49 protein-coding genes and 1 tRNA gene (2 of these 50 cut by a window edge) are annotated in these 56849 nt (G+C 61.7%); 32 read left to right on the forward strand and 18 right to left on the reverse strand.

The window, feature by feature from the left end; genetic code table 11:
- Positions 1 to 587, reverse strand: the 5' portion of a protein-coding gene (locus C0058_RS09915) for an alpha/beta hydrolase (RefSeq protein WP_003213124.1). The gene continues 376 nt to the left of window position 1, outside the view; the window shows 587 of its 963 coding nt (coding positions 1-587); it begins with the start codon at positions 585 to 587; the stop codon falls past the left edge of the window.
- Between the two features lie 143 nt (positions 588 to 730).
- Here C0058_RS09915 and aroC point away from each other — a divergent pair, with 143 nt between their 5' ends.
- The 4 genes from aroC to C0058_RS09935 all read left to right on the forward strand — a co-directional run bounded on the left by aroC (position 731) and on the right by C0058_RS09935 (position 4216).
- Positions 731 to 1822: a chorismate synthase gene (gene aroC, locus C0058_RS09920; protein WP_003213122.1), complete on the forward strand. Its 1092-nt coding sequence runs from the start codon at positions 731 to 733 to the stop codon at positions 1820 to 1822.
- 148 nt (positions 1823 to 1970) lie between these two features.
- The gene (locus C0058_RS09925) at positions 1971 to 3122 is read left to right on the forward strand and encodes an MFS transporter (RefSeq protein WP_168197526.1); all 1152 of its coding nucleotides are present in this window, start codon (positions 1971 to 1973) and stop codon (positions 3120 to 3122) included.
- Between the two features lie 28 nt (positions 3123 to 3150).
- A complete protein-coding gene (locus C0058_RS09930) occupies positions 3151 to 3696 on the forward strand; it encodes an acireductone dioxygenase (protein ID WP_008433207.1) in 546 nt (181 codons plus the stop codon).
- A 235-nt stretch (positions 3697 to 3931) separates the two neighbouring features.
- Entirely contained in the window at positions 3932 to 4216 is a 285-nt protein-coding gene (locus C0058_RS09935) for a response regulator transcription factor (RefSeq protein WP_003216779.1), read from the forward strand.
- Between the two features lie 54 nt (positions 4217 to 4270).
- Here C0058_RS09935 and C0058_RS09940 read toward each other — a convergent pair whose 3' ends face one another.
- Positions 4271 to 4549: a DUF3509 domain-containing protein gene (locus tag C0058_RS09940; protein ID WP_003216777.1), complete on the reverse strand. Its 279-nt coding sequence runs from the start codon at positions 4547 to 4549 to the stop codon at positions 4271 to 4273.
- 398 nt (positions 4550 to 4947) lie between these two features.
- Between C0058_RS09940 and C0058_RS09945 the strand changes: the two genes are divergently transcribed.
- The 5 genes from C0058_RS09945 (at position 4948) to C0058_RS09970 (ending at position 10702) form a co-directional block, all read left to right on the forward strand.
- The gene (locus tag C0058_RS09945; RefSeq protein ID WP_102368460.1) at positions 4948 to 6774 is read left to right on the forward strand and encodes a long-chain-acyl-CoA synthetase; all 1827 of its coding nucleotides are present in this window, start codon (positions 4948 to 4950) and stop codon (positions 6772 to 6774) included.
- A 96-nt stretch (positions 6775 to 6870) separates the two neighbouring features.
- A complete protein-coding gene (locus C0058_RS09950) occupies positions 6871 to 7386 on the forward strand; it encodes an ankyrin repeat domain-containing protein (protein ID WP_010176046.1) in 516 nt (171 codons plus the stop codon).
- A 41-nt stretch (positions 7387 to 7427) separates the two neighbouring features.
- On the forward strand, positions 7428 to 7958 hold the full coding sequence (locus C0058_RS09955; protein WP_003216771.1) for a hypothetical protein: 531 nt from the start codon (positions 7428 to 7430) through the stop codon (positions 7956 to 7958).
- Positions 7959 to 8026: 68 nt separating this feature from the next.
- On the forward strand, positions 8027 to 8218 hold the full coding sequence (locus tag C0058_RS09960; protein WP_003172956.1) for a PLDc N-terminal domain-containing protein: 192 nt from the start codon (positions 8027 to 8029) through the stop codon (positions 8216 to 8218).
- A gap of 396 nt (positions 8219 to 8614) precedes the next feature.
- Entirely contained in the window at positions 8615 to 10702 is a 2088-nt protein-coding gene (locus tag C0058_RS09970) for an LTA synthase family protein (RefSeq protein ID WP_008433215.1), read from the forward strand.
- 60 nt (positions 10703 to 10762) lie between these two features.
- Here C0058_RS09970 and C0058_RS09975 read toward each other — a convergent pair whose 3' ends face one another.
- Positions 10763 to 10915 (reverse strand): DUF3309 family protein, encoded by a 153-nt coding sequence (locus tag C0058_RS09975; protein ID WP_003216767.1) that lies wholly within the window; start codon positions 10913 to 10915, stop codon positions 10763 to 10765.
- A gap of 329 nt (positions 10916 to 11244) precedes the next feature.
- Between C0058_RS09975 and C0058_RS09980 the strand changes: the two genes are divergently transcribed.
- Positions 11245 to 12066 carry an SDR family oxidoreductase gene (locus C0058_RS09980; RefSeq protein ID WP_102368462.1) on the forward strand — a complete coding sequence of 274 codons (822 nt, stop codon included), beginning with the start codon at positions 11245 to 11247 and terminating at the stop codon, positions 12064 to 12066.
- Between the two features lie 351 nt (positions 12067 to 12417).
- Positions 12418 to 12627 (forward strand): carbon storage regulator CsrA, encoded by a 210-nt coding sequence (gene csrA, locus C0058_RS09990; protein WP_008433220.1) that lies wholly within the window; start codon positions 12418 to 12420, stop codon positions 12625 to 12627.
- A gap of 3 nt (positions 12628 to 12630) precedes the next feature.
- On the opposite strand, the gene C0058_RS09995 is transcribed toward csrA, so the two are convergent.
- The 5 genes from C0058_RS09995 to mnmC form a co-directional block, all read right to left on the reverse strand.
- Positions 12631 to 12858, reverse strand: coding sequence for a YheU family protein (locus C0058_RS09995; protein WP_003192759.1), 228 nt, complete (start codon positions 12856 to 12858; stop codon positions 12631 to 12633).
- Positions 12859 to 12917: 59 nt separating this feature from the next.
- On the reverse strand, positions 12918 to 14102 hold the full coding sequence (locus C0058_RS10000; RefSeq protein WP_003216760.1) for an osmoprotectant NAGGN system M42 family peptidase: 1185 nt from the start codon (positions 14100 to 14102) through the stop codon (positions 12918 to 12920).
- A gap of 170 nt (positions 14103 to 14272) precedes the next feature.
- Positions 14273 to 16018, reverse strand: coding sequence for an N-acetylglutaminylglutamine synthetase (ngg, locus tag C0058_RS10005; protein ID WP_102368463.1), 1746 nt, complete (start codon positions 16016 to 16018; stop codon positions 14273 to 14275).
- A gap of 3 nt (positions 16019 to 16021) precedes the next feature.
- On the reverse strand, positions 16022 to 17794 hold the full coding sequence (locus tag C0058_RS10010) for an N-acetylglutaminylglutamine amidotransferase (protein ID WP_003216754.1): 1773 nt from the start codon (positions 17792 to 17794) through the stop codon (positions 16022 to 16024).
- Between the two features lie 154 nt (positions 17795 to 17948).
- A complete protein-coding gene (gene mnmC / locus C0058_RS10015) occupies positions 17949 to 19937 on the reverse strand; it encodes a bifunctional tRNA (5-methylaminomethyl-2-thiouridine)(34)-methyltransferase MnmD/FAD-dependent 5-carboxymethylaminomethyl-2-thiouridine(34) oxidoreductase MnmC (RefSeq protein WP_102368464.1) in 1989 nt (662 codons plus the stop codon).
- Positions 19938 to 20078: 141 nt separating this feature from the next.
- Between mnmC and pap the strand changes: the two genes are divergently transcribed.
- The 3 genes from pap to C0058_RS10030 all read left to right on the forward strand — a co-directional run bounded on the left by pap (position 20079) and on the right by C0058_RS10030 (position 24027).
- Entirely contained in the window at positions 20079 to 21596 is a 1518-nt protein-coding gene (pap, locus tag C0058_RS10020) for a polyphosphate:AMP phosphotransferase (protein WP_102368465.1), read from the forward strand.
- Between the two features lie 102 nt (positions 21597 to 21698).
- Complete coding sequence (locus tag C0058_RS10025) at positions 21699 to 22883, forward strand: thiolase family protein (RefSeq protein WP_102368466.1); 1185 nt, start codon at positions 21699 to 21701, stop codon at positions 22881 to 22883.
- 187 nt (positions 22884 to 23070) lie between these two features.
- Positions 23071 to 24027 carry a DMT family transporter gene (locus tag C0058_RS10030; RefSeq protein WP_003216745.1) on the forward strand — a complete coding sequence of 319 codons (957 nt, stop codon included), beginning with the start codon at positions 23071 to 23073 and terminating at the stop codon, positions 24025 to 24027.
- Here the strand turns inward: C0058_RS10030 and C0058_RS10035 are convergent.
- Complete coding sequence (locus C0058_RS10035) at positions 24024 to 25412, reverse strand: class II fumarate hydratase (RefSeq protein ID WP_003216744.1); 1389 nt, start codon at positions 25410 to 25412, stop codon at positions 24024 to 24026. The genes C0058_RS10030 and C0058_RS10035 overlap by 4 nt on opposite strands.
- Before the next feature lie 193 nt (positions 25413 to 25605).
- Here C0058_RS10035 and C0058_RS10040 point away from each other — a divergent pair, with 193 nt between their 5' ends.
- From C0058_RS10040 to C0058_RS10070, 7 genes are all read left to right on the forward strand, one after another.
- Entirely contained in the window at positions 25606 to 26124 is a 519-nt protein-coding gene (locus tag C0058_RS10040) for a DUF2059 domain-containing protein (protein ID WP_003216742.1), read from the forward strand.
- A gap of 6 nt (positions 26125 to 26130) precedes the next feature.
- Positions 26131 to 26424, forward strand: coding sequence for a BolA family transcriptional regulator (locus C0058_RS10045; protein WP_003216739.1), 294 nt, complete (start codon positions 26131 to 26133; stop codon positions 26422 to 26424).
- A gap of 274 nt (positions 26425 to 26698) precedes the next feature.
- Entirely contained in the window at positions 26699 to 27643 is a 945-nt protein-coding gene (locus C0058_RS10050) for a rhodanese-related sulfurtransferase (RefSeq protein ID WP_003216738.1), read from the forward strand.
- 3 nt (positions 27644 to 27646) lie between these two features.
- Positions 27647 to 28282 (forward strand): DsbA family protein, encoded by a 636-nt coding sequence (locus C0058_RS10055; protein WP_008433236.1) that lies wholly within the window; start codon positions 27647 to 27649, stop codon positions 28280 to 28282.
- Entirely contained in the window at positions 28275 to 30095 is a 1821-nt protein-coding gene (locus C0058_RS10060; protein WP_003216734.1) for an ABC transporter ATP-binding protein, read from the forward strand. The genes C0058_RS10055 and C0058_RS10060 overlap by 8 nt, the downstream gene beginning before the upstream one ends.
- Positions 30096 to 30170: 75 nt before the next feature.
- Complete coding sequence (locus C0058_RS10065; RefSeq protein WP_087692955.1) at positions 30171 to 32633, forward strand: EAL domain-containing protein; 2463 nt, start codon at positions 30171 to 30173, stop codon at positions 32631 to 32633.
- 79 nt (positions 32634 to 32712) lie between these two features.
- Positions 32713 to 33474 (forward strand): TenA family transcriptional regulator, encoded by a 762-nt coding sequence (locus C0058_RS10070; protein ID WP_218166164.1) that lies wholly within the window; start codon positions 32713 to 32715, stop codon positions 33472 to 33474.
- Positions 33475 to 33495: 21 nt separating this feature from the next.
- Here C0058_RS10070 and C0058_RS10075 read toward each other — a convergent pair whose 3' ends face one another.
- From C0058_RS10075 to C0058_RS10090, 4 genes are all read right to left on the reverse strand, one after another.
- Entirely contained in the window at positions 33496 to 34422 is a 927-nt protein-coding gene (locus tag C0058_RS10075; RefSeq protein WP_102368467.1) for a GGDEF domain-containing protein, read from the reverse strand.
- 169 nt (positions 34423 to 34591) lie between these two features.
- Positions 34592 to 35866, reverse strand: a complete 1275-nt coding sequence (locus C0058_RS10080; RefSeq protein WP_003216727.1) for an MFS transporter — start codon at positions 35864 to 35866, stop codon at positions 34592 to 34594.
- Positions 35867 to 36053: 187 nt separating this feature from the next.
- Positions 36054 to 37208, reverse strand: coding sequence for an acyl-CoA dehydrogenase family protein (locus tag C0058_RS10085; RefSeq protein WP_003216725.1), 1155 nt, complete (start codon positions 37206 to 37208; stop codon positions 36054 to 36056).
- Between the two features lie 69 nt (positions 37209 to 37277).
- Positions 37278 to 38135, reverse strand: a complete 858-nt coding sequence (locus C0058_RS10090; RefSeq protein ID WP_008433245.1) for an IclR family transcriptional regulator — start codon at positions 38133 to 38135, stop codon at positions 37278 to 37280.
- A 263-nt stretch (positions 38136 to 38398) separates the two neighbouring features.
- On the opposite strand from C0058_RS10090, the gene C0058_RS10095 reads away from it, so the two are divergent.
- The 3 genes from C0058_RS10095 to C0058_RS10105 are packed head-to-tail and all read left to right on the forward strand — an operon-like array spanning position 38399 to position 41975.
- Positions 38399 to 39184, forward strand: a complete 786-nt coding sequence (locus tag C0058_RS10095) for an enoyl-CoA hydratase (RefSeq protein ID WP_010175990.1) — start codon at positions 38399 to 38401, stop codon at positions 39182 to 39184.
- A gap of 2 nt (positions 39185 to 39186) precedes the next feature.
- The gene (locus C0058_RS10100) at positions 39187 to 40716 is read left to right on the forward strand and encodes a 3-hydroxyacyl-CoA dehydrogenase (RefSeq protein ID WP_102368468.1); all 1530 of its coding nucleotides are present in this window, start codon (positions 39187 to 39189) and stop codon (positions 40714 to 40716) included.
- A gap of 26 nt (positions 40717 to 40742) precedes the next feature.
- On the forward strand, positions 40743 to 41975 hold the full coding sequence (locus C0058_RS10105) for a CaiB/BaiF CoA-transferase family protein (protein ID WP_003216714.1): 1233 nt from the start codon (positions 40743 to 40745) through the stop codon (positions 41973 to 41975).
- Between the two features lie 42 nt (positions 41976 to 42017).
- On the opposite strand, the gene C0058_RS10110 is transcribed toward C0058_RS10105, so the two are convergent.
- Complete coding sequence (locus tag C0058_RS10110) at positions 42018 to 43400, reverse strand: glycerophosphodiester phosphodiesterase family protein (RefSeq protein WP_102368469.1); 1383 nt, start codon at positions 43398 to 43400, stop codon at positions 42018 to 42020.
- Positions 43401 to 43576: 176 nt separating this feature from the next.
- Here C0058_RS10110 and C0058_RS10115 point away from each other — a divergent pair.
- Positions 43577 to 43652, forward strand: a tRNA-Asn gene (locus C0058_RS10115).
- A 65-nt stretch (positions 43653 to 43717) separates the two neighbouring features.
- Here C0058_RS10115 and C0058_RS10120 read toward each other — a convergent pair.
- A complete protein-coding gene (locus C0058_RS10120) occupies positions 43718 to 43981 on the reverse strand; it encodes an Ada metal-binding domain-containing protein (RefSeq protein ID WP_102368470.1) in 264 nt (87 codons plus the stop codon).
- A gap of 152 nt (positions 43982 to 44133) precedes the next feature.
- On the opposite strand from C0058_RS10120, the gene C0058_RS10125 reads away from it, so the two are divergent.
- A complete protein-coding gene (locus C0058_RS10125; protein ID WP_102368471.1) occupies positions 44134 to 46179 on the forward strand; it encodes a prolyl oligopeptidase family protein in 2046 nt (681 codons plus the stop codon).
- On the opposite strand, the gene mug is transcribed toward C0058_RS10125, so the two are convergent.
- Together mug and C0058_RS10135 are read right to left on the reverse strand one after the other, a co-directional pair.
- On the reverse strand, positions 46166 to 46681 hold the full coding sequence (mug, locus tag C0058_RS10130; RefSeq protein WP_102368472.1) for a G/U mismatch-specific DNA glycosylase: 516 nt from the start codon (positions 46679 to 46681) through the stop codon (positions 46166 to 46168). The genes C0058_RS10125 and mug overlap by 14 nt on opposite strands.
- Positions 46678 to 47301, reverse strand: coding sequence for a TetR/AcrR family transcriptional regulator (locus tag C0058_RS10135; RefSeq protein WP_003216516.1), 624 nt, complete (start codon positions 47299 to 47301; stop codon positions 46678 to 46680). The genes mug and C0058_RS10135 overlap by 4 nt, the downstream gene beginning before the upstream one ends.
- 104 nt (positions 47302 to 47405) lie before the next feature.
- Here C0058_RS10135 and C0058_RS10140 point away from each other — a divergent pair, with 104 nt between their 5' ends.
- Genes C0058_RS10140 through C0058_RS10155 form a run of 4 tightly spaced genes read left to right on the forward strand, consistent with a single transcriptional unit; the run spans position 47406 to position 52243 of the window.
- Positions 47406 to 48437, forward strand: coding sequence for an HlyD family secretion protein (locus C0058_RS10140; RefSeq protein ID WP_102368473.1), 1032 nt, complete (start codon positions 47406 to 47408; stop codon positions 48435 to 48437).
- Positions 48434 to 49888, forward strand: a complete 1455-nt coding sequence (locus C0058_RS10145) for an MFS transporter (RefSeq protein WP_102368474.1) — start codon at positions 48434 to 48436, stop codon at positions 49886 to 49888. The genes C0058_RS10140 and C0058_RS10145 overlap by 4 nt, the downstream gene beginning before the upstream one ends.
- Before the next feature lie 18 nt (positions 49889 to 49906).
- Complete coding sequence (locus C0058_RS10150) at positions 49907 to 51286, forward strand: efflux transporter outer membrane subunit (protein ID WP_102368475.1); 1380 nt, start codon at positions 49907 to 49909, stop codon at positions 51284 to 51286.
- A gap of 12 nt (positions 51287 to 51298) precedes the next feature.
- Entirely contained in the window at positions 51299 to 52243 is a 945-nt protein-coding gene (locus C0058_RS10155) for an aldo/keto reductase (RefSeq protein WP_102368476.1), read from the forward strand.
- Positions 52244 to 52738: 495 nt separating this feature from the next.
- Here the strand turns inward: C0058_RS10155 and C0058_RS10160 are convergent, their stop codons facing one another.
- Positions 52739 to 53125 (reverse strand): MarR family winged helix-turn-helix transcriptional regulator, encoded by a 387-nt coding sequence (locus tag C0058_RS10160; RefSeq protein WP_003207888.1) that lies wholly within the window; start codon positions 53123 to 53125, stop codon positions 52739 to 52741.
- A gap of 309 nt (positions 53126 to 53434) precedes the next feature.
- On the opposite strand from C0058_RS10160, the gene C0058_RS10165 reads away from it, so the two are divergent.
- Both C0058_RS10165 and C0058_RS10170 read left to right on the forward strand, forming a co-directional pair.
- A complete protein-coding gene (locus tag C0058_RS10165; RefSeq protein WP_102368477.1) occupies positions 53435 to 56623 on the forward strand; it encodes an efflux RND transporter permease subunit in 3189 nt (1062 codons plus the stop codon).
- A 1-nt stretch (position 56624) separates the two neighbouring features.
- A protein-coding gene (locus C0058_RS10170; RefSeq protein ID WP_003207891.1) for an efflux RND transporter periplasmic adaptor subunit crosses the window boundary here: on the forward strand, positions 56625 to 56849 show its start. 957 nt of this gene lie beyond the right edge of the window; 225 of the gene's 1182 nt are visible here — the first part of the coding sequence; the start codon lies at positions 56625 to 56627; its stop codon lies beyond the right edge, outside the window.

Genomic DNA, 56849 nt, shown 5'->3' on the forward strand with positions numbered 1-56849 from the left:
AGAATCTGGTTGCTGCGCAGTAACAGCGCTGGAGGCATATGGTCGGCCAGTTGCTGGCGGATCACCTGGTCCACCGGGCGCGCACTGCCCGACAGGGAGATCACCCCGGCCGGGTTGAGCTGCGGGGCGGCGAGGGCGGCCACCAGTGCACCTTCGCTGTGGCCCAGCACAATCAGCGGGCCCATGCGTGGGTCGGCCTTGAGCAACTTGCCCCAGGCCACGGCGTCGGACACGTAGGCATCCAGGGTCAGGTTGCGTTCATCGGGGGTGGCGGCAAGGCTGGCGGCCACGCCGCGCTTGTCGTAGCGCACGCTGGCGATGTTGTGCCTGGCCAGCACCCAGGCCAGGCGCTTGAGGCTGTCGTTGCGTGCGCCGTCGGCGCTGTTGCCGTTGCGGTCGGTGGGCCCGGAGCCGGCGATGATCAGCACCACCGGCACCGGCTTGTCGGATTTGGGCAACAACAGCGAACCAAACAGCTCGCCACTGCCGGTGTCCAGGCTGATGGGCCGTTGCAGCACGACAGGGGAGGCGGCGAAGCCAAGGCTGGAAAACAGAGTGAGGGTCAAAAGCAGAACTCGCAGCATCATCGCGCCATCATGAGGAAGGTGCCGGTTGGACCAACGTCTACCGGTAAGGTTTCGAGGATGAACTAGTCGGTTAGCCTGCGTATACTGGCCGCCTTAAGTTATTACGGTTGACTTGATTCAACTGATTTCACGGAGCGCCCTGCATGTCCGGCAATACCTACGGCAAGCTGTTCACTGTTACCACCGCGGGCGAAAGCCATGGCCCGGCGTTGGTCGCCATTGTCGACGGCTGCCCGCCGGGCCTCGAGTTGTCCCTGGAAGACCTGCAGCGTGACCTCGACCGCCGCAAGCCCGGCACCAGCCGCCACACCACCCAGCGCCAGGAAGCCGACGAAGTCGAAATCCTCTCCGGCGTGTTCGAAGGCCGCACCACCGGCTGCGCCATTGGCCTGCTGATTCGCAACACTGACCAGAAGTCCAAGGACTACTCGGCGATCAAGGACCTGTTCCGCCCGGCCCACGCCGACTACACCTACCACCACAAATACGGCGAGCGCGACTACCGTGGCGGTGGCCGCAGCTCGGCGCGGGAAACCGCGATGCGCGTGGCGGCCGGTGCGATTGCCAAGAAGTTCCTGGCGACCCAGGGCATCGTGATCCGCGGCTACATGAGCCAGCTGGGCCCGATCGAAATCCCGTTCAAGACCTGGGACAGCGTCGAAGACAACGCCTTTTTCTGCCCAGACCCGGACAAAGTGCCGGAGCTGGAAGCCTATATGGACCAGTTGCGCCGCGACCAGGATTCCGTCGGCGCCAAGATCACCGTGGTTGCCGAAGGCGTGATGCCGGGCCTGGGCGAGCCGATCTTCGACCGCCTCGATGCCGAACTGGCCCACGCGCTGATGAGCATCAACGCGGTCAAGGGCGTGGAAATCGGCGCCGGGTTCGATTGTGTGGCCCAGCGTGGCACCGAGCACCGTGACGAGCTGACCCCGGAAGGTTTCCTCAGCAACAACGCCGGCGGCATTCTCGGCGGCATTTCCTCCGGCCAGCCAATCGTTGCGCACCTGGCCCTCAAGCCGACGTCCAGCATCACCACGCCGGGCCGTTCGATCGATGTGCACGGCAACCCGGTGGACGTGATCACCAAGGGCCGTCACGACCCTTGCGTCGGCATCCGTGCCACGCCGATTGCCGAAGCGATGATGGCCATTGTGTTGATGGACCACCTGCTGCGTCATCGTGGGCAAAACGCCGACGTAAAAGTCAGTACTCCGGTATTGGGCCAGCTGTGACCGTGTGTGGCGAGCGAGCTTGCTCGCGCTGGGCTGCGCAGCGGCCCCAAAGCCTGCAACCCGGTAGTACCTGGAGAACTGCGGCGCTTCTAGTGGGGCCGCTTCGCGACCCAGCGCGAGCAGGCTCGCTCGCCACAAGTCACTTATGCTGACGCAAGCCCTTCCATACTGGCGACTCTCCAGCTTCTACCTGTTCTATTTCGCCCTGCTGGGGGCGACGGCGCCGTTCCTGGCGTTGTACTTCGATCACCTTGGGTTCTCCAGCGCGCGCATCGGCGAGCTGGTGGCCATCCCCATGCTGATGCGCTGCGTGGCACCCAACCTGTGGGGCTGGCTGGGGGATTACACCGGCCGGCGCCTGGCCATCGTGCGCTTTGGCGCGGTGTGCACCCTGGTGAGTTTCTCGTTGATCTTTGTCAGCAAGACTTACGCCTGGCTGGCGCTGGTGATGGCCTTGCACGCGTTCTTCTGGCACGCGGTCCTGCCGCAGTTTGAAGTCATCACCCTCGCGCACCTGCAAGGCCAGACCTCGCGCTACAGCCAGGTGCGGTTGTGGGGCTCCATCGGTTTTATCCTCACCGTGGTGATCATGGGCCGCTTGTTCGACTGGCTGAGCCTGGATATCTACCCGGTGGTGGTCGTGGTGATCATGGCCGGCATCATCGGCGCGAGCCTCTGGGTGCCGAATGCGCAGCCGCCGGCCCAGGGCAACCGCCTGGCCGGTGACGGCTTTTTGCGGCAACTGCGCAGCCCCGGCGTCCTCGCGTTTTATGCCTGCGTGGCGCTGATGCAAATGAGCCACGGCCCGTACTACACCTTCCTCACCCTGCACCTTGAACACCTCGGTTACAGCCGTGGCGTGATCGGCATGTTGTGGGCGCTGGGCGTGGTGGCGGAAGTCTTGATGTTCCTGGCCATGAGCCGGATTCTCACGCGCTTTTCGGTACGCCGGGTATTGATGGCGAGTTTCCTGCTGGCCGCACTGCGCTGGTTGCTGCTGGGCTCGTTTGCCGAATTCTTCTGGGTGCTGTTGCTGGCGCAGGTGATGCACGCGGCGACCTTCGGCAGTTTTCACGCGGCGGCCATCCAGTTCGTGCAACGCAGCTTTGGTGCTCGCCAGCAAGGGCAGGGCCAGGCACTGTATGCGGCACTGGCCGGTACCGGCGGTGCGCTGGGCGCACTCTATTCAGGTTACAGCTGGAACCTGCTGGGGCCGACCCTGACCTTCAGCATTGCCAGCGTCGCGGCCCTGGCCGCCGCCCTAATCATTGGCATTCGATTGCAAGAGGAGCGGCCATGAGCGGCTCCCGTGACAGAGGAAGAGTTTGATGAGCTATCTCGCGGTTTACCACGTCTGCACCCCCGACACCCCGAACAAGGTCCTGACTCACCAGGACGATATCGCCTCGACCCTGGCCGAGCTGGGTGTGGGGTTCGATCGCTGGCAGGCGACTACCCGACTTGAGCCCGGGGCCAGCGAGGTTGAGATTATCGCCGCCTACCAGGCGCCCATCGACAAGCTGATGACCGAGCGCGGCTACACCACCGTTGATGTGCTCCGCGTCAGCAACGATCACCCGCAGAAAGCCCAATTGCGCGCCGAGCGACTCGACGAACACCGCATGGCCCAAGACCACGTGCGTTTTTTCGTAGCGGGTCGTGGGCTGTTTACCTTGCACATCGAAGATTATGTGTACGCGGTGTTCTGCGAGAAAAACGACCTGATCTTGGTGCCGAGCGGCATCCCGCACTGGTTTGATATGGGGGAGAACCCGCACTTTGTGGCGATCCGCCTGTTCAGTGACCCTGAAGGGCTGGCGGTCATGCTGACGGGCGACGCGATCGCCGAGGGTTTTCCTCGGCTTGATGACTAAGTTCGTCCGGCAATGCCTCCTGAACAGGGGGCATTTTTTTAACTTCAATTCCTTCAGGTTGGAAATCGCTGTAGGAATAAACTTGAAAGTTTGTGGGTAACAGCTGTTTATCGTTGACCTTACTTGTTACTTCCACTCTTTGTGTAACTCTCTCTGGTCTCAATATTTATTCGCCTGTCAATAGGAGTAATCCGACTTCGGGCGTTACAAGACCTATATGAAGAGAGGGGCCTGCATGAGCGGTTCGGAGCCACAGGAACAACCGTCCACGCAAACGGACAGCGCGCCGGTTGCCAACCGCAAGGCGCGTGCGATGTTGTCGGGTAAACCCCTGACCCCAAAGGAACGGGAAATCCTGCATTGGGCGGTCGAGGGCAAGACGGTGTGGGAAATCAGCAGGATTCGCTCCATCTCCCAGGCCACGGTGAAGTTTCACCTGCGCAACATCTACGGCAAGTTGCAGGTGACTAACCGGGTCCAGGCCGTGAACGAGGCGGTGAAACAGGGATTGTGCAAATAAAAAAAGGCCGTGGTGCGCAACGGCACCACGACCTGTTCGGGTCCTGCATGACGGTCAAGCCGAATGGTAGGTCGGCAGGGCAAAGCGGTTCTGGCTTTGCAGCATCGAAATCTGTGGCAGGTCGCTGGCTTGTTCAGCCAGGTCGCGGCGAATGGCGCTGATGACCCACGTCAGTTGGTCGGCCGTGTGCAGTTGCTGATAAGAGATCGAACGTTTGATCTGCTTGCCTTCGCTGTTACGCAAGGTCAGCAGGATGCCGCCATCAGGACGCGCCTGGGTGGTGACGTCGAAATTGGAGAACACAGAAGAAAATTTATCTTGGATCAGGCTCATGTCTATCAGCTCCGTTAGCTCATGTTTTGCAGCGTGGAGTGATAGGTGCAGTGATTGTGCCAGTACTGACTATCTTAAAAAATCGTTATAAATCAATCAGTTATAAAATTTTAAGATTTCCAGTTTCGTGCAATTTGCATGAATGGCCATCGTGCATCCTGCATTTTGCGGGGTTTTGCCAAGTGTTTCACAGCTGGCACGCAAGGCAGGTCTTCCATAGTGACCACCTGGCGGTGCGCTAAATTCCTTTTCCTTTCGGGATACAAAACTTTTCAAATCCTGCGTGTACAGCCGAAGAACGGCTGGCGTATTTTCCTGCAAGGCATTCGGCGCGGGTCTTACAGTGCGATGGGTGCCTTGAGGGTCATACGAACAATAAGAAAAAGGACGTTCCCGCCATGAACCACCCGCCAAGTGACATGATCACCTGGGGCATGATGCTGCGTAAGGTGCCCACCATTGTCCGTGCACTGCCGCGCCTGGTGCGCGGAATCCGCGTTGCCAACATCACCGATCCCGACCAGCCGTGCGGCCTGGGCTGGACCTTTGAACAAGCCACCCAACGCAACCCCGACGGCGCCGCGCTGCTGTATGGCGACACGGTGCTGAGCTACCGCCAGGCCAACCAGCAGGCCAACCGCATGGCTCACTACCTGCAGCAGCAGGGGATCGGCAAGGGCGACGTGGTGGCGTTGTTTATCGAGAACCGCCCCGAGTTGTTGCTCAGCGTACTGGCCGTGGCCAAGGTGGGCGGCATTTGCGCGATGCTCAATACCTCGCAAACCCAGACCGCACTGGTTCACAGCCTCAACCTGGTGACGCCGGCGGCCATTGTGGTGGGTGCCGAGTTGGTAGGGGCCTACGAGGCCGTGCGCAGCCAGGTGGCCATCGAGGCGGATAAAACCTGGTTTATTGCCGATCAGCAGCACAGCCATGTGCCGCCGGATTACGTCGACCTGATGGCTGCCAGCGCCGACTGCCCGGTGGAAAACCCCGCCAGCACCCAGCAGATTTTTTTCAACGACCCTTGCTTCTATATCTACACCTCCGGCACCACCGGCTTGCCCAAGGCCGGCATTTTCAAACACGGCCGCTGGATGAAGTCCTCGGCCAGTTTCGGCACCATCGCCCTGGATATGGGGCCCGAGGATGTCGTCTATTGCACCTTGCCGCTGTATCACGCCACTGGCCTGTGCGTGTGCTGGGGTTCGGCGATTGCCGGGGCGTCGGGGTTCGCGATTCGCCGCAAGTTCAGCGCCAGCCAGTTCTGGGACGATGTGCGCAAATTCAATGCGACCACCCTGGGTTATGTCGGCGAGCTGTGCCGCTACCTGATCGACCAGCCTGCCCACGGGCGCGACCTGGATAACCGGGTGACGAAGATGATCGGCAACGGCCTGCGCCCTGGGGTTTGGGCTGAGTTCAAGCAGCGCTTTGGCGTTGATCATATCTGCGAGCTGTACGCCGCCAGTGACGGCAACATCGGCTTCACCAATGTGCTGAACTTCGACAACACCATCGGCTTTTCCCTGATGCACTGGGCACTGGTGGACTACGCCCATGACAGCTGTGAGCCGATTCGCGGCGCCGACGGTTTCATGCGCGAAGTGCCCAAGGGGGGCCAGGGGCTGCTGCTGGCCAGGATCGATGACAAGGCACCGTTCGACGGCTACACCGACCCCGAGAAGAACCGCAAGGTGGTGCTCAGCGACGTGTTCGAGAAGGGCGACCGTTATTTCAACACCGGCGACCTGTTGCGCAATATCGGCTTTGGCCACGCCCAATTCGTTGACCGGCTGGGGGACACCTACCGCTGGAAAGGTGAAAACGTCTCCACCACCGAAGTCGAGAACATCTTCCTGCAGCACCCGCAGATTTCCGAAGTGGTGGCCTACGGCGTGGAGATTGAAAACACCAACGGCCGCGCGGGCATGGCGGCCATTACGCCTGCCGAATCCCTGGCTTCCCTGGACATGCGCGAGTTGCTGACCTTCGCCCACGGGCAATTGCCCGCGTATGCGGTGCCGTTGTTCCTGCGGATCAAGGTGAAGATGGAAACCACGGGCACCTTTAAATACCAGAAGGTGAAACTCAAGGAGGAAGCGTTCGATCCGGGCAAGGCCGGTGATGATCCGATCTTTGCCTGGCTGCCTGGGTCGGACAGTTATGTGCCGGTCACCGGGCAACTGTTGGCGGATATTCAGGCGGGCAAGTTCCGTTATTGATTCTGCCTATCGCCGCTTTTGGGAAAAAAGGCATGACAGTGGGGAACTCCATCGCGAGACTGGGCGCCTTATGAAACACCAGACAAGGAGCCCCACATGTCAGACCAAGCCAAACAAATGACCGAAGACGAAGCCGCCGAATTTGCCGAGCAGGTGTTCGACGTGGCGCGCAAAGGCGATGCCGCGATGCTGGCGGCGTTGCTGGCCAAGGGCTTGCCGCCGAACCTGCGCAACCACAATGGCGATACGCTGTTGATGCTGTCGGCCTACCATGGCCATGTGGACGCGGTGAAAGTGCTGCTGGAATTCAAGGCCGACCCCCAGATTGCCAACGACAAGAACCAGCTGCCGATTGCCGGCGCGGCGTTCAAGGGCAACCTGCCGGTGGTCAAGGCATTGATCGAAGGCGGAGCGTTGGTCGAAGGCGCATCCTCTGATGGTCGCACCGCCTTGATGATGGCGGCGATGTTCAACCGTACCGAAATGGTGGACTACCTAATCAGCCAGGGCGCCAATCCCAAGGCCACCGATGCCCAGGGCGTGACCGCGCTGGCAGCGGCCCAGACCATGGGGGCGGTGGATACGGCGGCGCAGTTGCAAAAACTGGTGTAGGCTTTGCGCCCTCAAAATCAGCCCCGCCACAGGACCACCCCATGAAAACCGCACTCGTCGAACTCATCAGCAAAATCAGCTCCGGCTGCATGAGCGAACCCGAGATCGCCAAGGTGGCTGACGAAGCGGCCCAGGCCTACGCCGATCCCGACGCTTTCCTGGCCGCCAACCCCGACATTAACTACGACGACACTTTCCCGATTCCCCTGGGTGAGTGGATCGTCGTCGGCAGCCTGCCAGACACCGTGCTGTTCCAGGCCGACACCTACCTGGACCTGTTCGCCCAGATCGTCGCCTCCTTTGGCCCCGGCGTGGCGTTCAACCTCAAGCCCAAGCAACTGGCCAAGACCGAAGCCCTGACCGCGCTGAACCGCATCCAGATCCAGATGAGCGCCCTCAACCCGGAGAACGGCGGCTACGTGCTGATGAACTTCAGCCAGTTGCTGGACGACGAGATCCAGGCTGTGCTGGTCTACGGCAACGACGTGCCACGGGTGCTGGAGTTGTGTGCCGAAACCGGCATAAAGGGCGAACCATCGCTGGAAGCTCTGCGGGTTGCGGTACACGTCTGAAATAAAACGGAACCCCCGGCCACGGCTGACTATCCTAAGCAGGCAAGCCCTCACTTAGGAGCGACACCATGGGTTCCACTTTTAATGGTCTGATCGGGTTGATCATCCTCGCGCTGGATATCTGGGCGATCATCAACGTGTTCAAAAGCGGCGCGAGTACCGGCGCCAAAGTGTTGTGGATCCTGTTGATCCTGCTGCTGCCGGTACTGGGCTTGATCATCTGGGCGATCGCCGGGCCGCGCGGTAACGTGCGGATCTGATCCAAACAACGCTATCCAGAGCGGGTACAGTAAGTGTGGGAGCGGGCTTGCTCGCGAATACGGTGTAACAGTCACCTGATGTATCGACTGATTTACCGTATTCGCGAGCAAGCCCGCTCCCACATCTGTTTCCGTACGCCCGTTATTGTGTTTCGAGATATTCGCTGCACAGAATTTTCACATTCCATCCAAGACAATTCGCCGGCTATTTCCCCTGTCGAGTGCTCTAAAACGAGTGCCCACCTACTGCAGGAGTGAGTAATCAATGGCGTTGCCGGCGTTGATCGGGCACCATTTGCGCCATTGCGTTCACCGTCTACCCCAGCCTGCCTGGGCGAGGGCGGGGCGCCGCTGTATTCATTCGCAACTTAAACTTCCAATGGGTCCTAAAACGACATGGCAAACCCGGACGCCCTGAATCAGCAGCGAGCTTCTAATCGCTTGCTGCAACCGACCGTCAAATCCCATCTGGCGTACACGCTGCTTTGTGCCTTGATCATGATGGTGATGTTCTCCCTGCTGCGCCTGGCGCTGCTGGTCTACAACCGCGAGATGATCCTCGACACACCGGCCTCGACTTTCCTTGAAGCGTTCGCCAACGGCCTGCGCCTGGATATCCGCCTGGTGATGTACGTGCTGGTGCCGTTGCTGCTGGCGTTGTTCAGCGTACGGGCCATGGCGGCGCGCGGGTTCTTCCGCTTGTGGCTGACGGTCGCGTCCAGCATCGCGCTGTTCCTGGGCCTGATGGAAATGGACTTCTACCGCGAGTTCCACCAGCGCCTCAACGGCCTGGTCTTCCAGTACGTGAAGGAAGACCCGAAAACCGTGATGAGCATGCTCTGGTACGGTTTCCCGGTGGTGCGCTACCTGCTGGCCTGGGCCGTGGGTACGCTGATCCTGAGCATCGCCTTCAAAGGCGCCGACCGTGCAACGCGCCCACGCGGCCCGTTTAGCGGTGGCAGCATCGGCACTCGCCAGGTGGCGCCGTGGTACACGCGCATCGCGGTGTTCGTGGTCTGCCTGCTGGTCGCCGTGGTCGCCATCCGTGGCACCCTGCGCCAGGGCCCGCCACTGCGTTGGGGCGACGTGTACACCACCGACTCGAACTTCGCCAACCAGTTGGGCCTCAACGGTACCTTGTCGCTGATTGCGGCGGCGAAATCGCGCTTCTCCGAGGAGCGTTCGAACATCTGGAAAGCCACCCTGGAGCAGCCGCTGGCCACCCAGACCGTGCGCGACATGCTGGTATTGCCGACCGAGAAACTGGTCGACACCGACACCGCCGCGGTACGCCGTGACTTCACGCCGCCGGCCGAGAAGACCCTGCCGATCAAGAACGTCGTGGTTATCCTGATGGAAAGCTTCGCCGGTCACTCGGTGGGCGCCCTGGGCCGCCCGGGCAATATCACGCCGTACTTCGACAAACTGTCCAAGGAAGGCCTGCTGTTCGACCGCTTCTTCTCCAACGGCACCCACACCCACCAGGGTATGTTCGCCACCATGGCCTGCTTCCCGAACCTGCCGGGTTTCGAATACCTGATGCAGACCCCGGAAGGCAGCCACAAGCTGTCGGGCCTGCCGCAGTTGCTCAGCGCCCGCAAGTTTGACGACGTGTACGTCTACAACGGCGATTTCGCCTGGGACAACCAGTCGGGCTTCTTCAGCAACCAGGGCATGACCAACTTCATCGGGCGTAATGACTTCGTCAACCCGGTGTTCTCGGATCCAACCTGGGGCGTGTCCGACCAGGACATGTTCAGCCGTGGCCTGGAAGAGTTGAAGGCACGTGAAGGCGGCAAGCCGTTCTATGCGCTGCTGCAAACCCTGTCCAACCACACGCCGTACGCGTTGCCAACGCCATTGCCGGTCGAGAAGGTCACCGACCGTGGCAGCCTCAACGAGCATTTGACGGCCATGCGTTACTCCGACTGGGCCTTGGGCCAGTTCTTTGAAAAGGCCCGCAAGGAGCCGTACTTCAAGGAAACCCTGTTCGTGATCGTGGGCGACCACGGCTTCGGCAACGAGCAGCAGATCACCGAGATGGACCTGGGCCGCTTCAACGTGCCGATGCTGATGATCGCACCGGGCATGCAGGAGAAGTTCGGCGAGCGTGACCACACCGTGGGCACCCAGATCGACATCGTGCCGACCATCATGGGCCGCCTGGGCGGTGACACCCTGCACCAGTGCTGGGGCCGTGACCTGCTCAACCTGCCGGAAGGTGACAAGGGCTTTGGTGTGATCAAGCCGTCGGGCAGCGACCAGACCGTCGCCTTGCTCACCGGTGACCGGGTGCTGGTACTGCCCAAGGAAATGCCGCCGAAGTTGTGGGAATACGAACTGGGCGCCAACCCGACCGGGAAAGTGATTCCAGAGTCGCCGGACGAGGCTGCGTTGAAGCAGAAGCTCGAATCGTTCCTGCAGACCGCTACCAAGAGCCTGCTGGACAACACCGCAGGTGTAGTGGACGGCAAGCCGGACTAAATACCCGCGCATAAAAAAAGAGGCCTTTCAAGGCCTCTTTTTTTTGCACGCTGGAACGCGTTATATCTTGCCGAGCAACAACAGAATCAACAGCACTACCAACACAGTACCGAGAATACCCGATGGCCCGTAACCCCAATTGCGTGAGTGAGGGAACACTGGAAGACCGCCGACCAGCAGGAGGATCAGAATAATGATAAGAATGAGGCTCATGTTTTGTTTTCCTTATTGTCTTCTGAAAAGACCTGGTATTTAACGGATAGGCCCGACAACTGATACGGACGCCTTAATAACTCCGACCCATGTGTTTGGCAGAAAATTCCGTGTTTTTTTAAAGCTTTTCGCTAACTTGCTTATTTCCTTTAACCCCGTTGCAAATAACCGTCCTTAGTTCAAATAAATGGAACTTGGCGGGTTTCCCGCTATCCGACCCGGCCCACGGTTTGCCTGGGGCATTCAGCAGTCTGATGGTGCGTGGGTGCGGTAAAAACCTTCGCTACACTGCGGCTCACTTCTTCCGTGAACCACAAGGCTACTTTCCTATGCAAAATCGCATGATGATCACCGGCGCCGGTTCTGGCCTGGGTCGCGAAATCGCTCTGCGCTGGGCCCGTGAGGGTTGGCAGCTGGCCTTGTCGGACGTCAGCGAAGCGGGCCTGCAAGAAACCCTCAAGCTTGTACGCCAGGCCGGTGGTGACGGTTTCACCCAGCGCTGCGACGTGCGCGACTACAGCCAGCTCACCGCGTTCGCACAGGCCTGTGAGGAAAAGCTCGGTGGCATCGACGTGATCGTCAACAACGCCGGTGTCGCATCGGGCGGGTTCTTCAGCGAACTGTCCCTGGAAGACTGGGACTGGCAGATCGCGATCAACCTGATGGGCGTGGTCAAGGGCTGCAAGGCATTCCTGCCGCTGCTGGAAAAGAGCAAGGGCCGCATCATCAACATCGCGTCCATGGCCGCCCTGATGCAGGGCCCGGCCATGAGCAACTACAACGTGGCCAAGGCCGGCGTGGTGGCACTTTCGGAAAGCCTGCTGGTGGAACTCAAGCAACAGGAAGTCGGCGTGCATGTGGTGTGCCCATCCTTCTTCCAGACGAACCTGCTGGACTCGTTCCGCGGGCCGACGCCGGCGATGAAAGCCCAGGTGGGCAAGCTGCTGGAAAGCTCGCCGATCACCGCCGCACAGATCGCCGACTACATCTACCAGCAAGTGGCGCAAGGGCAATTCATGATCCTGCCCCACGAGCAGGGGCGCATGGCCTGGGCACTGAAACAGAAGAACCCGCAACTGCTGTATGACGAGATGACCGTGATGGCGGACAAGATGCGGGCGAAAGCCCAGTCGCAGGCGGTAAAAGGTTGAATTTCAGGTGAGCACCTGATGTGGCGAGGGCTTGTTGTGGCGAGGGAGCTTGCTCCCGCTGGGGTGCGAAGCAGCCCCAAAACCAGCCGCCCAAGTCTTCCTGAAAGAATGCATTGACCTTATTGGGGGCTGCTTCGCACCCCAGCGGGAGCAAGCTCCCTCGCCACAGAGAGTGCCTGCAAATTTGAACATATCGTTTGGTTCTTGGGTGTAATTCGAGATTATTCACTGCCTGTCTGTAGGGTAATTTACCCTGATGTGTAAGGCATGCCTGTTTAACCTGAAGGCCATTGATGGTGCCAGGCAGGGAGCGCATGGTCGGGGTTCGGTAACTTAAAAAGGACGAACCCCATGCTGGTATTAAGCCGCGCGGTAGGTGAAATAATTTCGGTGGGTGACCAGATCACCTTGCGCATTCTGGAAGTGAACGGCACCCAAGTGAAGCTGGGTGTGGAAGCGCCGGTGGGGGTCAATGTGCACCGGGCGGAGGTCTATCAGAAGATCCTCAGTCGCCACGGGCAGCAGGCCAACACCCATCCAGTGCCTGTGCCCAATCCTTGAGTCTCAGTCGAACAGGTGCTTGGGCACATCGTGCTTGAGCATCAACTGGCACTGCTCGCTTTCGGGGTCGAAAACAATCAGCGCCTGGCCCTTGGTCAGCGCCTGGCGTACCCGCAGCACCCGGGTTTCCAGAGGTGTGTCGTCACCATTGTCGGTGCCGTCGCGGGTCACGAAGTCTTCGATGAGGCGTGTCAGGGTGTCGACTTCAAGTGCATCGTAGGGAATCAGCATACAAGCCTCGGCTAGGGAATCCCGGCGATGCTACTGCGCCGGGATCCGAGTTGCCAGTCTCAGGTTTTTTGGCCCACCAGGCTGTCCACCGACGGCACGCGGGTATCACTCTCCATTTGTGTGTCGTGTTCGATCTGGTGACTGAACCGGTCGAGGGAGCCCTTGGCCGGCTGTGCATCGCTGGCGAACACCGGCGGGCTGAGGATGTACGCGCCCAGCAGGCGACTCAGCGCGGCGAGGCTGTCGATGTGCGTGCGCTCATAACCATGGGTGGCATCGCAACCGAATGCCAGCAGTGCGGTGCGAATGTCGTGGCCGGCGGTCACCGCCGAATGCGCGTCGCTGAAGTAGTAGCGAAACAGGTCGCGACGCACCGGTAGCTCATTTTCCGCCGCCAGGCGCAGCAGGTGGCGGGACAGGTGATAGTCATACGGCCCGCCGGAATCCTGCATCGCCACACTCACCGCGTGCTCGCTGGAGTGCTGCTCGTGGGCCACCGGCGCAATGTCGATGCCGACGAACTCACTCACATCCCACGGCAATGCCGCCGCCGCACCACTGCCGGTTTCTTCGGTGATGGTGAACAGCGGATGGCAGTCGATCAGCAGCGGCTGGCCGCTGTCGACAATCGCCTTGAGCGCCGCCAGCAGCGCGGCAACCCCGGCTTTATCGTCCAGGTGGCGGGCGCTGATATGCCCGCTCTCGGTGAATTCCGGCAGCGGGTCGAAGGCGACGAAATCGCCGACGCTGATACCCAGGGAGTCACAGTCGGCGCGGGTGGCGCAGTAGGCATCCAGGCGCAGTTCGATGTGGTCCCAACTGATGGGCATTTCATCCACGGCCGTATTGAACGCGTGACCGGAGGCCATCAACGGCAGCACGCTGCCACGGATCACGCCGTTATCGGTGAACAGGCTGACGCGGCTGCCTTCGGCAAAACGGCTGGACCAGCAGCCGACCGGCGCGAGGGTCAGGCGGCCATTGTCCTTGATCGCCCGCACGGCGGCGCCGATGGTGTCCAGGTGCGCGGAAACGGCGCGGTCGGGGCTGTTTTTCTGGCCCTTGAGGGTGGCGCGGATGGTGCCGCGCCGGGTCATTTCAAAGGGAATGCCCAGTTCCTCAAGGCGCTCGGCAACGTAGCGCACGATGGTGTCGGTAAACCCGGTGGGGCTGGGAATGGCGAGCATTTCCAGCAGCACTTTTTGCAGGTAAGCGAGATCCGGTTCGGGGATGGTTCGGGTCATGGAAACTCCTGATGAGTTGAGGGCATCGATGGTTTCGATGAAAGGGGCGCCTCAGAGATTGTGTTGGCTGTACCGGCGTCTTCGCGAGCAAGCCCGCTCCCACATTTGGAATGCATTCCCCTGTGGGAGCGGGCTTGCTCGCGAAAGCGCCAGTCAAGGCAACACCTTTCTCAAGCCGTCGGTTGGCTATGCGGGAACAACAGGTCCACGAACTTTTCAGCCGTCGGCTGCGGTTCATGGTTGGCCAGCCCGGCCCGTTCGTTGGCTTCGATAAACACGTAGTCCGATTGGTCGGCGGCCGGCACCATCAGGTCAAGGCCCACCATGGGAATGTCGAGGGCACGGGCGGCGCGCACGGCGGCGTCCACCAGGGTCGGGTGGAGGATGGCGGTGACGTCTTCCAGGCAACCGCCGGTGTGCAGGTTGGCGGTACGTCGCACCGCCAGGCGTTCGCCACGGGGCAGGATGCTGTTGTAGTCGTAGCCGGCCGCCTGCAGGGTGCGTTGGGTTTCATGGTCCAGGGGGATTTTGCTTTCGCCATCGGTGGCGGCCTGGCGTCGGCGGCTCTGGGCTTCGATCAACGCGCCAATGGAATGCTGACCATCGCCGGTGACTTCCGCCGGGCGGCGAATGGCGGCGGCGACCACTTCAAAGCCGATCACCAGAATGCGCAGGTCGAGGCCTTCGTGGAAGCTTTCCAGCAGTACACGGGTGTCGAATTGGCGGGCCGCCTCAATGGCTTTTTGCACGTCTTCAATGGTCTGCAAATCCACCGCCACACCCTGGCCTTGTTCGCCATCCAGCGGCTTGACCACAATACGCTGGTGCTCGTCGAGAAACTCCAGGTTGTCATCGGCACTGCCGGCCAATTGCTGGGCCGGAAGGTTCAGGCCTGCGGCCTTGAACACCTTGTGGGTCAGGCTCTTGTCCTGGCACAAAGTCATGCTGATGGCGCTGGTCAGGTCGCTGAGGGATTCGCGGCAGCGCACCCGGCGGCCACCGTGGCTCAGGGTAAACAAGCCGGCATCGGCATCGTCCACCTGCACGTCAATCCCGCGCCGATGCGCTTCCTCGACAATGATCCGCGCATAGGGATTGAACTCCGCCTGCGGGCCAGGGCCGAGGAACAGCGGCTGGTTGATCCCGTTCTTGCGCTTGATGGCGAAGGTGGTCAGCGCGCGAAAGCCAAGCTTGGCGTAGAGACTTTTCGCCTGGCGGTTGTCGTGCAGCACCGACAGGTCGAGGTAGCTCAGGCCGCGGCTCATGAAGTGTTCGATCAAGTGGCGTACCAGCACTTCACCCACCCCGGGGCGGGTACATTGCGGGTCGACCGCCAGGCACCAGAGGCTGCAGCCGTTCTCCGGATCGTGAAAGGCCTTCTGGTGGTTCAGGCCCATCACGCTGCCGATCACCGCGCCGCTGTCTTCGTCCTCGGCGAGCCAATACACCGGGCCGCCTTGATGGCGTGGCGTGAGCAGCGCCGGGTCCACCGGCAACATGCCGCGCCCCTGGTACAGCTGGTTCACCGCCTGCCAGTCCGCCTCGGTTTGTACCCGGCGAATCCGGAACCCGCGAAACACCCGGGTTGCCGGGCGATAGTCGGTGAACCACAGGCGCAGGGTATCGGACGGGTCGAGAAACAACTGCTGGGGATCAATCCCGAGGATCTGCTGCGGCGCCGCCACATACAGCGCGATATCCCGCTCGCCCGGCTGCTCGTTGAGCAACTCCAGGGCCAGGCTCGCCGGGTCCGGGAAGGTGTGGCCGATCAACAGCCGGCCCCAACCGCAATGCACGGCAATCGGCGTGGGGTCCAGTTCGCTGCCGTCTTCGGCGAAGCGGGCTTGCAGGCGCTCGTAGGAGGGCGCCTGGCCTCGCAGCAAGCGTTGGCTGTAAGCCGTGGCATGAGGTTTCATGAATCAGATTCCTTGTTCGCTGAGCCACAGGTTCAGCGCCGCCAGTTGCCACAGCTTGGAGCCGCGCAACGGGGTCAGTTGGCCTTGGGGATCGGTGAGCAGGCGGTCGAGCATGGCCGGGTTGAACAGGCCGCGGTCCTGGCTTGGGTCCAGCAGCAGCTCACGCACCCAGTTCAAGGTGTCACCCTGCAAATGCTTGAGGCCGGGCACCGGGAAGTAGCCTTTCTTGCGGTCGATGACCTCGCTCGGGATCACCCGGCGCGCCGCTTCCTTGAGCACTTGCTTGCCGCCGTCCGGCAGTTTGAATTTGCCCGGCACGCGGGCCGACAGTTCTACCAGGCGATAGTCGAGAAACGGCGTGCGCGCTTCCAGGCCCCAGGCCATGGTCATGTTGTCGACGCGCTTGACCGGGTCATCCACCAGCATCACGGTGCTGTCCAGGCGCAGGGCTTTGTCCACCGCCGCATCGGCGCCGGGCTGGGCGAAATGCTCGCGCACGAAGTCACCGGCGGCGTCATTCGCGGTCAACCATTTCGGCGCGACGGTAGCGGCATAGTCGTCGTAGCTGCGGTCGAAAAATGCGTCGCGGTAGGCCGCGTACGGGTCGCTTGCGCCATCCACCTGCGGGTACCAGTGGTAACCGGCGAACAGTTCATCGGCGCCCTGGCCGCTTTGCACCACCTTGCAGTGCTTGGCCACTTCCCGGGACAGCAGGTAGAAGGCAATGCAGTCATGACTGACCATCGGCTCGCTCATGGCGCGGAACGCCGCCGGTAATTGCTCGATGATTTCGCTTTCGGCGATACGCAGTTGGTGGTGACGGGTGCCGTAATGCTTGGCGATCAAGTCTGAATACTGGAACTCGTCGCCGCGCTCGCCTCCAGCGTCTTCAAAACCGATGGAGAAGGTCGACAGGTCCTGCACGCCGACTTCCCGCAACAGACCCACCAGCATGCTGGAATCGACACCGCCGGAAAGCAGCACGCCCACATCCACCGCCGCCCGCTGACGAATCGCCACGGCTTCGCGGGTGCTGTCGAGCACGCGGTCGGTCCAGTCTTCCAGGGTCAGGTTGGCTTCGTCGGCGTGGGGGCCGTAGGGCAGGGTCCACCAGGTTTTCTGTTCAGTCTTGCCATCGGCGTCGATGCGCATCCAGGAGGCGGGCGGCAGCTTTTCAATGCCCGCCAGCAGGGTGCGCGGCGCCGGCACCACGGCGTGGAAGTTCAGGTAGTGATTGAGGGCCACCGGATCGAGGATCGGGTTGATATCGCCACCCTTGAGCAGCGCCGGCAGGGCCGAGGCAAAACGCAGGCGCTGGCCGGTGCGCGACAGGTACAGCGGCTTCACGCCGAGGCGGTCACGGGCGATAAACAGGCGCTGGGCATCGCGCTCCCAGATGGCGAAGGCGAACATCCCGTTGAGCTTGGGCAGCAGGGCTTCGCCCCAGGCGTGGTAGCCCTTGAGCAGCACTTCGGTGTCGCCACCGGAATAGAAGGCGTAGCCCAGGGCTTCCAGCTCTTCACGCAATTCCGGGAAGTTATAGATCGCGCCGTTGAACGCCAGGGACAGGCCCAGCTGGGCGTCGACCATCGGTTGGGCGGAGCCATCCGACAGGTCCATGATTTTCAGGCGTCGATGGCCCAGGGCAATCGGCCCCTGGGCATGAAAGCCCCACGCGTCAGGACCGCGTGGCGCCAAGTGATGGGTGATTCGTTCCACCGCTGCCAGGTCGGCAGGTTGGTGATCGAAACGTAACTCTCCAGCTAATCCGCACATAAATTCCTTACCGGTTTTTCCGTTGGGGAGGGATAGAAATGCAGCCCGCCAAAACGGTGGGTACCCAGAGACTGACCCGGGTAAATTGTGGGAGTTTTAGAACAATACGTTATAAGGCAAAGAGCCTTGACGGGTTGCGAGCCCGTCATGGCCCTCAGGATTTGCCTGGGTTACCGCGGATCAGGGCACGCAGCGCGAACCGATTGGGGTGACAGGCTTCGCTGACACTGCGCGGCAGCGGCAGGGGCTCATTGTCGAGCCAGGCGGCCAGCAGCTCTGCGCAGAGTGGCGCGGTGACCAGCCCCCGTGAGCCATGGCCACTGTTGATATACACGCCGTGCAACCACGGGCACGGCGCATCAGGGACCTGCCGGGCGTCTTTGCCGAGGGCGGCGTAGGTGTGATCAAACGCCTCTCGCTGCGCCAGCGGCCCGACGATCGGCAGGTAGTCCGGGCTGGTGCAACGGAAGGCGGCGCGGCCTTCAAGCTGTTCGGGTGCCAGGCTGTCGGCGCCCAGGCGTTGCAGCAAATCGAGGGAGATTTCCCGCAGCATCTGCAGATTGCCCGCGTGCTCGGCCACCGTGGGCGTAAGGTCATCGCTCTTGAAGTCGAAACTGGCACCGAGGGTGTGCTCGCCCAGGCGTGGCGGGGCGACGTAGCCCTCGGCGCACACCACTGTGGCCAACGCCTGGCTTTGCGCCGTTTGCGGCAGGCGGGTGATTTGCCCGCGGATGCGCTTGAGGGGCAAGTCAGCGCTGAAGTAAAACCGCTTGATCTCGGCGGCGCCGGCCAGCACGACCACACTGGCTTGAGCCAGAACCGTATCGCCCTGCAACGCCTGCCACTGACCGTCGACCTGCTTGAGCTCAAGGGCGTCGTGGTGCTGGAGCACTTCGATCAGCGGTTGCCTGGCTTGCCATTCGCACAGCGCCGGCGGGTGAACCCAGCCGCCCTCGGGGAAGAACAAGCCGCCGTGCTCCAGCGTTATCCCGGCGCGCACCTGTGCCTGCTCTTTATCCAGCAGGTGCAACAGGTCCTGGGCAAAAGCGCCGGCCAGTTGTGCCTGGCGCTCGGCTTCCTTGGCGTTGAAGGCCAGTTGCAGCACGCCGCAGCCATCCCAGTCCACGCCACGTTGCAGGTGTTCCAGCAGGCGCCGCGTGTGGCCGAAACCGCTGAGAATCAACTGCGAAAGTGCCGTGCCATGGGCGGAAAGCTTGAGGTACAACACCCCTTGTGGGTTGCCGGAGGCTTCCTGGGCGAGCGCTGCATGGCGTTCCAGCAAACTGACGCGCCAGCCGCGTGCCGCCAGGCTGGCCGCCGTGGCGCAACCGGCCAGGCCACCACCGATGACCAGTGCATGGCGTTCACCGGAAACCGCAGGTGGGCGCGCAAACCAGGGTTTTGCCGCGGCAGGCGCAGGCGTTTCAGCGGGCCAGCCGAGAAACTCACCCCGCAGGATTTCCCACTTGTGGCCGATGCCGGGGGTGCGCTTCATCTTGAACCCGGCGGCGTTGATCAACCGCCGTACCCAGCCGGTGCTGGTAAAGGTGCTGATGGTCGAGCCCGGCGCCGCCAGCCGCGCCAGTTCGGCGAACAGCTCGGCAGTCCACATGTCGGGGTTCTTGGCCGGGGCGAAACCGTCGAGGAACCAGGCGTCGACTTGCGCGTCCAGTTGCGGCAATTGCTCCAGGGCGTCGCCGATCAGCAACGTCAGGGTGACTCGACCGTTATCCAGTACCAGCCGCTGGAAGCCTTGGTGAATCGCGATGTATTGCGCCAACAGTTGCTCGGCGAACGGTGCCAGTTCCGGCCAGAGGGCGAGGGCGCGCTGCAGGTCGGCGTGGCTCAGCGGGTACTTTTCCACGCTGACAAAATGCAGGCGCGCGCCCGCCACCGCGTGTTGTTCGAACAACTGCCAGGCGCACAAAAAATTCAGGCCGGTGCCGAAGCCCGTCTCACCAATCACCAAGCGCCCGCCCATCGGCAGCGCCGCAAAACGTTCCTGCAAACGGTTCTGTTCGAGGAACACGTAGCGGGTTTCTTCAAGGCCCGACTTGTCGGAGAAGTACACGTCATCGAAGACCCGCGAGTGCGGGCGACCTTGGTCATCCCAGTCAAGCTGGGCGTGGGATACGGGGTTCATGAGCGGCTCGGCAAAGGCAAGGCGGCCATTCTAGCTGATCAACAGGGTTGTCATTGATCCATGGCAAGCCGCTGTGGAATTTCCTGCCACGTGTTGTTGCCCAATCCGCTAGTCTTGATCACTTCTGGAACGGAGCCGCCCATGTTCGAATCTGCCGAAATCGGTCACGCCATCGACAAAGACACCTACGACGCCGAAGTGCCGGCCCTGCGTGAAGCCTTGCTGGAAGTGCAGTACGAACTGCAACAGCAGAAGCGCTTCCCGGTGATCATCCTGATCAATGGCATCGAAGGTGCGGGCAAGGGTGAAACCGTCAAATTGCTGAATGAATGGATGGACCCGCGCCTGATCGAGGTGCGCACCTTCGACCAGCAGACCGACGAAGAACTGGCCCGCCCGCCGGCCTGGCGCTACTGGCGCCAGCTGCCGGCGAAAGGTCGCATGGGGGTCTTTTTTGGTAACTGGTACAGCCAGATGCTGCAGAGTCGCGTCCATGGCGAGATCAAGGATGCGCGGCTCGACCAGGCCATCGCCGGTGCCGAGCGCCTGGAAAAGATGCTGTGTGACGAAGGCGCGCTGATCTTCAAGTTCTGGTTTCACCTCTCCAAGAAGCAAATGAAATCCCGGCTCAAGGCCTTGCAGGACGACCCACTGCACAGCTGGCGCATCAGCCCGCTGGACTGGCAGCAGTCCAAGACCTACGACAAGTTTGTGCATTTTGGTGAGCGGATCCTGCGCCGCACCAGTCGTGACTATGCGCCTTGGTATGTGATCGAGGGTGTCGATGCGCACTACCGCGGGCTGACCGTCGGCAAGATCCTGCTCGAAGGCCTGCAAAACGCCTTGAAAGTGCCCAAGGGTAAAGCCAGCGGCATGAACCCGGCGCCGCTGCCATCGGCGGTTGACCAGATGAGCCTGCTGAACAGCCTGGACATGAGCCTGAGCCTTGAAAAGGACGATTACGAAGAACAACTGATTACCGAGCAGGCACGGTTCTCCGGGCTGATGCGCGACAAACGCATGCGCAAGCACGCGTTGGTGACGGTGTTTGAAGGCAACGACGCGGCGGGCAAGGGTGGGGCCATCCGGCGTGTGGCGGCAGCCCTCGATCCCCGGCAGTACCACATCGTGCCGATCGCCGCGCCCAGTGAAGACGAGCGCGCCCAGCCTTACCTGTGGCGTTTCTGGCAGAAGATTCCGGCGCGGGGCATGTTCACCGTGTTCGACCGCTCCTGGTATGGCCGGGTGCTGGTGGAACGCATCGAAGGCTTCTGCACGCCGACGGACTGGATGCGCGCCTACGGCGAGATCAACGACTTCGAAGAGCAACTGCGCGACGCCGGGGTGATCGTGGTCAAGTTCTGGCTGGCGATCGACAAGCAGACGCAGCTGGAGCGGTTCCAGGCCCGCGAGGAAATCCCGTTCAAACGCTTCAAGATCACCGAGGACGACTGGCGTAACCGCGAGAAGTGGGACGACTACCGGGCGGCGGTGGGTGACATGGTGGACCGCACCAGCACCGAGATTGCGCCGTGGACGCTGGTTGAAGCCAACGACAAGCGCTGGGCGCGGGTGAAGGTACTGCGCACCATCAACCGGGCGCTGGAGGAAGCGTTCGACAAGACCGACAAGCATGACAAGAAGGACAAGAAGAAGTAACGCCATGCTTTTGCATACGCGGGGTGAATGATTGTCGCGGTTGAAGAGGGCGGGATCTATGCTCGATCCATCTCTCAACAACCACAACAATTGAGGTAGCCCATGCGTGAAGTAGTGATCGTCGACAGCGTGCGAACCGGCCTGGCCAAGTCCTTTCGCGGCAAGTTCAACCAGACCCGTCCCGATGACATGGCTGCCCATTGCGTGAACGCGTTGCTGACCCGCAATGGCATCGACCCGGCCACGGTCGAGGATTGCATCGTCGGCGCCGGTTCCAACGAAGGTGCCCAGGGCTACAACATCGGCCGCAATGTGGCGGTGTTGTCGCAACTGGGTACCGGTACGGCGGGCATGACCCTCAACCGTTTCTGTTCCTCGGGGTTGCAGGCGATTGCGATCGCCGCCAACCAGATTGCTTCCGGTTGCAGCGAGATCATCGTGGCCGGTGGGGTCGAGTCCATCAGCCTGACCATGAAGAGCGTCAACACCGATAACCTGATCAATCCGTTGCTCAAGGAACAGGTGCCGGGCATTTACTTTCCCATGGGGCAGACGGCGGAAATCGTTGCGCGGCGGTATCACGTCAGTCGTGAAGAGCAGGATCTGTATGCGCTGCAAAGCCAGCAGCGTACGGCTCAGGCCCAGGCTGACGGGTTGTTCGATGATGAAATCGTGCCGATGGCGGTGAAGTACAGGGTTGAGGACAAGAACACTGGCGCGGTGCAGGTGTTGGAGGGGGTGGTGGATCGGGATGATTGCAATCGTCCGGATACGACGTTGGCCAGTCTTGCGGGATTGAAGCCGGTGTTTGCGGAGGATGGGTCGGTGACGGCGGGGAATTCGTCGCAGTTGTCTGATGGGGCTTCCATGACACTGGTGATGAGCCTGGAAAAAGCGCTGGAACTGGGGCTTAAGCCCAAGGCGTTTTTTCGCGGGTTTACGGTGGCGGGGTGTGAGCCGGATGAGATGGGGATCGGGCCGGTATTTTCGGTGCCCAAGTTGCTCAAGGCCCGTGGGCTGGCGGTGGCGGATATTGATTTGTGGGAGTTGAATGAGGCGTTTGCCTCGCAGTGCCTTTATGCGCGTAATCGGCTGGAAATTGATAACGCCAAGTACAACGTCAACGGTGGGTCGATTTCCATCGGGCATCCGTTTGGGATGACGGGGTCGCGGCAGGTGGGGCATCTGGTGCGTGAGTTGCAGCGGCGCAAGTTGCGTTACGGCATTGTCACTATGTGTGTGGGCGGCGGCATGGGGGCCACCGGCTTGTTCGAAGCCGTACGCTGACTCAGTGTGGGAGTGGCGGTGCGACGATTCGACTTGCTCGCGAATGCGGCGGGGCAGTCGATGAAAATGTTGGCTGATAGACCGCCTTCGCGAGCAAGCCCGCTCCCACATTTGATCAGCACCGTATCCCAATCCGTTCACATCCCCCTAGAATGCACCTCCTCCACCTCAGGCATTCGGGGCACTCATGCACATCTCATCGGGCCGTTGGGTCTACGGTTTATCCCTGGCCCTGCTGACCGCGCTGCTCTGGGGCATTCTGCCGATCAAACTCAAACAGGTCTTGCAGGTGATGGACCCCGTCACCGTCACCTGGTTTCGCCTGGTCGTCTCCGGCAGTTGTCTGTTTATCTATCTCGCCGCCGTAAGGCGCCTGCCCAGCTGGCGTTCCCTCGGACCAAAAGGTGGCTGGCTGGTAGCAATCGCCGTGTGCGGCCTGATGGGTAACTACGTGCTCTACCTGGTCGGCCTCAAACTGCTGAGCCCCGGCACCGCGCAACTGGTGGTACAGGTGGGCCCGATCTTCCTGATGATCGCCAGCGTCTTCGTGTTCAAGGAACGCTTCAGCCTCGGGCAGGGCATGGGCCTGCTGGTGCTGATCATCGGCTTCGGCCTGTTCTTCAACCAGCGCCTGACCGAGTTGTTGACCTCCCTGGGCAGCTACACCGCCGGGGTGCTGACGATTCTCCTGGCCACCACCATCTGGACCTTCTACGCCCTGGGCCAGAAGCAGTTGCTGACGGTATGGAATTCGTTGCAGGTGATGATGGTGATCTACCTGTCCTGCGCGCTCTTGCTGACGCCATGGGCGCACCCGATGGAAGCGCTGCAACTGAGCCCGCTGCAAGGCTGGCTGCTGCTGGCCTGCTGTTTCAATACGCTGATTGCCTACGGCGCATTCGCTGAAGCCCTGGCCCACTGGGAAGCCTCGCGGGTCAGCGCCACCCTGGCGCTGACGCCATTGGTGACCTTCGTCGCGGTGGCGCTGGCCGCCTGGATGTGGCCCGAGTATGTGCACGCCGAAGACATCAATGCCCTCGGCTACGGCGGGGCCGTGTTGGTGGTGCTGGGGTCCGCGACCGTGGCGTTGGCGCCGTCGTTGTTCGCCGGGCTCAGGGCCCGGCGTGCACGATTGGCGTCTTAATGACCGGCTTCCAGCATGTTTTCCGGACGCACCCACTGGTCGAACTCTTCGTCCGTGAGATAGCCCAGCTTCAGCGCCGCTTCCCGTAGGGTCAGCCCTTCGGCATAGGCCTTCTTGGCAATCTCGGCGGACTTGTCGTAGCCGATGTGCGGGTTCAGCGCAGTCACCAGCATCAGGCCACGCTCAAGGTGCGCGGCCATTTGCTCGGCGTCGGGTTCCAGGCCGGCGATGCAGTGCTCCTGGAAGTTGCTGCAACCGTCGGCCAGCAGGCGGATCGATTCCAGCAGGTTGTGGATGATCACCGGCTTGTACACGTTCAACTGCAAGTGGCCCTGGCTGGCGGCGAAGCCAATGGTCACGTCATTGCCCAGCACCTGGCAGGCCAGCATCGACAGCGCTTCGCACTGGGTCGGGTTGACCTTGCCGGGCATGATCGAGCTGCCCGGTTCATTCGCCGGCAACTTGACTTCCGCCAGCCCGGCACGCGGGCCGGAGCCCAGCAGGCGCAGGTCGTTGGCGATTTTCATCAGGGCCACGGCCAGGGTCTTCAAGGCGCCGTGCAGGGTGGTCAACGGCTCATGGCCCGACAGCGCGGCGAATTTGTTCGGTGCGGTGACAAACGGCAGGCCCGACAGCGCGGCCAATTCCGAGGCAATCGCCTCGCCAAAACCGTGGGGTGAATTGAGCCCGGTGCCGACGGCAGTACCACCCTGGGCCAGTTCACACACGGCGGGCAGGGCGCTGCGGATCGCGCGTTCGGCGTAGTCGAGTTGCGCTATAAAGGCCGAGACTTCCTGGCCGAAGGTGATGGGCGTCGCATCCATCATGTGGGTGCGGCCGGTTTTCACCAGCTTCATGTGGCGCGCCGACAACTCTGCCAAACCACCAGACAGTTCACGGATCGCCGGCAACAGCTTCTCGGTGACGGCCTGCACGGCGGCGATGCTCATGGCGGTGGGGAAGCAGTCGTTGGAGCTCTGGGAACGGTTGACGTGGTCGTTGGGATGCACCGGGCTCTTGCCGCCACGGGGCTTGCCCGCCAGCTCGTTGGCACGGCCGGCGATCACTTCGTTGGCGTTCATGTTGCTCTGGGTGCCGCTGCCGGTCTGCCACACCACCAGGGGAAACTGGTCGTCGTGTTCGCCGGCGAGCACTTCGTCAGCGGCCTGTTCGATCAACCGGGCAATGTCGGCGGGCAGGTCGCCATTGCGGTCGTTGACCCGGGCCGCAGCCTTCTTGATCAGGGCCAGGGCGTGCAACACAGCCAGGGGCATGCGCTGGTCGCCGATGGCGAAGTTCACCAGCGAGCGTTGGGTCTGCGCGCCCCAGTAAGCGTCATCCGGGACTTGCACTTCTCCCAGGCTGTCGGTTTCGATACGGCTCATCGGGCACACTCCTTCAGGTTCGTTTGCGCAGTTTAGGCCCTGATCGTCCGGTGGGGTTCCCTTAAAAGACTTTTCATCGGATTAAGCCCCGCAAAACCAGGCCCCACAAGGCGTGGGGTTGAGCCGCGGCGTTTTTTAGGCGCAGAATGGGCGCCCTTGGGGTCTTACCTCGCCTGCTAGAAAAGGAAACTCGATGACTCGTCTTCGTGCCATCTGTACCGCGGTTGCTCTGGTATGTGCCAGCGGCCAGGTTTTTGCCGATACCGCCAGCCACAACGCCAGTGCCGAAGCCTTCCTTACCCTGGCCCATGCCGACAAGCTGGGTACCCCGGTGTACATGCAAGTGCAACAAATGTTCGCCCAGCGTTTCGAGCAGACCAAGGCGCCTGCTTCCAAGCAAACCGTCCTGGACACCTACCAGGCCAAGGCCAACACCGCCCTGGACCAGGCCATCGGCTGGAACAAGCTCAAGCCGGACATGATCAAGCTCTACACCGACAACTTCAGCGAATCCGAGCTCAAGGACCTGGTTGCGTTCTACCAGTCGCCACTGGGCAAGAAAGTCCTGGAGAAAATGCCCCAGCTGACCCAGCAATCGGCCCAGATGACCCAGGCCAAGCTGGAAAGCGCGGTACCTGTGGTGAACAAGCTGCTGGAAGACATGACCAACGAGCTGACGCCAAAAGCCCCGGCCCCGGCCAAGAAGAAGTAAACAGGAATGACCATGCAACAGCGTATCGAATCGGCACTCGTCGCCCTGAGCCCGGAACACTTGAGCGTGCTGGATGAAAGCCATATGCACAGCCGTGGGTTGCAGACCCACTTCAAGGCCGTGCTGGTCAGCCAGCAGTTCGAGGGCCTCAACCGCGTCAAGCGCCACCAGAAGGTCTATGCCACGTTGGGTGACCTGATGAGCGAATTCCATGCGTTGGCGCTGCATACCTACACGCCTGAAGAATGGGCGAAAATCGACGCAGCCCCGGCCTCGCCGACCTGCGCCGGCGGTCACTGACACTGTGGCACATCAGCTTGATGTGGCGAGGGAGCTTGCTCCCGCTGGGCTGCGCAGCAGCCCTTCTGCCAATCACCGCGATCTTTCTGAAGGGTTGCAACTGCCTGGTTGGGGCCGCTCCGCAGCCCAGCGGGAGCAAGCTCCCTCGCCACAGTAAGAGGCGGTCCATAATCGTCGCCATTTTTGTTAGAATCCGCAACGCGCCGCTCAGTCGGCGCGTTTTTTTTGCATCCGGTTCACCCTTTACGAGGGTAGCCACCTGGAGAGAACACCCATGACTCAACCGATTGTCGTGGCGGCACTGTATAAGTTCGTCACCCTCGAAGATTACGTCGCCCTGCGCGAGCCACTGCTGCAGGCGATGGTCGACAACGGCATCAAAGGCACCTTGCTGATCGCCGAAGAAGGCATCAACGGCACCGTTTCCGGCAGCCGCGAAGGCATTGATGGCTTGATGGCCTGGCTCAAGAACGACCCGCGCATGGACGACATCGACCATAAAGAGTCGTACTGCGACGAGCAGCCGTTCTACCGCACCAAGGTCAAGCTCAAGAAAGAAATCGTGACCCTGGGCGTCGAAGGCGTCGACCCGAACAAGAAAGTCGGCACCTACGTCGAGCCGCAGGACTGGAATGCGCTGATCAGCGACCCTGAAGTGCTGCTGATCGATACCCGCAACGACTACGAAGTGTCCATCGGCACCTTTGAAGGCGCGATCGACCCGAAGACCACCAGCTTTCGCGAATTTCCCGACTACATCAAAGCCAACTTCGACCCGGCCAAACACAAGAAAGTCGCCATGTTCTGCACCGGCGGCATTCGTTGCGAAAAGGCCTCGAGCTATATGCTCAGCGAGGGTTTCGACGAGGTGTATCACCTCAAGGGCGGCATCCTGAAGTACCTCGAAGAGGTGCCGCAGGAAGAAACCAAGTGGCAGGGCGACTGCTTTGTGTTCGACAATCGCGTGACCGTGCGCCACGACTTGAGCGAAGGCGACTACGATCAATGTCATGCCTGCCGCACACCGGTCAGCGTCGAGGACCGTGCATCCGAACACTATGTAGCTGGCATCAGTTGCCCGCATTGCTGGGATAAGCTTTCAGAGAAGACCCGTCGCAGCGCGATCGACCGGCAAAAGCAGATTGAACTGGCCAAGGCCCGCAATATGCCGCACCCGATTGGCTACAACTACAAGCAATCCCCATCCTCCGAGGCCTGAGCCATGTCTGCACGCCTGCTCTATGTAATGGATCCGATGTGCTCCTGGTGCTGGGGTTTCGCCCCGGTGGCCAAGGCGCTGGTTGAGCAGGCCCAGGCCGCAGGCGTGGAGCTGCACCTGGTGGTGGGCGGCTTGCGCACCGGCAGTGGCGCGGCGCTGGAGCCGACGACCCGGCGCTATATTCTTGAGCATTGGCAGGCCGTGACCGACGCCACCGGCCAGCCGTTCAAGCGTGAAGGTGCACTGCCTGATGGTTTTGTCTACGACACCGAGCCGGCTTGCCGCGCCGTGGTCACTGCCCGCAGCCTGGCGCCGGATTGCGCCTGGAAACTGCTGGGGCTGATCCAGCAGGCGTTCTACGTCGAAGGGCGCGACGTGACCCGCGCCGACGTATTGGTGGAACTGGCCGAGACCGCCGGCGTGCCGCGTATCGAGTTCGCCGAAGCTTTCGACCGCGCCGACCAGCACGCGGCCACCGCGGCGGATTTCACCTGGGTCCAGGACCTGGGCATCGCCGGTTTCCCGACCTTGCTGGCGGAGCGTAATGGGCAACTGGCGCTGCTGACCAACGGCTATCAGCCGCTGTCCGAATTGGCGCCGCTGCTGAGCCGCTGGCTGGAGCGAGCTGCCTGTGCATGATCAGCCCGATCCCGTTGAGCAACCCAAGCGTGTCGACCGGCTGACCTGGGCGGAAGTCCGCCGCCTGGCGCTGCATCACAAGAAATCCCTGTGGATCGCCAATGGCGTCGCCGTGCTGGCAACCTTGTGCAGCGTGCCGATTCCATTGCTGCTGCCGTTGCTGGTGGACGAAGTGCTGTTGGGCCATGGCGATGCGGCACTGAAGGTGATGAACCACGCATTGCCCCTGGGTTGGCAGAAGGCCGCCGGCTATATCGGCCTGATGCTGCTGGTGACGTTGCTGTTGCGTTGCGGCGCCCTGGTGTTCAACGTGCTGCAGGCGCGGTTGTTTGCGCGGCTGGCCAAGGACATCGTCTATCGCATTCGCGTGCGGCTGATCGAGCGCCTCAAGCGCATTTCCCTCAGCGAATACGAAAGCCTGGGCAGCGGCACGGTGACCACGCACCTGGTCACCGACCTGGACACGGTGGACAAATTCGTCGGCGAGACCCTCAGCCGGTTCCTGGTGGCGATGCTCACCCTGGTAGGCACCTCCGGGATCCTGATGTGGATGCACTGGAAGCTGGCACTGTTGATCCTGCTGTTCAACCCGCTGGTGATCTACGCCACGGTGCAGTTGGGCAAGCGGGTCAAGCACCTGAAGAAGCTGGAAAACGACAGCACATCGCGTTTCACCCAGGCGCTCACCGAAACCCTCGATGCGATCCAGGAAGTGCGTGCCGGCAATCGCCAGGGCTTTTTCCTCGGTCGCCTGGGCCAGCGGGCCCAGGAAGTGCGGGATTTTGCGGTCAATTCCCAGTGGAAAAGCGATGCCTCCAGCCGCGCCAGTGGCTTGCTGTTCCAGTTCGGTATCGACATCTTCCGTGCGGCGGCGATGCTGACGGTGCTGTTTTCCGACCTGTCCATCGGCCAGATGCTCGCGGTGTTCAGTTACCTATGGTTCATGATCAGCCCGGTGGAACAGTTGCTGAACCTGCAATACGCCTACTACGCGGCGGGCGGGGCGCTGACGCGGATCAACGAACTGCTGGCCCGCGCCGATGAACCGCAATACGCGGGCGGTGCCGATCCGTTTACCGGACGCGAGACCGTCGGCATCGAAGTGCGCGGCCTGAATTTCGGCTACGGCGAGGAACTGGTGCTGGACCAGTTGAACCTGAACATCGCCCCGGGTGAAAAAGTCGCGATTGTCGGCGCCAGCGGCGGCGGCAAAAGTACCCTGGTGCAACTGTTGCTGGGGCTGTATACGCCGCAGGCCGGCAGCATTCGCTTCGGTGGTTCGACCCAGCAGGAAATCGGCCTGGAGACGATTCGCGAGAATGTCTCCGTGGTGCTGCAGCACCCGGCACTGTTCAATGATACGGTGCGCGCCAACCTGACCATGGGCCGCGAGCGCAGCGACCAGGCCTGTTGGCAGGCGCTGGAAATTGCCCAGCTGGATGCGACCGTCAAGGCGCTGCCGCTGGGCCTGGACAGCGTGGTCGGACGCTCCGGCGTGCGCTTTTCCGGTGGGCAGCGTCAACGTCTGGCCATTGCACGGATGGTGCTGGCGGAGCCGAAAGTGGTAATACTCGACGAGGCCACCTCGGCCCTGGATGCGGCAACCGAATACAACCTGCACCAGGCGCTGGCGCGGTTTCTCAGTGGCCGTACCACCTTGATCATCGCCCACAGGCTGTCGGCGGTGAAACAGGCGGATCGGGTATTGGTGTTCGATGGCGGCCATATTGCCGAAGATGGCGACCATCAGCAGTTGATTGCTGATGGTGGCTTGTACGCCAAACTTTACGGACACTTGCAACAAGTGCGGTGATTTAGCCTACGCTGAGCTATCAGGAGCGGTTTTCACTCGCGTGCGTATTTTAGTTGTGCATGTGCAAGGGACCTCATGAAGCAAAAGCAGACTCTCGGAACCCCTCGGTTATTGGGCATTGTGTGGCCTTTTATCGCCGTCGTGCTGTTCCAGGCATTGTTAGGCTGCGTCAGTCTCTACGTACTCTCGGCGGTGCGCGGTTATGTGGCGGGCGAAAGCCTGTGGTCCAAGGGCCAGAAAGACGCGATCTTTTACCTGACGCTCTACGCCGACAGCCGCGACGAAGCCACCTACCTCAAATACCAGAACGCGATTGCCGTACCCCAGGGCGGGCATGAGCTGCGGCTGGCCCTGGACCGCCCGACGCCGGACCTGCCTGCCGCGCGCCAGGGCATCCTCAAGGGCGGTAACCACCCTGACGACGTTTCCAGCCTGATCTGGCTGTACCTCAACTTCCGCCATTTCAGTTACCTGGAAAAAGCCATCGAACTGTGGACGGTGGGCGATGGCTACCTTGTGCAACTGGACGACCTGGCCCAGGAGATGCACCGAGCGATCATGGCCAATCAGGTCAGCAGCAGCGACGTACACCGCTGGAAGCAGCGGATCTTCGCGATCAACGACGGGGTGACGCCGGCCGCGAAAGCCTTCAGCGATGCCCTGGGTGAAGGCTCGCGGATGATTCTGCGCCTGCTGCTGGTGACCAACCTGGCCACGGCACTCGGCTTGATCGTGCTGGCGCTGTTGCGCACCCACAAACTGCTGGCCCAGCGGCATGCGTTTGCCGACGCGCTCCAGTTGGAGAAGGAGCGGGCGCAGATCACCCTGGAGTCGATTGGCGACGGAGTGATCACCACCGATGTCGACGGCGCCATTGCGTATATGAACCCGGCTGCCGAAGCCCTGACCCATTGGAAAGCCGCCCAGGCCCAGGGGCTGCCGCTGGCGGCGCTGTTCAACCTGCTGGACGAAAATGCCCAGGCCGACGGCTTTACCCTGATCGAACACATATTGGGCGGCCAGCTCGGTGGGGGCAGCGAGCACTCCAAGCTGATCCAGCGCCTGGATGGCACCACCGTGTCCGTCACCCTGGTGGGCGCGCCGATCCGCAGTGCCGGCAAAGTCGTCGGCGCGGTGCTGGTGTTGCACGACATGACACAGGAACGCCAGTACATCGCCAACCTGTCCTGGCAGGCCACCCACGACGCCTTGACCGGCCTGGCCAACCGCCGCGAGTTCGAGTTCCGCCTGGAGCAGGTGCTGCACAACGTCGGGCGCCAGCAAACCGGGCGCCATGCCTTGATGTTCCTCGACCTGGACCAGTTCAAGCTGGTCAACGACACCTGCGGGCATGCCGCGGGGGATGAACTGTTGCGGCATATCTGCGCGCTCTTGCAGTCCGACCTGCGTGAAGGTGACACCCTGGCCCGGCTGGGGGGCGACGAGTTCGGCATCCTGCTGGAGAACTGCCCGGCGCCGGTGGCGGAAAAAATCGCCGAAAGCCTGCGCCACACCGTGCAGAGCCTGCACTTTGTGTGGAAAGGCAGGCCGTTTGTCACCACCGTGAGCATTGGCCTGGTGCACATCACGCACGCCCCGACCACCCTGGAGACTTCCCTGCGAGCCGCCGACATGGCGTGCTACATGGCCAAGGAAAAGGGCCGCAACCGGGTGCAGGTGTATCACGCCGATGACTCGGAATTGTCCCTGCGCTTTGGCGAGATGGCCTGGGTGCAGCGCCTGCACATGGCGCTGGAAGAGAACCGTTTTTGCCTGTACGCCCAGGAAATCGCGCCCCTTGGGCACACCGAACAGGGTGATGGGCATATCGAAATCCTGCTGCGCCTGCATGACGAGGCGGGGCGGATCATCCTGCCGGACAGTTTTATCCCGGCCGCCGAGCGTTACGGCTTGATGACCTCCCTGGACCGTTGGGTGGTGGAAAACGTGTTCAAGATCATCGCGGGCTGCATGCGTGAGCGCCCGGGCCGGCCCATGGCCATGTGTGCGATCAATCTGTCAGGCACTACCATCGGCGATGAGGACTTTCTTGGGTTCCTGCGTGAGCAATTCATTGCCTATGGCATTCCACCGGAAATGATTTGTTTTGAAATTACAGAAACCAGCGCTATAGCGAATTTGGGTAGTGCGATTCGTTTTATCAACGAGCTCAAAGAGTTAGGGTGCCATTTCTCACTGGATGACTTCTGCGCCGGGATGTCCTCGTTCGCATATCTTAAACATTTACCTGTAGACTTCTTGAAGATCGATGGAAGTTTCGTAAAGGATATGCTGGACGACCCGATTAACCGCGCTATGGTCGAAGTGATCAATCACATCGGTCATGTCATGGGTAAGCGCACAATTGCCGAATTTGTCGAGACACCCCAGATCGAACAAGCCTTGCTTGAGATCGGGGTCGACTACGCTCAGGGATACCTGATCGAGCGACCGCAGTTGTTTACCTTTGATAGTTTGCAGTGTCGACCTGTGCGACCGCAGCCTCTGTTATTCAAGGCGCCTGGCACGTTCCGATGAAACATTTGCTGGTCTGTACATATCACAAATCAAAAGGAGCCCGACAGTGATCGACACATTCAACAGAACCGGCCCGCTTATGGAAGCCTCAAGTTACCCCGCCTGGGCGCAACAGCTGATCCAGGACTGTAGCGAGAGCAAGCGTCGCGTTGTCGAACACGAACTGTACCAGCGCATGCGCGATAACAAGCTCAGCGCCAAGACCATGCGCCACTACCTGATTGGTGGCTGGCCGGTGGTTGAACAGTTTGCGTTGTACATGGCACAGAACCTCACCAAGACCAAATTTGCCCGCCATCCTGGGGAGGACATGGCGCGCCGCTGGCTGATGCGCAATATTCGCGTGGAACTCAACCACGCCGATTATTGGGTGCATTGGGCCCGCGCCCATGGTGTCAGCCTGGAAGAATTGCAGGCACAGGAAGTGCCGCCGGAGCTGCATGCACTGAGCCACTGGTGCTGGCACACCAGCTCGGCCGATTCGCTGATTGTCGCGATTGCCGCCACCAACTACGCCATCGAGGGGGCCACTGGGGAGTGGTCCGCCGTGGTGTGTTCCACCGGCGTCTATGCCGCGGCTTTCCCTGAGGAAGACCGCAAGCGCGCGATGAAGTGGCTGAAGATGCATGCCCAGTACGATGACGCACATCCCTGGGAAGCCCTGGAAATCATCTGCACCCTGGCCGGCATGAACCCGACCAAGGAACTGCAGGTAGAGCTGCGCCAGGCGGTCTGCAAGAGCTACGACTACATGTACCTGTTCCTGGAACGTTGCATGCAGCTGGAAAAGTCGGTGGCCGCCCCCCGCAAACAACCGGCCCTGGTTGCCAGCGAGGCGTAAACGGGGTGATGGCGGGGTAAATTACCCCGCCATTGCCAGCCGATTGCGGCCTTCACGCTTGGCCACATACAAGGCACTGTCCGCCCGGCGCAACAGGCTCTCGGCGGACTCTCCCGCCAGCAAGGTCGAGCAGCCCAGGCTCACCGTCAATTCGATCCGCTCATCATCCGCCCAATAATCCTGGGCCTGTGCCGCCTGGCGCAGGCGCTCGCCGACCATCGATGCCGCGTCCCGGCCGGTGTTGGACAGCAGGATCAGAAACTCTTCCCCGCCAAACCGGAACACCATGTCCACATTGCGCAGCTGGCTCTTGATCGAGGCGGCGACGGCCTTGAGCACCTTGTCGCCCGTGGCATGGCCGTAGCTGTCGTTGATGTGCTTGAAGTGGTCGATGTCCAGCATCAGCAAGGACAGGGGTTGCAGGTGCCGGCGAGCCATGTCGATTTCCCGTTGCAGGGTCTGGTCCATGGCGATGCGGTTACCGGTTTCGGTCAGTGGGTCGCGCAGGGCACTGCGAGTCGCCGCACGGTAGAGCAGGGCATTGCGCATCGGGTAGAGCAAGGTGGCCAGCAGCGATTCCAGGTTGGCCAGTTCGTCTTCGAGAAAGCGTTGGTTGCGCCGAAACACCAGTTCGCCAAGGTGCTCGCCTTCATGGCTGAGGGCATAGCTCACCGAATGATGGCCGCGGTGACCGTACTCCAGGCGCAGGTCGCTGGCTTCGTGGCGGTATTGCAGGGCGTCCAGCGGCACCAGGCGTTGGATCTCGCGGAAGAACAACGCAAGGATATGCTCCGGCTCCAGGCTGGTTTGCAATTGCATGCCCAGTTGCTGGCGAAGTTGCTCAACCGTCGCGGGGCGTCGTGTAAGAAGGGAAGGCTGACCAAAGCCCAGGCGTTGCAATTTGGCGCTGTCGAAGTCAATTGCGTTGGTCTGGGTCGGTGTTTTCATAAGCGAATGAGCCTCTAAGCACAAAACTGTCTTACAGGCTGGGTGAGAGCGTCGTACTGTTCCTTCAGTTCCGTAGGACTGACGTACAGTCTAGCCCGGTTTGTCTAAGGGTATAACTGCCGCACGTCTTATAGCCGGGGCCGCGTCGTCGCGGGCCCCGGGTTAGGGCTTATTGTTTTTGCGGGTCGAACTGCTTGTCGCGGATAAACAGCGCTGGGATCACGCCGCAGATAAAGTACGCGCCGCCCATGACCAGGAATCCCACGCCAATCGAGCCATGGGACGCCAGGAAACCAATGGCTGCCGGTGCCACCGCCGCGCCGATTCGGCCAATGTTGTAGGCGCCGCCCACTGCCGAGCCGCGAAATTTCGCTTCGAAGCTTTCGGTCATGTAGGTCGCATTCACGCCGTAGGGGATGCCGTACAGGAAGCCGAACACAATCAGCATCCACAGGATGTTGTCCGGGCTCTGGAACAGCACGATCACCGGCAGGAAAATCGCCGTGCCCAACGCGCCGACGGCGAACACCAGGCGCCGGCCCAGGCGGTCTGCCGCGAGCCCGGCGAGGATCTTGCCGAAAATCATCGCCGCGTAGGTGCCGACCATGTAGCTGGTCATCGACTTGAAGTTCATCCCCAGCTCGCCTTCCAGGTACGACGGCATCCAGTTGTTCACGCCGTAGTAGCCGAACTGCAGGAAGCCTGCGGTCAGTGCCCAGAGGATAAACATGCGGCTGGCTTTCGGGTCGCTGAAGATCAGCTTGAACATGCCGTCGGGTTTCTTCGCCGACACGCGCTTGATGCCTTCGGCCTTTTCCCGGGCACGTTCGGCCTGGGCCTTGATCCAGGCTTGCGGCTCCGGCACCAGGCGTTGCATCAGTACGGCGAGGATCACCGGGATGATCGCCACGTAGAACAACCAGCGCCAGCCGTGGTTCGGCAGGATCCAGCCGGCGAGCAGGGTGGCGACGATGTAGCCCACCGACCAACCGGCCTGCAAGGTGCCGAGCACGGTGGTGCGATAGCGGGTCGGCACGTATTCGGCCATCAGGGTGTTGCACGCGACATACAGCGCGCCGAGGCCCAGGGACGCGAAGAAACGGGTGCTCGCGAACTGCCAATAGCTGTGGGTCATGCCCAGGATCGCCGTGCCGGCGGAGAACAGCACGATGCTCCAGACCACGGTTTTCACCCGGCCAAAACGGTCACAGGCCCAACCGCCGTAAATCCCGCCGATGGCCATCCCGGCCAGGGTGAAGCTGCCCAGGCTGCCGGCTTCGACGCTGGTCAGGCCGAACTCGGCCTTGAGGCTGCTGAGGCTGTAGGACAGCAGCATCAAGTCGGCACCGTCGATCAGCAGGCCGAGGAAGCAGAAGATGAATACGATGATCCACAGTTTGTTTTGCGCGGGCGACAACGCACCCGCCGAAGCGGCGACTTCCATAGCGATACCTTGTTGTAGTTGTTAGGGCACAAGTTATGGGTGTTGCGGTAATGCGGTTGGAACACGGTCAAAATGTGGGAGCGGGCTTGCTCGCGAAAACGGTGTGTCAGTTAATGCATCCGGTGGCTGATGTACCGCATTCGCGAGCAAGCCCGCTCCCACATGGGTTTTGTGTTGTTCCCGGGGTTCAGTGCTTGGCCTCGCGAATCATGTTGCGGGCGATCACCAATTGCTGGATCTGCGTAGTGCCTTCATACAGGCGGAACAAGCGCACATCGCGATAGAACCGCTCGATGGCGTACTCGCTCACATACCCGGCACCGCCGTGAATCTGCACACAACGGTCGGCCACCCGACCGCACATCTCCGTGGCGAACATTTTCGAGCAGGACGCTTCGGTGCCGATGTTCAGGCCTTCGTCACGCTTGCGCGCAGCGTCCACCACCATGCAGCGGGCGGCGTAGATCTCGGCCTTGCTGTCGGCGAGCATCGCCTGGATCAACTGGAACTCGGCGATCGGCTGGCCGAACTGCTTGCGTTCCAGGGCGTAGTTCAGGGCATCGTTGAGCATGCGCTCGGCGGCCCCGACGCTGACGGCGGCAATGTGCAGGCGGCCCTTGTCGAGCACCTTCATTGCGGTCTTGAACCCCACGCCTTCGACGCCACCGATCAGTTGGTCGGCCGGTACGCGCACGTTGTCGAAAATCACGTCGCAAGTGTGGGCGCCTTTCTGGCCCATCTTGTGGTCGCGCTTGCCCAGAGACAGGCCGGGGGTGTTGCGCTCGACAATGAATGCACTGATGCCGCCCGCGCCCTTGATGTCCGGGTTGGTACGGGCCATCACCGTGTAGATCCCGGCGTGGGGGGCGTTGGTGATAAAGCGCTTGGTGCCGTTGATGACGTAGTGGTCACCGTCGCGCACCGCCGTGGTTTTCAGCGAGGCGGCGTCGGAGCCGGAGTCCGGCTCGGTCAGGCAGAACGAACTGAGCAGTTCACCGCTGGCGAGTTTTGGCAGGTAGTGCTGCTTCTGCGCCTCGGTGCCGTCCAGCAGGATGCCGATGGAGCCGATGCCGTTGTTGGTGCCGAAGTAGGAGCGGAATGCCGGCGAGGTGCGGCCCAGTTCAAAGGCCACATTGACCTCTTCTTCCATGGTCAGCCCGAGGCCGCCGTAGGCTTCGGGCAGGGTCAGGCCAAACAGGCCCAGCTCGCGGAACTGGCTGACGATATCCGCCGGGACGTCATCGGTCTCGGCCAGTTCGTTTTCCCGGGGGATCAGCGCCTCGTTGACGAACTGCTGGAGGGTTTCCAGCAACAGATGAAGCGTTTCGGGGTCTCGGATCATGTGCATTCCTCAGCGGCCCGTTCGGCGGGCCTGTTGTCGTCAATCTGCCGAGGCCTTGCACCGATCTGTCTAGCGGGCGGCGGCCTCGATGTTGTTCACCATGTGCTTGAGACGGGGCCCGATGTCGTCCTCAAGTTTCTCCCGGGAAAGGTGAAAACTCGGTCCGCCACAGTTGAACGTCAGCAGCCCATGTTGTGCATGCAGCAGCGGTACGGCGATGGCGTTTACATCGCGGTGCCACTCACCGATCGACATGCAGTAGCCGAAATCGGTGTAATCCCGGAAGGCACGTTCCAGGCCCTTCCTGATGCCCGGCCAGTCCTCCAGATGACGCTGGCGGATATGGTCGAGGATAAATTCCCGCTCGTTTTCCGGCATCGCTGCCAGGCAGGCGCGGCCTGCGGAACTCAAGTGCAACGGCAACCGTGTGCCGACCTGGCGGCGCATGGTCATGTTGGCTTCACCCTGGACCACGTCCAGGTAAACCATGTCCAGGCGGTCCCGCGTGGCCATCGCCACCGCGGCCTGGGCGTACTTGGCCATCGTCTCCATCAGCGGATGGGCCACGGCCCGCACCGACAGGTTCGACAGCATTGCGTAACCGAATGCCATCACGCCCACATCCAGCTGATACCGGCCTGACTGCGGCAGGTGCTTGAGATAGCCCAAGCGGGTCAGCGTATGGGTCATCCGCGTAATCGTCGGCTTTGGCAGCCCGGTCTTGCGTGCCAGCTCCTGGTTACCCAGCACGCTTTCGCTGGGGGTGAAGCAGCGCAGCAATTCCAGGCCACGGGCCAGGGCGGTGACGAACTGGCGGTCCTTGTCTTCTTCCTCGTCGGCATTCATCGGATCGATCAGCAAGTGCTCGAAGGCGTGGTTGCCGGCAGGTGTTTCGGGTGTGTTCGGGTCCAGGTTTCGACGGCGCATGTTAGTCCCCCTTTTTTTAGAAAATCAACAAAACAAAATTGTATTCCGCACAGCGAAACTAATCAACTTTGCGTGGTGTTGTCTTTTTGTTTAATAAAACTCGTCTAAACAACGAGTTATAGCCCGATTTATCGGAGGGTCAGGTTTTTACGTTTACATCACGGCGACTCGGTCCTTATGATTATCGCTAAATACGGAATGTTGTTTCGCATAGCGAAACTTGCGATATCCGAACTAACAAGAACATTGCAGCAGGAGAATTTGTGGCCAGCCTCGACCAACCCGTAGTGCACCTCGACGTCCAGGACAATGGCGTCGCCGTGGTACGCATCCACCGTCCCGAAGTGAAAAACGCCTTGAACGCCCAGGTTCGCGAAGAGCTGGCCGAGCACTTTCGTGCCCTGGCCAAGCGCCGTGATGTGCGCGCCATCGTGCTCACCGGCGGCGACCAGTTCTTCGTGGCCGGTGCCGACATCAAGGAATTCGCCAGCGCCAGCCCGATCGAGATGTATCGCCGCCACACTGAATACCTGTGGGAAGCCATCAGCCGCTGCCCCAAGCCGGTGATCGCCGCGGTGAACGGGTTTGCCTTGGGCGGCGGTTGTGAGCTGGCCATGCATTGCGACCTGATCGTCGCCGGGGAATCGGCGCGCTTCGCCCAGCCCGAGGTCAAGCTGGGCCTGATGCCGGGCGCCGGTGGCACCCAGCGCCTGGTACGCGCCGTGGGTAAGTTCCAGGCCATGCGCATCGCGTTGACCGGCTGCATGGTCAAGGCCCCGGAAGCCCTGGCCATGGGCATGCTCAGCGAAGTGGTGGCCGATGACCAGACCATCCCCCGCGCCCTGGAACTGGCCGCGCAGATCGCCGCCTTGCCGCCACTGGCGGTGGAACAGATCAAGGAAGTGATGCTGGCCGGCGCCGACCTGCCGCTGGAAAGCGCGCTGGTGTTGGAGCGCAAGGCCTTTCAACTGCTGTTCGATTCGGCAGACCAGAAGGAGGGCGCCGCGGCGTTCTTCGAAAAACGCACCGCGAACTACCTGGGGGAATGACAATGGCTGATTCAATCAAGATCATGGGCCTGGTAGGCACCGGCGTGATGGGCGCCGGGATTGCTCAGATTGCCGCTCAGGCGGGCGTGTTGGTGCGCTTGTTCGATGCCCGCGACGGTGCGGCGCAAACCGCTCGGGATAACCTCGGCGCCACGCTCTCGAAGCTGGCCGCCAAGGGCAAGATCACCCAGGCAGCGGTGGACGCTGCGCTTGCGAACCTGCAAGTTGCCGCCACCATTGAGGCGCTGCACGACTGCGACCTGGTGGTGGAAGCCATTGTCGAAAACCTCGAGGCCAAGCGCGGCCTGTTGCAGCAGCTGGAAGGTGTGGTCAGCGCGGCGTGCATCCTCGCCACCAACACCTCGTCGCTGTCGGTCACGGCCATCGCCACCGGCTGCCGACACCCTGAGCGGGTCGCCGGGCTGCACTTTTTCAACCCGGTACCGTTGATGCGCGTCGTCGAAGTAATCGACGGCCTGGCCACCGCACCGAAGGTCGGCGATGACCTGTTGGCCTTCGTCGCCCGTACCGGCCATCGCGGCGTGCGCGCCAAGGACACTCCGGGTTTCATCGTCAACCACGCCGGCCGTGCGTACGGCACCGAAGCCTTGAAGATGCTCGATGAAGGCATTGCCGAGCGTGGCGACATCGACCGTATCCTGCGTGAAGGCGCAGGCTTTCGCATGGGGCCGCTGGAACTGCTGGACCTCACCGGGCTCGACGTTTCCCACCCGGTGATGGAGTCGATCTACAACCAGTTCTATCAGGACCCGCGCTACAAACCATCGCCCTTGACCCGCCAGATGCTGGTGGGCGGACGCTTCGGGCGCAAGAGCGGGCAGGGCTTCTACCGCTATGAAAATGGCCAGGTGGTGGACGGCCCGCAGCCGCAGCCGGTGCCTTCCATCAAGCAATTCCCGCCGGTATGGATCGCCACCGAAAACGCCGAAGACTACGAGCGCCTCAGCGCCCTGGTGATCGAGTTGGGCGCACACCTTGAAAGCGCGGCGCAGCCTTCGCCTGAAGCGTTGTGCCTGCTGGCGCCCTACGGTCTCGACGCCACCTCGGCCAGCGAGCGCTTCCACACTGACCCGGCACGCACCCTGTGCATCGACCTGCTGACCGACCTGTCGCGCCACCGCACCCTGATGCAAAACCCGCTGACGTCCACCGCCACCCGCGATGCCGCCCACGCGTTGCTCGCCAATGACGGTGTAGGTGTGACAGTGATCAGCGACAGCGTCGGTTTCGTTGCCCAGCGCACCCTGGCGATGGTGGTCAACCTGGCCTGCGACATTGCCCAGCAACGCATCGCCAGCGTCGACGACATTGACCAGGCCGTACAACTCGGCCTGGGTTATCCACAAGGCCCGCTCGCCTGGGGCGATGCCCTCGGGCCACGGCGCATCCTCACGATTTTGCAACGCATGAGCGAACTCACCCACGACCCACGTTATCGCCCCAGCCCCTGGCTGCGGCGGCGTGCCGTGCTGGGGATTTCCCTGCGTCATGAAGAGCCGGCAGTCGGCTGATTTCGATTCATCACAGGACAAGAATAATGGGTGCATTGACAGGTTTGCGGGTGCTGGACTTAAGCCGGGTATTGGCCGGGCCCTGGTGTGGCCAGGTGTTGGCCGACCTCGGCGCGGAAGTGATCAAGATCGAACGGCCACAGAGTGGCGACGATACCCGCGGCTGGGGCCCGCCGTGGATGAAGACCGACACCGGCGAGTCGTCCGGGCAGGCGTCTTATTACCAGTCCACCAACCGCGGCAAACTATCCGTGGCCATTGACCTGGCCACCAGCGAAGGCCAGGAACTGGTGCGGGCCCTGGCGGCCAGCTCCGACGTACTGATCGAAAACTACAAGGCCGGTTCCCTGGCGCGTTATGGCCTGGATTACGCGACCCTGGCCGAGATCAATCCACGGTTGGTGTACTGCTCCATCACCGGCTTCGGCCAGACCGGCCCGCGCGCCGAAGAACCCGGCTACGACTTCATCATCCAGGGCATCGGCGGCCTGATGAGCATCACCGGCGAACGCGACGACCTGCCCGGCGGCGGCCCGCAAAAAGTCGGCGTGGCGTTCTCCGACCTGATGACCGGCCTGTATTCCACCGTCGCGATCCAGGCCGCGCTGCTCAGCCGCGAACGCACCGGCGTTGGCCAACACATCGACATGGCGCTGCTGGACGTACAAGTGGCAACCCTGGCCAACCAGAGCATGAACTACCTGGCCTCGGGCAAGGTGCCGCAGCGTTTCGGCAACGCCCACGCCAACATCGTGCCGTACCAGGTATTCCGCGCCGCCGACCGCGACTTCATTATTGCCTGCGGCAACGACAGCCAGTTTGTAGCGCTGTGCCACAGCATCGGTTTGCCGCACCTGCCGGAAGACCCGCGCTTTCGGCGCAATGCCGATCGGGTTGCGCATCGGGCGGAGATTGTCGAACTGTTGTCGGCGCACTTCCTGGGGCGCACGGCGGACGAGTGGGTGGCGAGTATTCACGCCTCGAAAGTACCGGTGGGGGCGATCAACAACATCGCGCAATCCCTGGAAGAGCCGCAGGTGATTGCCCGTGGGTTGATGGTGAAGATCCCGCATCCCAGGAATCCGCAGTTCGAGATGGTCGGCAGCCCGATCAAGATGTCGGGCACGCCGGTAGAGTATGTAAGGCCGGCGCCGATGTTGGGGCAGCATACCGATGAGGTACTGGGCGAGCGCCTCGGGTTGTCGGCAGAGCAGTTGGGGCAGCTCAAGGCAGGAGGGGTGATTGAGCAACTCGACTGAAGGATGGCGGCCCATAAGGCCGCCATCTTTGCGCACGACTTTTTAGCGCGCGACTTCTTTAAGGTAGGCAGTTCGGGCCGCAACGGCAGTCGGCGTGAAATCCGTAAACACACCGTCAACACCGGCGCGGAAAAAGGCCATGTATTCCGCCGCCGGGTTGCCCTTGTAGGCACCTGCCAGGTATTTGGCTTCGTTGCGGAAGGTGAAAATATGCACGAACAGGCCGGCCTTGTGCGCATCGCTGATCAGGCTGGTGGGCTTGAAGGTATCGACCTCGGGCAAGCCGGGGTTTTGCGCTGAAGCGGCGGTCAGCGACATCGCTTGCGGCTTCCATGGCCCGATGCCGTCGGCGTAGGTCTTGACCTCGGCCAGCCCGGCCGGGGTCAGCATCGCACCAAAGGCGCGTGGGTCGCCGGCGACGGTCCAGCTGTAGGGGCGGCCGCTGACGAAGGTGTTGGGTTTGTCGGTGATGAAAATGGTCTCGCCTGTCTTGAAGTTCACCCCGTTCCCATCCACCAGTTGAACCGCCCTGGTTTGCAGGCCGATGGAGCGCAGGTACTTCAGGCTGTTCGGGTCGAAGCTCTGCACGAACACCGGCGCGTCTTTGCGATTGAGGTTGTTGTCTTCAAGGGTCTTGAGAAACGCCGCTTCGAACGGATGACTGCCCGGCGCGCCGCAGCCGTTGGCGATGGCCTGGGCATTGTTCCAGATCGGGTTCTTGCTTTCCGGGTAGGTGGTAATCACGCGGCCCGTGGCGGCGCTTTTGGCTTTCGCGATGTCGATCACTTCCTGGAAACTCAGGATCGGCAGCTTGCCGTTGAGTTCGGTCGGGCGCTCGTCGCGGGCGTCGTACGTCGTGCCGCCGATCCATTGCTTGAGTTCGGCCAGGGTGAAATCGCTGATTGACCAGTCGTTGGTATGGTCTTCGCCATCCACGATCAAGGACTTCAACACGGATTTTGGATCGTTGGGGTCAGTCAGATCACTCAGGTACTGGGCCGGGCCATTTTCTGCAGTGGCCGGATACCTGACGTTAACCAGTACACCCGGCACCGTGCGCTTGCGGCGTGCAACTTCGGGATTGGTCTTCGCGACGTCGCTGATGTTGGTGTTGTCGCTCAACCAGGGATTGTGCCGGGCCACCAATACACAGTCCTTGGTCATGTGCAGGTCCAGCTCCAGCGAATCCGCACCAGCGTCGGCTGCATGCTCGTAGGAGGCCCGGGTTTCTTCCGGGTACAGTCCTGGCAGGCCGCGATGGCCGATAACCAGCGGCGGTGCACCGTCCAGGGTTTTGAACGAAGCAGGCGCGACAGGCGCGCTCCTGGTCACACTGTCACACGCGCTCACCGTCAGGCTGCATCCGATAACGATAAAACGGGCAAGCAGGGTTTTTACCGCTGGCGGGCCTGAGCGAGTGTGCATGTGTCGTCCTTCAAGAAGAGGGTAGGGGCGGGGTATCTGCGGATGTTGGCGTTGACGTATGACAGCGTCGTGACAGGAAGTGGCGTGGTGATTTTCCAGCGCGGCGCGCCTGGGGTGAAGCAAAAATCTCACTGAATGCTTGACTTCTCCTTTTCAATCAGTAACATACGGCGCATTCCGCGATAGCTCAGTTGGTAGAGCAAATGACTGTTAATCATTGGGTCCCTGGTTCGAGTCCAGGTCGTGGAGCCAGATAGTAAAAAAGCCTGCAGCGATGCAGGCTTTTTTTTGCCCGGAATTTGTCCCGGACACTCGATTCAGGCGTGCCCTCGAAACAGGCGATATTCGGCTGGCATGCACACCGCACAAGGACGAAATCCCGCGGCGATAGCCGTCGCTTCATCGAGAAAAAACACGCGATTTTTCACGTAGCCGCCACGCGCAATGGCTCCCAGCGCCGCACGACAGTCGAGCTTTCCATAGCGCTTGCCGCCTCGGTGGCCGCCCAGCGTTCCCGGCTCGGGGCTTGGGAAGGGGCTTGCGTCTGCGCCCATCAGCATCCATATGTTTTTGTCAGCCATCGCTTGTCCTCCTGCCGCACCAGCCTGCGGTACGTCCGCCATGTATCGCCGATCAGATCGGCTAGCGCACCCGGTTTCTTGCTTTTTTTATCACTCAAAAAGGCTCAAAGTCGGGCACGCTATCCATTTCTGCTTTTCGACAGGATTCGAACATGTCAAAACTTCCCGAAACGTCCAATGATCCCTACCAATGGCTTGAAGACGTCGACGGCACGCGTTCACTGGACTGGGTACGCGCCCAGAACCTCAAGACCGAAGACCGGCTCGCCCGCTCCGGCAGCTTCAAGCAAATCCAGGCCGAGGTGCTGGAGATACTGGACTCGGACAGCAACATCCCCTACGTCGATAAGGTCGGCGCCTATTACTACAACTTCTGGATGGACGCCGCCCACCCGCGGGGCCTGTGGCGTCGCACCACGCTGGCGGAGTACCGCAAGCCTCAGCCTGCCTGGGAAACGTTGCTGGACCTTGACGCACTGAACGCCGCCGAGGGCGAAAACTGGGTGTGGCACGGTGCTGATTTCTTGCGCCCGGACTACCAGCGCTGCCTGCTGGCACTGTCCCGTGGCGGCGCCGATGCGAATGTCACCCGCGAGTTTGATCTGGCCAGCAAGACCTGGGTCGAAGACGGCTTCCAGTTGCCCGAGTCCAAGGGCGGCCTGGGCTGGATCGACCGTGACAACGTCTATGTCTATACCGATTTTGGCGAAGGCACGATGACCCGTTCCGGTTACCCGCGCATCGTCAAGCAGTGGCAGCGCGGTACACCGCTGAGTGCCGCCAGTCTTGTCTATGAAGGCGCGCTGGATGATATGTACATCGCGGCGATGCACGACGACACGCCCGGCTACGAGCGTGACTTCGTCAGCCGCACGCTGGCGTTCTACAACAACGAGCTGTACCTGCGGGGCAGCGACAACCAGTTAAGCAAAATCGACGCGCCGAACTCGGCGGAAAAGTCGGTGTACAAAGACTGGCTGCTGCTGGAACTGCGGGAGGACTGGACGCTCGATGAGGTGTTCGTGGCCGGCTCGTTGCTGGCGATCCGGTTTGATCGCTTCATGGCAGGCCAGCGGGATTTCGAGGTGCTGTTCACCCCTACGGACAGCACCTCGCTGGCAGGGTTTTTCTGGACGCTGAATCACCTGGTGCTGAACGTACTGGATCACGTCAAGAACCGCCTCAGCGTCCTCACTCCCGGCGCGAACGGCTGGCAGCACAGCCCGTTCACCGGGGCGCCGAGCATGGGGACGGTGGGTGCCAGCGCAGTGGACAGCGACGACAGTGATGCCGTCTGGCTGGTGACCACTGACTACCTGACGCCGACCACCTTGTCGCTGGCCGAGATCGGTCATCCGCCCGAGGTACTGAAAACCCTGCCGGCCTTTTTCGATTCCAGCCAGCACGTGATCGAGCAGCACTTTGCGGTCTCCAGGGATGGCACTCGTGTGCCGTATTTCCTGGTGCTCGGCAAAGACCTGCCGCGCAACGGCACGGCGCCGACCTTGCTCTATGGTTACGGCGGCTTTGAATACTCCCTGACCCCGTATTACTCCGGTAAGGCAGGCCGCGCCTGGCTTTCGAAGGGCGGGGTGTACGTGGTTGCCAACATTCGCGGTGGCGGTGAATACGGCCCGCGCTGGCACCAGGCCGCACTCAAGCAGAACCGTCCGCGCGCCTACGAAGATTTTGCCGCAGTGGCCCGTGACCTGATCGACCGTGGGATTACTTCGCCCCGACACCTGGGCGCGGAGGGTGGCAGCAACGGTGGTCTGTTGGTCGGCAATATGCTTACTCAATACCCGGAACTGTTCGGTGCAATCGTCTCCCAGGTGCCCTTGCTCGACATGCAGCGCTATCACCTCCTGTTGGCCGGGGCGTCGTGGATGGGGGAATACGGCAACCCGGACGTACCTGAAGAGTGGGCGTACATCCAGACGTTTTCTCCATACCACCTGTTCGATCCGGCGAAGGCCTACCCACCGGTGTTTTTCCTGACCTCGACCCGCGATGACCGGGTGCATCCAGCCCACGCCCGCAAACTGGCGGCGAAGATGATCGAGGCCGGCAAGGACGTGACGTACTACGAAAATATCGAAGGTGGGCACGGCGGGGCGGCAGACAATGCGCAGGCTGCGCATATGAGTGCGCTGGTCTACAGGTTTTTGTGGGAGAAGTTGAGTTCTAATCGGGACTGAGTGTTGCCAGCCTTAATTGCTGGTACGCCTGCACCAATTGGTCGAGCGTAAACCCAAGGTTCCTGCCGCTGGGATTGGGCAGAACCCACACCGCCGCACACCCCAAGGTGTGCGGTTGAAGTCCCCAGGCAATCTGCTTCTGCCCGCTCAACGCGCTATAGGCGGCCTTTCCCAGAAACGCCACATACCGTGGCGCGTAGCGTGCGATCTTGCGTTCAAAACTAGCCGCCGCCGCCCTGAATTCATCCGCCGACAACTGGTCCGCCCGGGCCGTAGGCCGCTCCACCACCGTGGTCAGTCCACACTGGTATTGCAGGATCGTGCGGTCGTTCTCCGGCTGCACTTCATGGGGCGTAAACCCGGCCAGGTGCAGCGTGCGCCAGAACCGATTGCTCCTGCCCATGAAGTGATGCCCGGTGGTGGCGGCCTTCAGCCCCGGGTTTATGCCGCAGAAAATCACGGCCAGGTGCTCGGCCAGAATGTCTTCCAGTCCTTCACTCATCCGCAGATGACCTGCACTGCATTGCGCGCCAGGGTGATCAATTCGGCGTGGGGTTTGCCCGCCCGTGCACGAATCGAAAGGCTGTGCACCAAAGACGCGGCGAGGACGGCGACGGCTGCCGGGTCTGCACCACCTTTCAACTCGCCGGCCTCGATGGCCGTGCGCAAGCGGGTTTCGAGATGGGCGTCGAGTGCGTCGAGGCGCTGCAAAAGCACGGCGCGAATCTCCGCATCCTCCACCGCTTCAGTGGTCGCGGTGCCGATGATAAAGCAGCCCCGTGGCTCGCCATCCCCCGAAAAGTAGATCGACAACTGGCCTTCATATAAGCGCATCAACGCCTCTGCGAGGGTCAGGCTCGGGTCGTCCAGCGCCTCGTCGATGGCGGCAGAAGCGAGACCCCAATACTGCTCAAGTGCCTTGAGGTAGATCGCGTGTTTGTCGCCGAACGCGGCGTACAGGCTTGGCCTGTTCATCCCGGCGGCGGTGGCGATGCTGTCCAGTGAGGCGCCGGAATAGCCGGTGCTCCAGAACACCCCGAGGGCTTTTTGCATTGCCGTTTCGGGGTCGTAGGCCCGTGGGCGGCCACGGCCTTTTGCCTCTGTGATCTTTTTTTGTGCCATGGCGTACAAAAATCCTTGAGTAGAGGTGGGTGGGTCGATATTCTTGCATCATCGCACAAAATTAAGGCCTCAGAAATCCCGGGCTCAGCAAAGGTGATTCGATCATGAGCAATGCGTTGGAAAACACGACCCGCACCCCCTGGCGTTCACTGTTGATGGTGGGCTTTCCGGTACTCATTGCAGCGGCCGGGTATGTGTATTACCTCAAGGATGCGCCGTACGTATCCACCGATAACGCGTATGCCCGAGTGGCGAAGGCGTCGATCAATGCGCGGGTATCCGGGCAGGTCGTGGAGATCGCCGTGGAAGACAACCAGTCGGTACACAAGGGGCAGGTACTGCTGCGTATCAACCCCGAGCCGTTCCAGGTCGCGGTCGAGCGTGCGCAGGCGCAATTGAGCGTGGCGCGCCTGCGGATTGAAGGCCTCAAGGCCAGCTACCGGCAACAGCAGGCAGAGTTGCAGGCGGCCAAGGAATCGGCGGGTTTCGACCAGAAGGAATTCGCCCGCAAAAAGGCCCTGGTGGCCACCGAGTTCGTGTCCCAGGCCGTGTTCGAACGGGCCGATACCGACCTGAAAGTCGCCCGGCAACGCGTGGCGTCCGTCGAGCAGCAGATCGCCAATACGGTGGTGGCGCTGAACGGCAATCCCGACATCGAAATCGACCGACACCCGGCGATTCGCGAGGCCCAGGCGCAGCTCGACGAGGCGCAACTCTACCTCTCGTACGCGACGGTCTATGCCCCCGACGACGGCGTGGTGGCCAAGGTGGATGACGTGCAGGTCGGCGATTACCTGAACAGCGGCGCGCCGGCCTTCGCCTTGCTGTCGCCCCGTCGCACCTGGGTCGAGGCCAACTTTCGCGAAACCCAGATGACCCATATGCGAGCCGGTCAGCAGGCAACCATCAAGCTCGACACTTACCCGGATCATCCCTTCAAGGCGCACATCACCAGCCTGAGCCCGGGCGCCGGTGCCGACTTCGCGCTGTTGCCGCCGGAAAACGCCACCGGCAACTGGGTCAAGGTGGTGCAGCGGGTGCCGGTGCGCCTGGAACTGGACGATGCCAACGCGGACTTGCCGCTGTTCTCCGGCACCAGCGCCACGGTGACGGTTGATATCAGGACCGGCCCATGAACGGCGCACGTACTCTCCGGTTTGCGGCGTTGCTGGTGACCTGGTTGCAGGCGGTCAACGTGTCGCTGCCGAACTCGGCCCTGCGGTTTGTGCAGGGCAGTTTGTCGATGACGGATGACGAGGCGGGGTGGATCTTCACGTCGTACCTGGCGGCCAGCGCGATTACATTGCCGGTGGCTCAGTGGCTTGCTGCGCGCTTCGGCGTGAAGGCGGTTTACCAGGCGGCGATGCTGATCTTCGCCCTCGGCCTGCTGCTCGCGACACAGGCCACCACCTCACTGCAATTCGTCGGCGCGCGGATCATCCAGGGTGCTGCCAGCGGCGTGTTGGCGCCGCTGTCGATGGCCATCGCCCTGGAGACATTGGCCCCGACGCAACGGCCAAAATTCGGCCCGTCATGGACGGCGATCGGGTTGCTGGGGATTGTCAGCGGCCCGGCGATTGGCGGCTGGATCAGCGAGCATTTCGGCTGGCGCTGGATGTTCTACGCCAGCCTGCCGCTGTTGGCTTACGCCTTCTTGATCGTGGCGATGTTGCAGCAGGAAAAGAAAGCCAACAGCGCTGCTGCGTTTGATTTCGCAGGCTTCGCCAGCTTCACCCTCGGCGTGATCGGCCTGCAAATGGTCCTCGACCGTGGCCAGCGCCTGGAGTGGTTCGACTCGCCCGAGATCTGGCTGGAAGCCGCCACCAGTGCCCTGGGGTTCTACCTGTTCGCAATGCACCGGTTCACCTCGAGCACACACTTCATCAGCAAGGGGTTGTTGCGCGACCGCAACTTCGTGCTGTCGACCATCCTGTTCTTCGCCGTCGGTTTCGTGCTGCTGCCGACCATGGCGATGACCTCGCCGATGCTGGATGAACTGCTGGGCTTCCCGCCCGACACCACAGGCTTCCTCACCATCCCCCGTGGCGTGGGGCTGCTGGGTGCGTTCTGGCTGATGAACAAGGTGCCTGCGCATCTCGACGGCCGCCCATTTGTGGTCGCCGGGATCGCCGTGGTGATCTACGCCAACCACTCGATGCTCGGCTATTCACCCTTGATGGACGGCTGGCCGGTGGCAGTGGCTGGCGCAATCCAGGGCGCGGGCCTGGGCCTGCTGATGCCGGCGCTTTCCCGGGTGGCGTTCAGCACCCTCGACCCGACGTTGCGCCCCGAAGGCAGCGGGCTGTTCAACCTGTCCCGCGTCTACGGCAGCACCCTGGGTGTGGCGGTGGTGCAGTGGTTCTTCTTCAACAACACCCAAGCGATGCACGTGGCGCTGGCCGGCCACCTGACTGTGCATTCGGTCCCCGCATCGACGCCCCTGGCGGGATTCGCCGCGCTGAACGAAGCCATCACCGGCCAGGCCGCCTTCATCGCGGTGGTCGGCCAATTCAAGATTCTGCTGTGGGCAATGCTGGTGGTGAGCCCGCTGGTGCTGCTGCTGCGTAAACCTGTCACGACCCACTAGTTTTCCGGAGTGTGCGTAATGAAATCCCATGGGCTTGTTATCACGGCCGTCATGACCCTGTCCGCGTGTTCGGTTGGCCCGGACTATAAGGCGCCGTCCGTTACCGCTTCGCCGCACTATGACGTGCAGGCTGAGCAGCACGTTTCCTTCAGTCAGAAGGTCAGCGTCGACTGGTGGTCGACCTTTCATTCCGAAACGCTCGACAGCGTGATGCGCCGGGCGATTGCCGGCAACCTTGAGCTGACGGCAGCGGACGCGACGTTGCGTCAGGCCGCCGCTTCGGTGGCTGCGGCCGAGGGTGCACTTTTCCCGCAGGTGGATTTCGCCGCGCAAGCGGGCCGCCAGCGCGTGCACAACGCCGCGCGGCCAGCGGTGACGAACTTCTATGGCGTCGGGCCGCAGGTCAGTTTCGACCTCGACGTATTCGGCGGCAATCAGCGCCGGGTCGAGCAACAGCAGGCATTGGCCGATTTCCAGCAGCATCGCTTCGAGGCGGCGTACCTGACGCTGACGGGCGACGTCGCCAGCCAGGCGTTGCTGATGGCCTCGGCCAGCGCGCAGATGGAAGCGGTGCAGACCTTGCTCGCCACCGACGCGAAAAACCTCGAACTGGTGCGCGCGGCGCAACACAGCGGCACGACGACGCAGCTCGATGTCTCCCTGGCCGAAACGCGACTGGCGCAGGACCGCACCCTGTTGCCACCACTCGCCCAGCAGCGCGATGCGGCGCGGCATGCGCTGTCGATCCTGGCGGGCAAGGGCCCGGCGGATTGGCGCGCACCGGATTTCGAACTGGCTGGATTTGCCTCGGCCTCCACGCTGCCGGTCAGCTTGCCGTCCGAACTGGCCCACGACCGCCCGGACGTGCTGCAAGCCGAAGCCGAATTGCATGCGGCCAGCGCGGCGGTCGGCGTGGCCACCGCCAATCTTTATCCCCGTGTGGAGTTGTCCGCGTCACTGGCCCAGGCCGCGTCGGGCAATGGTGGTACGGCGCTGTGGGGTTTTGCCGCCGGGTTGGCGGGGCCGATCTTCGATGGCGGAACTCTCAAGGCAGAGCGCCAGGCCGCCGTGGAGGGCTACAACGCCGCGCTTGCCAACTATCAGCAGACCGTCATCAAGTCCTTCGGCCAGGTCGCAGACACCTTGCAGGCGATCAACCACGACGCCGAGGAGTACCAGGCACAGACCGCCGCGCTACAGGCCGCCGCCAACAGTTTGCGCCTGAACCAGCAGGCCTATGGGGCAGGAGAAAACGGGCTGTTGCAAGTGCTGGAGGCACAACGCGCCTATGAGCAGGCCCTGCTCGGGCAGATCCGGGCGAGCACCGCCCAACATCTAGACACCGTGCGGTTGTTCGTGGCGCTCGGTGGTCGCTCGGTCAACGATTTCAAACGCTAGTGGAGCAAACACATGAGCTATTACGATGCACTTCGCGATACCCGTTTTCCTTTGCAGCATGGTTCGGGCGCGATGCCGGCGGTGGGGTTCGGGACGCTGTTCAGGGATTTGACGGCCACCACCCAGGCGGTCACGCAAGCGTTGGAGGCGGGCTTTCGCCATTTCGATTGTGCGGAGCGTTATGGCAACGAAGCGCAGGTCGGCGCGGCGATTCACGATGCGGTTGCGGCCGGTAAAGTCCGGCGCGAGGACCTGTTCATCACCGCCAAGCTGTGGAACAACAACCATCGGCCCGAGCGTGTGGTGCCGGCGTTCGAAGCCAGTTGCCGCCGGCTTCAGGTGGAGGTGATCGACTGCTACATGATCCATACGCCGTTTGCGTTTTTGCCGGGTGACGAGCTGCACCCACGGGATGCGTTTGGGCATGTGTTGTATGACTCGGGGGTGACGTTGATCGAGACGTGGCGGGTGCTTGAGCGTCTGGTGGATGAGGGGCGTTGCAAGTCCATCGGGGTGTCGGATATCAGCCTGGAAACGCTGCGGGAGTTGGTGGCGGTGGCGCGGATAAAGCCTGCGGTGGTGCAGGTTGAGTCACACCCTTATCTGCCGGAGTGGGAGCTGTTGGAGTTTTGCAGGCAGCATGGGATTGTGGTGTTGGCGTTTGCGCCGTTGGGGCATGGGATGAGGCCGCGGGTGCTGGATGAACCGGTGATTACCGGGATTGCACGGCGGGTGCGGAAGACGCCGGCTCAGGTTGCGTTGGCGTGGTCGGTGCAGCGTGGGGTGGCGTTTTTGACCTCGTCGGTGACGCCGGCGCGGATACGGGAGGATGCGGATATTTCTACGTTGCCGCAGGTGGCGATGCGTGAGATTGAGCAGGACATTACGACCCGGGTTCGTTTTAATCCGGTGATGGATACTGGGGTGTTGGGGTTTATTTCGCGGGAGAAGTGTTGAGTTTGGCCGGAGGAGGGGGGGACATATCCGTTATTTAGGTTATGGCTACTTATGGTTTCGCTCTTACAGCGAGTCACTTTGCAAAAGCGGCAGGGGGCAGTTAGATCAAGATCAAAAGTAAGAGCACGGCTGCCTGAGAGCCGACCTGAGTGTTAAAAGCAAAGGCAAAAGCTGCTTTTCTGTAGGAGCTGGCTTGCCGGCGATGCAGACAACTCGGTGAATCAGACACACCGAGGTGATGCCATCGCCGGCAAGCCAGCTCCTACAGTGGACCGTGCCCGCTTTAGCTTTTGATTTGGCTTTTAAACACTCAAGCCGGCCGGTAGGCCGCTGTGCTGTTGATCTGCTTTTGATCTTGATCTTGGGCACACCGAGCCTAGGCGAGGTGCCGAGTGGTGGGGCAAGAGCGTTTTGCTTACTTTTGCGCTTTTCAAAAGTGAGCCGCTGTAAGAGCGGAACCAATACAAGCCATCACCCAAATAACGGATATGCCCCCTAACCCAACAACGCCCGAGCAAACTCATCAGACGCAATAAAGTCCATGGCCTTGCGCAACTCGCAAGCCGCCTCAGCCCCAAACACCTCATCAAACCGCACCGCCATCTGCCTGGACACCACCCGCGCCTCTTCGTATTTACGCTGCCCCGCGTCGGTCAACAGCACCCGCCGGCTGCGGCGGTCCAACTCATCCACCCGCAACACCACAAGCCCATCCCGCACCAGCGGCTTGAGCGTATGCCCCAGGGCCGACAAATCCATCACCAACGACTGCGCCAGGTCGCGCATCTTCGGAGCGTCCCCATTGGCGATGTGGTTCATCAGCGAATACTGGGTGGCCTTCAAACCAAACGGCGCAAACGCCTCGTCATAGATCTGCGCCATACGACGGGACGCGCGCCGCACGGCTCCGTTGGAACAGGTGCTCGGGCTATTCAGGACAGGCGGTGCGCATTTCACAGGCTGATCACTCGCTACAGATCAAGGGTTAACCGAACGTTAATCCGGCAAGATGAATATTGACACATGCTGCAACAAATTAGTTGCGTATGCCACTAAACGCTATATCGTGGCATATGCCTCTATTTTGACCGGATGTCAGTGCAGTTGGCCCGGAACACAGACGGGCGGGGCAGGAGGGAAGCGCTGTTCGGTACCTCCTTCAGTCATCAACTTCCTGTCTGGATCACATCTATGCTCAACCTCGTGCGCATCGCATTGCGGCGCCCCTATACCTTCCTGGTATTGGCTATTTTCATTCTGATTGTGGGCCCGCTCGCGGCCTGGCGTACCCCGACCGACATCTTCCCCGAAATTCGCATCCCCGTGATTGCCGTGATCTGGCAGTACACCGGCTTGCCGCCGGACCAGATGGCCGGCCGCATCACCTCGCCGTTCGAGCGGGTGCTGACCACCACGGTCAACGACATCCGCCATATCGAGGCGCAATCGCTGAACGGCTACGGCATCGTCAAGGTGTTCTTCCAGCCGGGAGTCAACATCAGTACGGCCAACGCGCAGATGACGTCGGTGTCCCAGGCCATCCTGCGTCAACTGCCGCCGGGCACCACGCCGCCGCTGATCCTCAACTACAGCGCCTCGACAGTGCCGATCGTGCAGTTGGCGTTGTCCGGCAAAGGCCTCAGCGAACAGAAACTCGGTGACCTGGGCCTCAACACCGTGCGCCTGATGCTGACCACGGTGCCCGGTGCCGCACTGCCATACCCCTTCGGCGGCAAGACCCGCCAGGTGCAGATCGACCTCGACTCCGCACGCATGCAGGCCCGTGGTCTCTCGGCGCAGGACGTGGCCACTGCCCTGGCCACGCAGAACCTGATCACCCCGGTGGGCACGCAAAAGATCGGCAGCTACGAGTTCAACCTGCAACTGAACAACTCGCCGACGGACTTCCACGACCTGGAAAACCTGCCGATCAAGACCGCCGACGGCACCACGGTGTTGATTCGTGACGTGGCCACGGTGCGTGACGGCAACCCGCCGCAGACCAACATCGTGCACGTCAATGGCAACCGCTCCGTGCTGCTGCCGGTGCTCAAGACCGGTTCGGCGTCGACCCTCGGGGTGATCGCCGGGATCAAGGACAAACTGGCCGACAACAAAGGCGCCTTGCCGCCCAACCTGAATATCGACCTGATCGGCGACCAGTCGCTGTTCGTGCGCTCGGCCATCAGCGGCGTCGCCCGGGAAGGGATCATTGCCGCCGCGTTGACCAGCCTGATGATCCTGTTGTTCCTCGGCAGTTGGCGCTCCACGGTGATCATCGCCACGTCGATCCCGCTGGCCATCCTGTCGTCGATTGCGACGCTGTCGGCGCTCGGCGAAACCCTCAACATCATGACCCTCGGCGGCCTGGCATTGGCCGTGGGGATCCTGGTGGATGACGCTACGGTGACCATCGAAAACATCAACTGGCACCTGGAACAGGGCAAGCCGGTGGAGACGGCGATCCTCGACGGCGCGGCGCAGATCGTCACGCCGGCGTTCGTGTCGCTGCTGTGTATCTGCATCGTGTTTGTGCCGATGTTTTTCCTGGAAGGCGTGGCGCGCTTCCTGTTTGTGCCGATGGCCGAAGCGGTGATCTTCGCGATGATCGCCTCGTTCATCCTCTCGCGAACCCTGGTGCCGACCCTCGCCAATTACCTGCTCAAGCCTCACGAACATCATGCGGACGGTACGCCGGTGGTGGCGCCGTCGAGCAACCCGCTGGTGAAATTCCAGCGCGGGTTCGAGCGCCAGTTCGAGGCGTTTCGCGGGGTTTACCACGGGGCACTGGAGAGTGCCTTGCACCACCGCCGTATCGCGGTGATCGCGATGCTGGCGTTCGTCGCCGTGTCGTTTGCGCTGGTGCCATTCCTGGGTCGCAACTTCTTCCCCGACGTCGACTCCGGGCAGATCCTGTTGCATGTGCGTGCACCGATCGGCACGCGGGTCGAGAGCAATGCGCGGCTGGTCTCGCAGATCGAGAACACCATTCATAACGTGATCGAGCCCCGGGAGCTGGCGGCCATCGTCGACAATATCGGCCTGGCCATCAGCGGGATCAACGTGGCCTACAACAACACCGGCACCGTGGGTTCACAGGACAGCGACATCCAGATCAGCCTGAAAGAGGGCCATCGTCCCACCGCCGAATACATGCGCGAACTGCGGGAGCGGCTGCCCCGTGAATTCCCGAATGCGGTGTTCTCGTTCCCGGCTTCGGACATCGTCGGGCAGATCCTCAACTTCGGTTCTTCGGCGCCGGTGGATGTGCAAGTCAGCGGCAATAACCTGCCCGCCAACTTCACCTACGCCAGCACGTTGCTGCGGGAAATCCGGCGGGTGCCGGGTGTGGTGGATGCGCGTATCCAGCAGTCGCGGCAACTGCCCACGTTCAAGATCGATGTGGACCGTACCCAGGCCCAACTGGTGGGCCTGAACGAGCGCGATGTGACCAACAGCCTGGTGGTCAACCTGGCGGGTTCCAGCCAGGTGGCGCCGACGTTCTGGCTCAACCCGGCCAACGGCGTGTCTTATCCGATTGTGATGCAAACCCCGCAGTACGGCCTCGACACCCTGGCCGCCCTGCATAACCTGCCCTTGAGCGGCAGCCCCGGTTCGGCGCAAGACCAGACCCTCGGCGGCCTGGCGTCCATCGAACGCAGCCACGCGAACTCGGTGGTGACCCAGTCGGACATCCAGCCGGTGGTCGAGGTGTTGACCGCAATCCAGGGCCGCGACCTCGGTGCCGTCGCCGCCGACATCCAGAAGATCATCGCCGCCCACGCCAGCGAAGTGCCCACCGGCTCCAAGGTGCTGTTGCAGGGCCAGGTGCAAACCATGAACGCGGCCTTCAGTGGCTTGCTGTTTGGCCTGCTTGGCGCGGTGGTGCTGATCTACCTGCTGATCGTGGTCAACTTCCAGTCCTGGGCTGACCCGTTCGTGATCATCACCGCCTTGCCGGCGGCGCTCGCGGGCATCGTGTGGATGCTGTTCATCACCCACACGCCGCTGTCGGTACCGGCGCTGACCGGGGCGATCATGTGCATGGGCGTGGCCACCGCCAACGCCATCCTCGTGGTGAGCTTCTGCCGCGAACGCCTGGCCGTGCACGGGGATGCGATGCAGGCGGCGCTTGAAGCCGGCTTTACCCGTCTGCGCCCGGTATTGATGACCGCGATTTCGATGATCATCGGCATGGCGCCGATGGCGCTGAGCCTGGGGGAGGGCGGCGAACAGAACGCCCCGCTGGGCCGTGCGGTCATCGGCGGGCTGGCCTTCGCCACCATTGCCACGTTGTTCCTGGTTCCGCTGATTTTCAGTCTTGTGCACGGGCGGCGTCAGCACGCCACGCTTGCGACCACCGCCACTCAAGGGGTTTGACATGTCTGCTTCCGTTTCCAATCCGGGTTCGCCCCGCCGTAAATCCCGTGGTCTGCTCTGGCTGGTGCTCGGGCTGGTGGTCCTGGTTGCCGTGGTGGTATTCGGCATCGGCGTGCGCGCCAGCGAATCCCATGACCTGAAAACCTGGACCGATGCCCAGGCGTTGCCCAGCGTGATCCTGATCACCCCGAGCGTTCAGCCCCAGGGTCCGATCCTGAACCTGCCG

Origin of the sequence: Pseudomonas sp. NC02, assembly GCF_002874965.1 — a bacterium.
Lineage (GTDB): Bacteria > Pseudomonadota > Gammaproteobacteria > Pseudomonadales > Pseudomonadaceae > Aquipseudomonas.

What these genes read in the sequence shown, in the direction of transcription:
- csrA (WP_008433220.1), top strand. Translation starts at nt 12,418, where the DNA reads ATGCTGGTATTAAGCCGCGCGGTAGGTGAAATAATTTCGGTGGGTGAC.
- aroC (WP_003213122.1), top strand. Translation starts at nt 731, where the DNA reads ATGTCCGGCAATACCTACGGCAAGCTGTTCACTGTTACCACCGCGGGC.
- C0058_RS10025 (WP_102368466.1), top strand. Translation starts at nt 21,699, where the DNA reads ATGCGTGAAGTAGTGATCGTCGACAGCGTGCGAACCGGCCTGGCCAAG.
- C0058_RS10135 (WP_003216516.1), bottom strand. Translation starts at nt 47,301, where the DNA reads ATGGCACAAAAAAAGATCACAGAGGCAAAAGGCCGTGGCCGCCCACGG.
- C0058_RS09935 (WP_003216779.1), top strand. Translation starts at nt 3,932, where the DNA reads ATGAGCGGTTCGGAGCCACAGGAACAACCGTCCACGCAAACGGACAGC.
- C0058_RS09980 (WP_102368462.1), top strand. Translation starts at nt 11,245, where the DNA reads ATGCAAAATCGCATGATGATCACCGGCGCCGGTTCTGGCCTGGGTCGC.
- C0058_RS09940 (WP_003216777.1), bottom strand. Translation starts at nt 4,549, where the DNA reads ATGAGCCTGATCCAAGATAAATTTTCTTCTGTGTTCTCCAATTTCGAC.
- C0058_RS10065 (WP_087692955.1), top strand. Translation starts at nt 30,171, where the DNA reads ATGAAGCAAAAGCAGACTCTCGGAACCCCTCGGTTATTGGGCATTGTG.
- C0058_RS09995 (WP_003192759.1), bottom strand. Translation starts at nt 12,858, where the DNA reads ATGCTGATTCCCTACGATGCACTTGAAGTCGACACCCTGACACGCCTC.
- C0058_RS10125 (WP_102368471.1), top strand. Translation starts at nt 44,134, where the DNA reads ATGTCAAAACTTCCCGAAACGTCCAATGATCCCTACCAATGGCTTGAA.
- pap (WP_102368465.1), top strand. Translation starts at nt 20,079, where the DNA reads ATGTTCGAATCTGCCGAAATCGGTCACGCCATCGACAAAGACACCTAC.
- C0058_RS10010 (WP_003216754.1), bottom strand. Translation starts at nt 17,794, where the DNA reads ATGTGCGGATTAGCTGGAGAGTTACGTTTCGATCACCAACCTGCCGAC.
- C0058_RS09955 (WP_003216771.1), top strand. Translation starts at nt 7,428, where the DNA reads ATGAAAACCGCACTCGTCGAACTCATCAGCAAAATCAGCTCCGGCTGC.
- C0058_RS10050 (WP_003216738.1), top strand. Translation starts at nt 26,699, where the DNA reads ATGACTCAACCGATTGTCGTGGCGGCACTGTATAAGTTCGTCACCCTC.
- C0058_RS10085 (WP_003216725.1), bottom strand. Translation starts at nt 37,208, where the DNA reads ATGATCCGAGACCCCGAAACGCTTCATCTGTTGCTGGAAACCCTCCAG.
- C0058_RS10145 (WP_102368474.1), top strand. Translation starts at nt 48,434, where the DNA reads ATGAACGGCGCACGTACTCTCCGGTTTGCGGCGTTGCTGGTGACCTGG.
- C0058_RS09970 (WP_008433215.1), top strand. Translation starts at nt 8,615, where the DNA reads ATGGCAAACCCGGACGCCCTGAATCAGCAGCGAGCTTCTAATCGCTTG.
- C0058_RS10165 (WP_102368477.1), top strand. Translation starts at nt 53,435, where the DNA reads ATGCTCAACCTCGTGCGCATCGCATTGCGGCGCCCCTATACCTTCCTG.
- C0058_RS10040 (WP_003216742.1), top strand. Translation starts at nt 25,606, where the DNA reads ATGACTCGTCTTCGTGCCATCTGTACCGCGGTTGCTCTGGTATGTGCC.
- C0058_RS10140 (WP_102368473.1), top strand. Translation starts at nt 47,406, where the DNA reads ATGAGCAATGCGTTGGAAAACACGACCCGCACCCCCTGGCGTTCACTG.
- C0058_RS10030 (WP_003216745.1), top strand. Translation starts at nt 23,071, where the DNA reads ATGCACATCTCATCGGGCCGTTGGGTCTACGGTTTATCCCTGGCCCTG.
- C0058_RS10155 (WP_102368476.1), top strand. Translation starts at nt 51,299, where the DNA reads ATGAGCTATTACGATGCACTTCGCGATACCCGTTTTCCTTTGCAGCAT.
- C0058_RS10160 (WP_003207888.1), bottom strand. Translation starts at nt 53,125, where the DNA reads ATGGCGCAGATCTATGACGAGGCGTTTGCGCCGTTTGGTTTGAAGGCC.
- C0058_RS10080 (WP_003216727.1), bottom strand. Translation starts at nt 35,866, where the DNA reads ATGGAAGTCGCCGCTTCGGCGGGTGCGTTGTCGCCCGCGCAAAACAAA.
- C0058_RS10150 (WP_102368475.1), top strand. Translation starts at nt 49,907, where the DNA reads ATGAAATCCCATGGGCTTGTTATCACGGCCGTCATGACCCTGTCCGCG.
- C0058_RS10110 (WP_102368469.1), bottom strand. Translation starts at nt 43,400, where the DNA reads ATGCACACTCGCTCAGGCCCGCCAGCGGTAAAAACCCTGCTTGCCCGT.
- C0058_RS10105 (WP_003216714.1), top strand. Translation starts at nt 40,743, where the DNA reads ATGGGTGCATTGACAGGTTTGCGGGTGCTGGACTTAAGCCGGGTATTG.
- mnmC (WP_102368464.1), bottom strand. Translation starts at nt 19,937, where the DNA reads ATGAACCCCGTATCCCACGCCCAGCTTGACTGGGATGACCAAGGTCGC.
- ngg (WP_102368463.1), bottom strand. Translation starts at nt 16,018, where the DNA reads ATGAAACCTCATGCCACGGCTTACAGCCAACGCTTGCTGCGAGGCCAG.
- C0058_RS09950 (WP_010176046.1), top strand. Translation starts at nt 6,871, where the DNA reads ATGTCAGACCAAGCCAAACAAATGACCGAAGACGAAGCCGCCGAATTT.
- C0058_RS10075 (WP_102368467.1), bottom strand. Translation starts at nt 34,422, where the DNA reads ATGAAAACACCGACCCAGACCAACGCAATTGACTTCGACAGCGCCAAA.
- mug (WP_102368472.1), bottom strand. Translation starts at nt 46,681, where the DNA reads ATGAGTGAAGGACTGGAAGACATTCTGGCCGAGCACCTGGCCGTGATT.
- C0058_RS10070 (WP_218166164.1), top strand. Translation starts at nt 32,713, where the DNA reads ATGGAAGCCTCAAGTTACCCCGCCTGGGCGCAACAGCTGATCCAGGAC.
- C0058_RS09945 (WP_102368460.1), top strand. Translation starts at nt 4,948, where the DNA reads ATGAACCACCCGCCAAGTGACATGATCACCTGGGGCATGATGCTGCGT.
- C0058_RS10045 (WP_003216739.1), top strand. Translation starts at nt 26,131, where the DNA reads ATGACCATGCAACAGCGTATCGAATCGGCACTCGTCGCCCTGAGCCCG.
- C0058_RS09960 (WP_003172956.1), top strand. Translation starts at nt 8,027, where the DNA reads ATGGGTTCCACTTTTAATGGTCTGATCGGGTTGATCATCCTCGCGCTG.
- C0058_RS10090 (WP_008433245.1), bottom strand. Translation starts at nt 38,135, where the DNA reads ATGCGCCGTCGAAACCTGGACCCGAACACACCCGAAACACCTGCCGGC.
- C0058_RS10055 (WP_008433236.1), top strand. Translation starts at nt 27,647, where the DNA reads ATGTCTGCACGCCTGCTCTATGTAATGGATCCGATGTGCTCCTGGTGC.
- C0058_RS10000 (WP_003216760.1), bottom strand. Translation starts at nt 14,102, where the DNA reads ATGACCCGAACCATCCCCGAACCGGATCTCGCTTACCTGCAAAAAGTG.
- C0058_RS10100 (WP_102368468.1), top strand. Translation starts at nt 39,187, where the DNA reads ATGGCTGATTCAATCAAGATCATGGGCCTGGTAGGCACCGGCGTGATG.
- C0058_RS09975 (WP_003216767.1), bottom strand. Translation starts at nt 10,915, where the DNA reads ATGAGCCTCATTCTTATCATTATTCTGATCCTCCTGCTGGTCGGCGGT.
- C0058_RS10120 (WP_102368470.1), bottom strand. Translation starts at nt 43,981, where the DNA reads ATGGCTGACAAAAACATATGGATGCTGATGGGCGCAGACGCAAGCCCC.
- C0058_RS09930 (WP_008433207.1), top strand. Translation starts at nt 3,151, where the DNA reads ATGAGCTATCTCGCGGTTTACCACGTCTGCACCCCCGACACCCCGAAC.
- C0058_RS10035 (WP_003216744.1), bottom strand. Translation starts at nt 25,412, where the DNA reads ATGAGCCGTATCGAAACCGACAGCCTGGGAGAAGTGCAAGTCCCGGAT.